This is a genomic window from Phenylobacterium sp. GW821-FHT12F10, from assembly GCF_058806695.1.
On the sequence record NZ_JBXAPY010000001.1, the window covers coordinates 1,796,397 to 1,850,441 of the forward strand.

Below are 54,045 nucleotides of genomic sequence, written 5' to 3' on the forward strand. Positions count from 1 at the left end.
TCGCGGCCCTCCGGGCGGGCCAGGTCCAGGGCCACCGACTTCTTCCCCTTGTTCAACCCCTCCCAATAGAGGCTGTCGCCTTCAGGCGAGAGCGGCCAGCGCCGGAAGTCGGGCCCGCCGCCGATATTGTCGAAGCGGATCACCTCTGCGCCCATCTGGGCCAGGTAAAGCCCGCAGGTCGGCCCCGCCACGAAGGCCGAGCCCTCCACCACCCTCAGGCCCTTGAGCAGGTCGTACATGCTGACCTCAGAACGACTTCGGCATGCCGAGCACGTGGGTGCCCACGTGGCTCAGGATCAGGTTGGTGGAGATCGGCGCCACTTGGTAGAGCCGCGTCTCGCGGAACTTGCGCTCGATGTCGTACTCCTCGGCGAAGCCGAAGCCGCCGTGGGTCTGCAGGCAGGTGTCGGCGGCGAACCAGGAGGCCTCGGAGGCGACCATCTTGGCCATGTTGGCCTCGGTCCCGCAGGGCTCGCCGGCGTCGAACATCGTCGCGGCCTTGTCCACCATCAGCGAGGCCGCGGTCATCTGGACGTAGGCCCGGGCTATGGGGAACTGCACCCCCTGGTTCTGGCCGATGGGCCGGCCGAACACCTCTCGCGCGGTGGCGTAGGCGCTGGCCCGGTCGATGAAGAACTTGGCGTCCCCGACACACTCGGCGGCGATCAGGATGCGCTCGGCGTTCATGCCGTCCAGGATATAGCCGAAGCCCCGGCCCTCCTCGCCGATCAGGTTGGCGGCCGGCACCTCCATATTGTCGAAGAACAGCTCGGTGGTGGCGTGGTTCAGCATGGTCCGGACCGGCTTGATGGTCAGGCCGTTGCCGACCGCGGCGCGCATGTCCACCAGCAGGACGCTCATCCCCGCCGTCGGTTTGGCCGCGTCCTCGCGGGCCGTGGTGCGGCAGAGCAGGATCATCAGGTCGGAGTGTTCCGCCCGGCTGATCCACAGCTTCTGGCCGTTGACGACGTACTTGTCCCCCTCGCGCCGGGCGAAGGTGGAGATGCGGGTGGTGTCGGTGCCGGCGGTGGGCTCGGTGACCCCGAAGGCCTGCAGGCGCAGCTCGCCGCTGGCGATCTTCGGCAGGTAGGCCTGCTTCTGCGCCTCGCTGCCGTGCCGCAGCAGGGCGCCCATGGTGTACATCTGGGCGTGACAGGCCCCGCCGTTGCAGCCCGAGCGGTGGATCTCCTCCAGGACCGCCGTGGCCGCGCCCAGGCCCAGGCCCGAGCCGCCATAGGCCTCGGGGATCAGCACCGACAGGAAGCCGGCCTCCGTCAGGGCGGTGACGAACGCCGTGGGATAGGTGCGGTCGCGGTCCAGGGCCCGCCAGTACGCCCCCGGGAACTGGGCGCAGAGGCGGCGCACCGCCTCGCGGATCTCGGGGAAGGTCTCACCCGCTGTTGCGCCCACGAAAAAGCCCTCCCTGCGACCAGCCTCAGCTAGCGCATGGAGGGCTCCTTGGAAACGGTGACGCGGCGTCGACTAGACGCCCCGTGATCGCTTAGCCGACGATGTCTTCGTCCTTGAAGAACTGGGCGATCTCGATCTTGGCGTTCTCGACGCTGTCCGAACCGTGCACCGAGTTCTCGCCGACGTTCAGGGCGAACAGCTTGCGGATGGTGCCGGGGGCGGCCTGCTCGGGGTTGGTGGCGCCCATGACTTCGCGATAGCGGGCCATGGCGTTGTCGCCTTCCAGGACCTGCACGACCACGGGGGCCGAGGTCATGGTCTCCACCAGTTCGCCGTAGAAGGGACGCTCGGCGTGCACTTCGTAGAACTTCTTGGCTTGGGCTTCGGTCATCTTGATCCGGCGCTGGGCGACGATGCGCAGGCCCGCGTCTTCGATCACCGCGTTGATCTTGCCGGTGAGGTTCCGCTTGGTGGCGTCCGGCTTGATGATCGAGAAGGTGCGTTCAGTCATGGTCTTGGCTTGTTCTTTGTATCTGAGGCGCGGCCGTCCGCGCCGAAGGGTGCGGGCTTATAGCCGCACCGGGTGACAGCGCCAAGGCAGGTTGCGCGCGACGCGGCCCCCGACCTCTGATATGGAGCGCCCGTCATCGGAGAGACGGTTGATGCGACCCTAGTCAACGCCGCGAGCGAAGACGTGCCGGAGCGTGACAGCCTGAAGTGGATATCGGTTCAGGCGCCCGTCACGCTCCAACGCAAAAGATTGGAGCCTTTTTTTGATCGTTTCAGACTTGTCTGAAACGAAAAGGCTCCAGCGACGGCCACCGGGCCGGCCGTTCACTCAACCTGTTTTGTAAGTCCGATCCCATGCTGCAGATCCATGAACTCGTCTTCGACTCCTGGGGCCGTCGTTTCTTCGACGAGGCCACCATCAGCCTGCCCGTGGGGTCCAAGGTGGGCCTGGTGGGCCGCAACGGCGTCGGCAAGTCCACCCTCTTCAAGCTCATCCTGGGCCAGCTCCACCAGGGCTCGGGCGAGATCGGCTATCCCAAGGCCGCCCGCATCGCCTCGGTGGACCAGGAGCACCCGGCCACCCCGGTGACCCTGCTGGACACCGTGCTCGCCGCCGATGTCGAGCGCGAGACCCTGATGGCCTCCCTGGACACCGCCGAGCCGGAGCACCTGGGGGAGATCTACGCCCGCCTCAGCGACATCGGCGCCGACCGCGCCCCCAGCCGGGCGGCGGAAATCCTCTCCGGCCTCGGCTTCTCCCACGCCGACCTCGCCCGCCCCATGGCCGAGTTCTCCGGCGGCTGGCGGATGCGCGTCGCCCTCGCCGCGGCCCTGTTCGCCGAGCCTGACCTGCTGCTGCTGGACGAACCCACCAACTATCTCGACCTGGAAGGGGCGCTCTGGCTCGAGGCGCGCCTGAAGAAGTACCCCAACAGCGCCATCATCATCAGCCACGACCGCGAGATCCTGAACAACTCGGTGGACCACATCCTCCACCTGCATTCGGGCAAGCTCGACCTCTATCCCGGCAACTACGACAACTTCGAGATTCAGCGCGCCGAGCGCGCCCGCCTGCTGGAATCCAACAAGTCCAAGATCGACGCCCAGCGCGCCCACCTCCAGGCCTTCGTCGACCGCTTCCGCGCCACGGCGTCCAAGGCGACCCAGGCCCAGTCGCGCCTCAAGCAGCTGGCCAAGCTGCCGCCGGTCTCCATCGTCGCGGCCGAGCGCACCGCGCCCTTCATCCTGCCCTCCCCCGAGCGGCCGGTGGCGCCGCCCCTGATCCGCCTGGAGGGCGCCTCGGTGGGCTATGACGGCTCGCCGATCCTGCGCAATCTCGACCTGCGCCTGGACCTGGACGACCGCATCGGCCTGCTGGGCGTCAACGGGGCCGGCAAGTCCACCTTCGCCAAGCTGGTGGCCGGCGCCCTGACGGTGATGCACGGCGACCTGCGCCGCGACCGGCGCCTGAAGGTGGGCTGGTTCCACCAGCACCAGATCGAGGCGCTCGATCCCTCCGACACCCCGTTGGAGATCATCCGGCGCGCCATGCCCGAGGCCAGCGACGCCGCCCGCCGCTCGCGCCTGGCCCAGTTCGGCATGGGGGTGCAGAAGGTGGAGACCACGGTCGCCAACCTGTCCGGCGGCGAGCGCGCGCGCCTGCTGCTGAACATGGTGGCCATGGAGGCCCCTCACCTCCTGATCCTCGATGAACCGACGAACCACCTGGATATCGACAGCCGCCGGGCCCTGCTGGACGCGCTGAACGAATATGCCGGCGCCGTCATCCTCATCACCCACGACCGCTCCCTGATGGAGCTGGTGGCCGACCGTCTGTGGCTGGCCGCCGACGGCACCATCGCCCCCTTCAACGGCGACATGGACGACTACGCCAAGCTGGTGATCGACCGGGCCCGCCAGGCCGCCAAGGGCCCCTCCCAGGTTCCCCAGGCCGCCGCCCCGCCGCCGCCGCCCAAGCCCGTCCCCAAGGCCAAGGTCCCCACCGGCACCGCGCGCCGCCGCGCCGAACAGGCCGAGGCGGCGCTGGCCCGGGCCACCGCCTCCATCGCCGAGATCGACAAGGCCCTGACCGACCCCGACATCTTCACCAGGGATCCCGCCAAGGCCGCCCGCCTGGGCGCCGACCGGGTCAAGGCCCAGGCGGCCCTCGACGCCGCCGAGCAGGAATGGATCGAGGCCGTGGAGGCCTATGAGGCGCTGAAGACCGACGCCTGACCTGGGGCGGTTACGCCTTCACAGCCCCGCCCGATCCACTCTAGGCTGTGGCGGTCGTCGCCCTGAGGCTGTGGTCATGTCTGAACTGGACGAGCTGCGCGCCTCGAATGCGGCCCTTCAGGCCCGTGTCCAGGCCCTGGAGACGGCCCTGGCGGCCAAGCCCCAGATGGAGCGGGCGCCGATGTTCGCCCTGCTCCGGGCCATGCCGCTGCAGATCGCGGTGGTGGACGGGCAAGGGATCTGCGTCTTCGCCACCGCCAATTTCCACCCCTGGCTGGCCGAGGGCGGGGCGCCCATCCACGGGCGGCCCTTCCTCGACGCCCTGGTTCCGACCCTGCGCCCGATCGCGGCCGAGCTGCTGGCCGCGGCGGCCGGCGGTCCCCAGCGACGCGATCTCACCCTCGGCGACCGCGAGGGCCGGGCCCGCGACCTCCAGGTCACGGTGAGCCCCCGCCAGATCGGCCCGGACGAGGTCGACGGCGCCGTCTGGATCGCGCAGGACCTGACCCATCACCGCCTGGCCGACGAGGCCTTGCGGCTCAGCGAGCGCCGCCTCAGCCTGGCCACCGAGGCCGCGGGCCTGGGGGTCTGGGACTGGGACCTGGCCACCGACGAGGTGATCTATTCCGACCAGGCCAAGGCCATCTTCGGCTTTCCGGCGGACCAGCCGGTGAGCTTCGCGATGGTCCGCGACCTTGTCCACCCGGAGGACGAGGCCATCACCGAGACCATGGCGCGACGCGCCACCGATCCGGACCTGCGCGAAAAGGTCGCCTACGACTGCCGCATCGTGCGGCCCGACGGCGCCGAGCGCTGGCTGTTGGCCCACGGCGAGGCCCTGTTCGAGGACACCCCGGAGGGTCCGCGCGCCGTCCGCTATGTCGGCGCCATCCAGGACATCACCGAGCGAGCCCGCGCCGCGGAGCGGCGGCAGTTCCTGATCAACGAGCTGAACCACCGGGTGAAGAACACCCTCGCCACCGTCCAGTCCATCGCCCACCAGACCCTGCGCCCCGGCCAGAGCCCCGGCGAGGCCCGCGGCCTGCTCACCGCCCGGCTGATCGCCCTCTCCGGCGCCCACGACATCCTGACCCGCGAGAACTGGGAGGCCGCCGACCTGCGCGACATCGTCGCCCAGGCGCTCGGCCCCTTCGAGCCGGAGGCGGGCGCGCGGTTCGAGGTCCAGGGGCCCCCCGTGCGCATCGCGCCGCGGGCGGCGGTCGCCCTGGCCATGGCCCTGCACGAGCTGGCCACCAACGCGGCCAAGTACGGCGCGCTCGCCACCGAGGTGGGCCGGGTCTCTGTGACCTGGAGCCTGGCCGCGGGGGACGGCCAGTCCCGGCTGGTGCTGGACTGGCGCGAGCGGGGCGGCCCGCCGGTGACCCCGCCGTCCCGCAAGGGATTCGGCTCCCGCCTGCTGCTCCAGGGCCTGACCGCCGACCTCGGGGCGGCGGCGCAGATTGGTTACGAACCGGGCGGTCTCACCTGCCGCATCGACGCCCCGCTGATGGCCGCCGCCGCCTTCGAACCGGCCTGAGCCCGCGATCCGACCAATTAAGGTTTACAATCGCACACCCTCTTTATTCGCCGTATTGCAAGAGGCCCCCACCCATAACCCCCTGACAGTTCGACGCTATTAGCACCAGGGGTGGGGCATGAGGCTCGTTACAATCGGCAGTTTGGGGGCCTCGGTCGCCCTGGGTCTGGGGGCCATCATCGTGGCCCGGGTGGCCCTGCCGGACACCGGAAAGGTCCAGGCCGCCCCCGCCGCGGTCTCCCCCATGGCCAACGCCGTCTCCGTGGTGGTGGCCGCCCGCGACATCGCCTATGGCGCGCGCCTCGACGCCGGACAGCTCAAGCTGATCCAGGTGCCCCGCGACGCCGCCCCGGCCAACGCCTTCACCTCCGTCGCCCAGGTCCTGGCCCAGGATCACGGCGGCGCCCCGGTGGCCCTGACCCTGATCGCCGCCCGCGAACCCGTGCTGCCGGCCAAGCTCAGCGGCCCCGGAGCCCGCCCCTCGGTCGCCGCCGAGATCGCGCCGGGCATGCGCGCCTACGCCATCGGCGTCACCGACATCTCCGGCGTCGGGGGTCACGCCCTGCCCGGCGACCACGTCGACGTGGTGATGATGCGCAACCTCACCCCCGACGGCCCGCACAAGGTCCTGCAGTCCCAGCTGGTGGTGCAGAACGTCCGCGTCCTCGGGGTCGACCTCAACGCCGATCCCACCTCCACCAAGGCCGAGAAGCCCTCGACCACCACCCTGGAGGTCAGCGTCAAGGACGCCCAGAAACTGGCCATCGCCGCGGAGATGGGAACCCTCTCCCTGGCGCTCCGCCCGCTGGGCTCCTCCGATGTCGAGCCTGTCGCCGAGGTGGCCTCGGCCGCCCCGCGGGCCCAGGGCCACGTCCGCCGCGCCCGCTCCGCCGGCGCGCCCTCGGGCGGCCGCATCACCATCGTCGAAGGCGAGAACAGCGCCGCCCCGGCCGCCCCGGCCGCCAGCCCCAAGCCCGCGGCCTAAGGAACATCCCCCCAATGCTCCGCTCCTCCCTTCTCGGCGCCCTGGCCGCCACCCTGGCCATCGCCACGGCCCTGCCCGCCGCCGCCGAACAGTTCTCCAGCGAGGCCGCCCGCTCGCGGGTCATCACCGTGCCCCGCAACAAGTCCGCCTCCTTCCGGCTGGACGCCCCCGCCAGCAAGATCGTGGTGGCCCAGCCCGAGACCGCCCAGATCGTCGCCACCACCGACCGCAGCTTCTATGTGCGCGGCAAGCAGCTCGGCTCCACCAACCTGTTGATCTACGGCGCCGGCGGCGCCCTGCAGGAGGTGGTGGACGTCCGGGTCGGCTACGACGCCGACGCCCTCCAGGCCGACCTGGCCGCGGCCTTGCCCGGCGAGATGATCGAGGTGCGCAACCTCGGCGAAGGCCTGCTTCTGGCCGGCGACGTCTCCACCACCGCCGCGGCCGCCAAGGCCAAGGCCCTGGCCGAGAAGTTCGCCCCCGACTCCGTCACCTCGGCCCTCACCGTGCGGGCCTCGCAGCAGGTGATCCTGGAGGTCCGCGTCCTGGAGGCCAGCCGCTCCTCCCTCAAGGACATCGGCTTCAACATCAACGCCAGCAACAACACCACCTTCGCCCTGCAGACCGGCTCGGGCCTGATCGGCAACTCCGCCCCGCAGGGCGCGCTCAGCATCGGCGGCTCCATCGGCACGGCGCGCATCGACCTGGTCCTGCGCGCCCTGGAGGAGAAGGGCGTCATCCGCACCCTGGCCAAGCCCAACCTGGTGGCTCTGTCGGGCGAGAAGGCCAGCTTCCTGGCCGGGGGCGAATTCCCCTTCCCGGTTCCCAACGGCCGCGACACCGTCACCATCGAGTTCCGGCCCTTTGGCGTCACCCTCAACTTCCAGCCGACGGTGCAGGACAACGGCCTGATCCGGCTGCAGGTGGCGCCCGAGGTCAGCCAGCTCGACAGCCGAACCTCCCTGAAGCTGAACGGCATCGAAATCCCCAGCCTGATCGTGCGCCGCGCCAACACCACCGTGGAGCTGCGCTCGGGCGAAAGCTTCGCCATCGCCGGCCTGTTCCAGCAGGACTACTCCAACTCGGTGCGCCAGCTCCCCGGCGCCGGCGAGGTGCCGGTCCTGGGCGCCCTGTTCCGCTCCTCGCGGTGGAAGAAGGCCGAGACCGAGCTGGTCATCATCGTCACCCCCCGCATGGCCGGCGCCGACGACTACAAGGCCGACCCCGCGGTCCTGGCCGGAAACGAGGCCACCGCCATCGATCTGATCCTCAACGGCCTGTCCCTCGACAAGCCGCTGTCCAAGGTCGACGGCCGCACCAAGAGCGGATCGCCCTCATGAGCAACTGGAGCCTCCTGGGCCGCCGGGTCCTGGCCATCGGCGACAGCCTGGCCCCCCTGTCGCGCGGCCCCCTGTTCGGGGCGGCCATGGAGATCGCGGGCCTCGATCGCCTCGCCGACCTGCGGCCGGGCATGACCGACCTGATCCTCATCGACGCCGACAGCGCCGATCCGGCCGCCCTGGCCGCCGCCGTGGCGACCCTGTCGGACATCCCGGCCCTGCCCCCGACCCTGTTCCTCGGCGGCCATCTGCCGGTGGGTCTGGTCCGCGCCCTGATGCGCCTGCCCCACGCCGACGTGGTGGAGGCGCCCTACACCAACGACCAGCTGCAGAACGCGATCTACGCCCTGCTGGATCAGGCCGCGGCCCAGGCGCCCGTGGCCTCGGGCCACCAGTCCCGCTGCTGGACCGTGCTGGGCGCGGTCGGCGGCGCCGGCGCCACCATGCTGTCCATCGAGATCGCCAGCGCCCTCGCCGCCAAGTCGCCGCGGGACTCCAGCGTCTGCCTCATCGACCTGCACCTGGCCGACGGCGCCTGCGCGGCCTATCTCGGCGCGACCCCGGCCATGGGCCTGGCCCAGTTCGGCCCCGCCGCCGAACGCATGGACGCCGCCCTGCTGGCCGCCTTCGCCAGCCCGGTGAGCAAGGGCCTGGACCTGCTGGCCTGCCCGCGCGATCCCACCGCCTTCTCCGCCATCTCGCGCGAGGCGGTCCTGCGCATCCTGGAGATCGCCTGCGACTCCTATGACCACGTCGTCCTCGACATGCCCCGCCACCGCCACGGCTGGACCCTGGAGGCCCTCTCCGGCTCCGACGAGGTGCTGGTGGTCTCCGAACTGACCGTGCCCGCCCTGTTGGCCGCCCGCGCCCTCTCCGACGAGGTGGAGGCCGCCGCCGCCCTGCGCCCCCGCATCGTGCTCAATCGCCTGGCCAGCCGCATGTTCGGCCCCGCCCCCTCCACCGCCGAGGCGGAGAAGGCCCTGCAGCGCAAGGCCGACGGCGCCATCTCCTCCGACTGGGAGGCCGCCGCGGCCTCCGTCAATCTGGGGGGCGCCATCAGCCAGCACCGGCCCAAGTCCAAGATCGTGCGCGATGTCGGGGGCCTGGTGGATCGCCTGCTCGCCGAGCGCGGCCGCCGCGCGCCCCTGGCCGTTCCCGCCGCGTCGCGGGCCGCCTGATGGGACGCTTCAGCCCCGCCAAGCCCGTGGTCCTCGAGGTCGTCGAGACCGAGGCTCCCGCCCCCGCCCCGACCCCGGAGCGCGTCGCCGCCGTCGCCGCCGCGGCGTCGGCCGCCTCCACGGCGCTCGCCGAGAGCCAGATGCTCGACATCAAGCTCAAGCTGCACGCGCAACTCATTGAGGAACTTGACCTTTCAAAGCTTGAGAAGGTCGGCGAGAAGGAGATCCGTCGCCAGGTCCTGGCCCTGATCGGCGATTTCGCGCGCGCCGAGCGCCTGGCGCTCAACACCGCCGAACTCGAGGAGCTGGGCTCGTCGGTCTATGACGAGATGATGGGCCTGGGGCCGCTGGAGCCCCTACTCAAGGATGACAGCATCAATGACATCCTGATCAACGGCCCCTTCCAGGTCTATGTCGAGCGGCGCGGCGAGCTGGAGCCCACCGCCGTGCGCTTCCGCGACAACGACCACCTGCTGCGCATCGTCAACCGCATCGTCGCAGGCGTCGGCCGCCGGATCGACGAGAGCCAGCCCATGGTGGACGCCCGCCTGCCCGACGGCAGCCGGGTCAACGCCGCCATCGCCCCCATCGCCATCGACGGGGCCTGCGTCTCGATCCGTAAGTTCTCCAAGAAGCCCTACACCCTGGAGAAGCTGGTGGACGTGGGCGCCATGCCCCAGTGCGTCGCCGACTTCCTGCACGGGGCCATCAAGGCCCGGGTCTCCACCGTGATCTCCGGCGGCACCGGCTCGGGCAAGACCACCCTGCTCAACGCCCTCTCGGCCGCCATCAGCCACAAGGAACGGCTGATCACCATCGAGGACGCCGCCGAGCTGCAGATGCAGCAGCCGCACATCGTGCGCCTGGAGACCCGTCCCCCCAATATCGAGGGCAAGGGCGAGATCCGGCAGCGGGAACTGGTGAAGAACGCCCTGCGGATGCGTCCCGACCGGGTGATCCTGGGGGAGGTCCGGGGCGAGGAAGCCTTCGACATGCTCCAGGCCATGAACACCGGCCACGAGGGCTCGATGGCCACCATCCACGCCAACACCCCCCGCGACGCCATCACCCGCCTGGAGCAGATGGTGGCCATGTCGGGCATGAAGCTGAGCCCCGAGGCCGTGCGCGGCCAGATCGCCTCGGCGGTGGGCCTGATCATCCAGATCATGCGTCTGTCGGACGGCAAGCGGAAGCTGATGAGCGTCACCGAGATCACCGGCATGGAAGGCCAAGTGGTGCAGATGCAGGAGATCTTCTTCTTCAACCGCCTGCACACCTCCGCCGACGGCGCCGTGCACGGGGAGTTCCGCGCCAGCGGCCTGCGCGCCCGCTGCCTGGACGAGATGACCCGCCGCGGCATCGCCTACGACACCGCCAACTTCGATCCCTCCAAGGTGCTGGGATGAGCTTCGACGCCTCCAGCGCCTATCTGGTCCTGGTCTTCGCCGCGGTCTTCGCCGCCTGCCAGGCCGCCTTCGGCCTGTTCAGCACCGCCAAGGTCAAGCGCAAGGTCAACCAGAGGCTCAAGGTCTCCGAGCGCATCGGCGGCATCCAGGAGCTGGTGGTGGAGCTGCGCAAGCAGCGCGGCCTCACCGCCGCCGGCGACCTGCGGGCCGGGGTGAAGTGGCTGGCAGAGCTGATCGTCCGATCCGGCGTGCCCTATGATCCCCGGAAGTGGCTGATGGCGGTGATCGCCGCGGCCGTGGCCGGCGCGGTCCTGATCGTCCTGGTCAGCCACAGCCTGCTGATGGCGCCCGTGGGCGCCCTGCTGGTGGGCGGCGCCGGCCCCATCTTCTTCCTGAAGTTCATGGCCGCCCGCCGGTCCAAGGCCCTGGGTCACCAGCTCCCCCAGGGGCTGGAGATCATCGTCCGCAGCCTGGAGGCCGGCCACCCCGTCCCCACCGCCATCCAGCTCGTCGGCCGCGAGATGGCCGACCCCATCGGTTCGGAATTCGGCATGGCCGCCGACGAGATCGCCTATGGCGCCACCCTGGAACAGGCCATCGGCCGCATGTCCCAGCGCTGCCAGCACCCCGACGTCGACCTGTTCGCCGCCACCGTGCGCCTGCAGGAGCGGGCCGGCGGCAACCTCACCGGCCTGCTGAAGCTCAACGCCGCCACGGTGCGCGAACGCCACCGCATGCGCCTGAAGATCAAGGCCGCCTCGGCCGAGGGCCGGATCTCGGCCATCATCCTCACCGCCGCCCCCTTCATCGCCGGCGGCGCCATCAGCCTGATGTCGCCGGACTTCTACGGCGAGGTGATCGGCGAACCCTTCATCCAGACCGGCCTGCTGGCCATGTTCATCTGGGTGGCCATCGGCAACCTGATCATGCGCCGCATGGTCGACATGCGGATCTGAGCCCATGGACCTGCAGACCCTGATCCTCTGGTTCGGCCTGGCCATGGTGGCCGGCGGCCTGCTGGGCGGCGGCGTCCTGGCCGCCGGCGAGCTGCGCGTCCGTTCCCTGCGCAGGGCGCGCTTCCAGGACCCGGCAGCGGCGCCCCCGATGGGCGAGGCCCGCGGCGAGGTCCGCATCCTCGGCCAGGTGACCGCCAGCGTCCGCCGCCTGGGCCAGCAGGCCGCCGTCCGCGACCCCTCCAAAGTCTCCGACGTGCGCATGCGCCTGGTGCGCGCCGGCTTCTTCGGCCGCGAGGCGCCGATCTACTATCTGGGCGCGCGGGCGGCCGCCCTGGCCCTGGCCACCCTGGGGACCATCATCCTGCTGCCCTTCGCCCTGCAGCCCGGTCGCGGCATGGCGCCGGTGCTGCTGGCCGCCATCCTGGCCCTGCTGGCCCTGCTCGGCCCCGACCAGGTGCTGTCCGCGCGCCAGAAGGACCGCGAGCGGGAATATGCCGACGGCTTCCCCGACCTGCTGGACCTGCTGGTGGCTTCGGTGGAGGCGGGCCTGTCCCTGGACGCCGCCGTCGGTCGCGTCACCGACGAACTGGTCCGCCGCTATCCGCGCCTGACCGTCCACCTGCGGATGCTGACCCTGGAGCTGCGGGCCGGCAAGTCGCGCAAGGAGGCCTGGACCGCCTTCGCCGACCGCCTGGGCATAGACGACGCCCGGGCCTTCGCCACCATGCTGCGCCAGGCCGAGGACATGGGCACCAGCCTGGGCGAGACCCTCTCGGTCTTCTCCCAGGACATGCGCCAGAAGCGGATGCTCCGGGCCGAGGAGAAGGCCCTGGCCCTGCCGGTGAAACTCACCGTCCCGCTCATCCTGTTCATCTTCCCCTGCCTGCTGGGGGTCCTGCTGCTGCCCGCCGCCTACCGGCTGATGCACGTCTTCAACTAGGCTTGGGAACGCGCCCCGCCTCGTCGAGCAGCCAGTCGCGGAAGGCCGCGACGGCGGGCTTGGCCGGGCCCGGCGGCAGGATCAGGTAGAACTGGGCCGGCGTCCGCACGAACCCGACCGGGGCGGCCAGCCGCCCGGCCTCGATGTCGGCGGCCACATAGACGAAGGGGCTCAGCCCCACCCCCAGCCCCGCCACCGCCGCCTCCAGCATGTAGAACAGGTGCTCGAACTCCCGGTTCTGCGCCGCCTCGGGCAGGGAGATCCCGGTGTGCCGCTCCCATTCGGCCCAGGCCTGCAGGTGCGGCCGGGTGTGCAGCCGCGGCAGGCCGGCGAAGGCCGTCACCCCCGGCGTCCCGCCGGTGAGCTGCGGCGCGGCGACGGGCCCATGGAAATTGTCCAGGAAGCCGATGGCCTCCCCGCCGTGGGCCGGCACGTGCTCGGTCAGGCGGATGGCGGCGTCGTAGCGCTCGCGGGCGAAGTCGGCCGGGGCGAAGCTCTCCGTCACCCGCACCCGCAAGCCCGGATGCTGCGCGTGGAACGACCCCAGGCGCGGGATCAGCCAGCGCATGGCGAAGGTGCCCAGGCAGGACAGGTGCAACTCGGCGGCGTCCGCCGACTTCAGCTCGGCGAGCGTCCGCTCCACCCGGTCGAAGGCCCCCGACAGCGAGGCCGCCAGCCGCTCGCCGGCGTCGGTCAGCTTCAGCCGGTGCCGGGGCCCCTCGGTGAGCGGCAGGCCCACGGCCAGCTCCAGGCTGCGGATCTGCCGGCTCACCGCGCCGTGGGTGACGCAGAGCTCGTCGGCCGCCGTGGTCATCTTCCCCAGCCGCGCGAAGGCCTCGAAGGCGCGCAGGGCGGTCAGGGGCGGAAGCGAACGCTTGGTCATCGCCGTCTCATGTGAGGTCAGATCACAAGAACAACACGGTTATATCGTTTGTTGCGCTGCATCAAATTCGCTCATCTTCCGGTCGAGCCGAAACGCTCGCGACCGAGGGGATTGGTCATGACCGACACCGCCGTCCTGGGCCCCGCGCCCTTCCGACCCGCCGCGCCCGAACAGCCCGAGGACTGGCGGCCCACCTGGCGCGTCTTCGTCGACAAGGAGGCCCAGAACCCGCTCAACGGCTGGCCCAAGGAGGCCTTCGAGCACCACCACCACGCCCGCCGCGTCCTCCACCTGCGCTACCATTTCATCAGCGATCCCGACGCCATCAAGAAGGTGCTGCTGGACCGGGTCGCCGACTACCCCAAGCCCGGCCTGGTGAAGAAGATGCTGGCCCCGGCCATGGGCGAGAGCCTGCTCACCACCGAGGGCGAGGCCTGGCGCGAGCAGCGCCGGATGATGGCCCCCGTCTTCACGCCGTCAATGGTCACCGAGTTCACCCCGATCTTCGGCCAGATCGCCGCCCGCACCGCCGACCGCTGGGCTGTCGCCGACAGCGACGTCATCGACGTCGCCGCCGAGTGCCTGCGCACCACCTTCGACATCATCAACGCCACCCTCTTCTCCTCCGAGGCCGGCCTCTCGGTGGAGGAATCGGCCGGCCACATCGCCGCGGTGATGGCCGCCACTGGCCAGTATCGCCTGGGGGTGGTGCTCGGCGCGCCCTGGCTTGACCAGAACCCCGTCCAATGGCGCGGCGCCGCCGGCCGCCGCTTCATCATCGGCCGGCTGGCCGACTTCATCGCCCGGCGGCAGGCCGATCCCGCCCCGCCCCAGGACTTCATGACCCGGGTGATCGCCGCCTTCGCCCAGAGCCATCCGCCCCGGGAGGCCGCCAAGCTGGCCCTCGACAACGCCGTCACCTTCCTGGGCGCCGGCCACGAGACCACCGCCAACGGCCTGACCTGGGCCCTCTACCTGCTCAGCCGCGACCGCCAGGCCCAGGAATGGGCCGGCGAGGAGGCCCGCGAGGCCTGGGACGCCGGCGGAACCCCCGAGGAGATCCTCGCCCGCCTGCCCTATCTGAAGATGGTCTGGGAGGAGACCCTGCGCCTCTATCCCCCGGCCCTGAGGATCGACCGCGAGGCCGCCGTGGACGACGAGCTCTGCGGCCACGCCGTCCGCAAGGGCGACCAGGTCTCCATCTGGCCCTGGATCGTCCACCGCCACCGCGCCCTCTGGGACCAGCCGGAGCTGTTCAACCCGGAGAACTTCCACCCCGAGGCCAAGGCCGGCCACCACCGCTTCCAGTACATCCCCTTCGGCGCCGGCCCCCGGGTCTGCATCGGGGCGGCCTTCGCCCAGGCCGAGGGGCTGCTGGTGCTCTCCCACTGGCTGGCCCGGTTCCGCTTCCGCCCCGCCGCCGGCCACACCGTCGAGCCCACCGGCGACATCGCCATCCGCCCCAAGGGCGGCCTGCCCCTGGTGGTGGAGCCGGTGGCGGTCAGTTAGGCGGCGACGGCAAACACACATGTGTCATCCCGGAAAGCGCGGAGCGCTTGTCCGGGACCCAGACGCGCGGGGCGTGCAGGAGAAATCGGTGCATCTGGGTCCCGCACTTCCGCGCCTACGGCGCTCCATGCGGGATGAAACCTGTTGTTGCGTGAGGTTCGTGGTTCAAACGCCAGCTCTCGGCTTCCTGCCCACCTCACGCCCGCCAGCCGACACAATTCCGTCCTGAAACAACATTCCGGGTCCATACCCGGCATTCGACCTAGTCCTTTCGCCCGCTGGCGCGTTAAGGACATCGGCGATGCTGAAAACACCCTCTCCCCCCGTCGGCGTCTCCGAGACGCGTGCGCCCTCCGGGGCGCTCGATCAGCCGCCCCTGCGCATCGCCTTCCTCTCCTATCGCTCCGATCCGCGGGTCGGCGGCCAGGGGGTCTATCTCAGCCAGGCCGCCGCGGCCCTGGCCCGCCGGGGCCACAGCGTCGACATTCTCTCGGGCCCGCCCTACCCCGACACGCCCGAGGGCGTGCGGCTCATCGAGCTGCCGTCCCTGGACCTCTACAACCAGCCGCACAACGGTCACCGCGCCCTGCGCTGGAAGCACCTGCTGAGCTGGACCGACACCGCCGAATATTTCGGCCACTGGGCCGGCAAGTTCATGGAGCCCTGGAGCTTCGGCCGCCGCGCGGCCAAGTACCTGCGCGCCCATCGCCGCGACTACGACGTCGTTCTGGACAACCAGTCCCTCAGCCAGGGCCTGCTGGAGATCGAGCGCGCCGGCCTGCCGGTGGTGGGCGTCATCCACCACCCGATCCGCCGCGACCTGGAATTGGCGCTGGCCGCCGAACCCAAGTGGGGCATGCGCCTGCTGATCGCGCAGTGGTACGCCTTCCTGAAGATGCAGGAGAGGGTCGCCCCCCGGCTCAACGAGGTGATCCTGGTCTCCGAGGCCGCCGCCCGCGACGTGGCCCTGTGCCTGGACGTCGACCCCCAGGTGATGAGCGTCATCCACCTCGGCATCGACCAGGAGATCTACAAGCCCCAGCCGGACATCCGCCGCCGGGACAACCGCATCCTCACCACCGCCAGCGCCGACGTGCCGCTGAAGGGGCTCAAGCACCTCATCGAGGCCTATTCCACCCTGCTCGAGACCTATCCGCGCCTGGAGCTGATCGTCATCGGCAAGCTGCGCGAGGGTCCCACCGCCCAGATGCTGGACGACCTCAACCTGCTGGACCGGGTCAGCTTCATCCACGACCTCAGCAACGAGGAGGTGGCCGAGCAATATGCCCGCGCCACGATCTGCGTGACCCCCTCCCTCTATGAGGGCTTCGGCCTGCCCGCCGCCGAGGCCATGAGCTGCGGCGCCCCGGTGGTGGTCACCGACGGCGGCGCCCTGCCCGAGGTCGTCGGCGACGCCGGCGTGGTCGTGCCCCGCGGCGACAGCGCCGCGCTGGCCCGCGCCATCGCCGCCCTGCTGGACGATCCGGCTCGCCGCGCCGACCTGGGCGCCGCCGCCCGCCAGCGGGCCCGCACCGCCTTCTCCTGGGCCCGGGTCGCCGCCGCCTACGAGACCGTCCTGCGCCGGGCCGTGGCCCGCAAATGCTGACCGTCCGCCTGGAGACCCTGGGCCTGAAGGCCGGTGACTGGGTCCTGGACCTGGGCTGCGGCGAGGGCCGCCACGTCCACGGCCTGCACATGATCCCCGGCGTCAATGTCGTGGGCCTGGACCTCGACATCCCCAGCCTCATCAAGGCCCGCGATGGCCTCGACCACCTGCCCCCCAGCACGGGGGACGCGGCCACCAGCTTCCTCTCCGGCGACGCCTACCGCCTGCCCTTCGCCGACGCGGCCTTCGACGTGGTGATCTGCTCGGAGGTGCTGGAGCACCTGCACGAATACGACAAGGCCCTGGCCGAGATCCGCCGCGTGCTGAAGCCCGGCGGCCGCTTCGTCCCCACCGTGCCCCGCGCCTGGCCCGAGCGCATCTGCTGGGCCCTGGCCCCCGGCGCCGGGGGCTATGCCGACCAGCCCGGCGGCCACGTCCGCATCTTCCACGAGCCGGACCTTCGCAAGTCCATCAGCGACCTCGGCTTCGCCTACCGCGGCAAGCACTACGCCCACGCCCTCCACGCCCCCTACTGGTGGCTGAAGTGCGCCTTCTGGGACCGCCGCGACGACCACCCCCTGGTGAAGCTCTACCACCGCTTCCTGGTCTGGGACCTGATGGACCGCCCGGCCTTCACCCGCGTCCTCGAGGCGGCGACCGCGCCCCTGATGGGCAAGAGCGTGGCGCTCTACTTCCGCAAGGCGCCCGCATGAGCCTGGCCTTCGACCGCGTCGGCGGCCCCCTGGCCCCCTATACCGGCGCCCTGGACGTCATCCTGGTCCAGCAACAGGCCAACGGCGCCATCCCCTGGTTCGACAAGGGCCCCTGGGACCCCTGGAACCACGCCGAATGCCTGATGGCGCTCGGCGCCATGGGCGAGTTCGACGCCGCCGACCGGGGCTTCGAATACCTGGCCTGGTCGCAGGAGCAGTCCGGCGCCTGGCTCGGCGAGTACGGCAACACCCTGCCCATGGCCGACCGCCTGCACATGGCCCGCACCCCCGCCGCCGCCTTCCGCGACAGCAATTTCGCCGCCTACCCCGCCGTGGCCCTCTGGCACCGCTACCGCCTCGACAACGACCTGGCCTTCGCCCGCCGCTACTGGCCCATGGTCAGGTCGGCCATCGACTTCGTCCTCACCCTGCAGCACCCCCAGGGCGACATCTCCTGGAGCCAGGAGGCCCACCAGACGGGCGCCGACGACGCGGTCCTGGCCGGCAACGCCTCGATCCACAAGAGCCTCGACTGCGCCCTGAAGCTCGCCGATCTGGTGGGGGACCCGCAGCCGGCCTGGCGCCTGGCCAAGGACCGCCTCAGCCACGCCATCCGCAACGCGCCCCACCGCTTCGACCGCCTGCAGGACCGCTCCGACTTCGCCATGGACTGGTACTATCCCGCCCTGGCCGGGGTGCTGTCGCCCGGCGCCTCCTTCGCCCGGCTCGAGGCCCGCGCCCCGCGCTTCGCGGTGCTGGGCCGCGGCTGCCGCTGCGTGGCCAGCGAACCCTGGGTGACGGTGGCCGAGTCCTGCGAACTGGCCATGGCCCTGCTCGGCCTCGGCGCCCGGGCCGCCGCCTGCGCCCTGCTGGACTCCCAGCTCAACCACCGGGACGAGGACGGCGCCTTCTGGATGGGGTGGCAGTTCGCCGAACAGATCGTCTGGCCCCGCGAGCGCCCCACCTGGACCCAGGCCGCCGCCATCCTGGCCTTCGACGCGAGGCTGGGGGCGTCCGCGGCCCATGACGTCCTCACCGGCAGATAGGCGTTGACCCGAACCTAAGGTTCGGGTGCAGCTTGACCGTCGACCGAAGCATCGGACGACGGGAACCTCCATGAATTCAGATCGCAGAACCCTATTCCGGCGCGCCGCCGGCCTGGGACTTGGCCTCGCCGCATCGCGGGCGTCGGCCGGAACGGTGATCGCCACCGAGGTCGGAGACCGCGGCCTGGCGGGACGCTTCTACAGTCAGCCAGGGGCCCGCCGACGTCCGGGCGTGCTGATGTTGAACGGCTCAGATGGCGGCTTTCCCGCCGCGAAGGACGCCCGCGACCTCGCGGCCTCGGGCTATCCGACCCTGGCTCTGGCCTACTTCCAGGACTGGAGCGGCCAACCCTCGGGCCTGCCCAAGAGTCTGAACGAGATCCCGCTGGAATACCTCTTTCGGGGCCTGGACTGGCTGCGCGCCCGGCGCGAGGTCGGCCCCGTGGCGGTGATGGGCTTGTCACGTGGGGGAGAACTGGCCCTGCTCCTGGGCGCCCTGCGCCCCGAGGTCGCCGGGGTGATCGCCTCTTCCCCCAGCAGCCGCGTGTGGAGCGGATTACCGCCGATGGGCGGCGCGCCCGCTGCGCTGGGGCCGGCCTGGACCCTCAAGAACAGACCCGTCGCCTACCAGACGGCGGCCGCGGCGGCGGGGACACCGATGCGCCGGTGGTTCGAATTGGCCGCGCCCCTCGACGCCGCGGTGATCCCGGTGGAGCGCATCCGCGGTCCGGTGCTGCTGGTCTCCTCCAAGGCCGACACCATCTGGCCTTCCACCGTCTATGCCGATGAGATCGAGGCGCGGCTGAGGTCGCGCGATTTCCGCTATCCTGTGGTCAATCTGCAGTTCGACGCGGCCAGCCACCTGCTGATGGGCTTCGGGCCCGGAATCACGAAGATGGAGATGCCGGGCGGTGGGTTCAGCTTCGACTTCGGCGGAGACGCCCAGGGAACCGAACGCGCGCGTGACGTCGGCTGGACGGCGGCCAAGGCCTTGCTCGAAGGCCTAGCCGGCAAGCCGCGCCGCTGAGGTGCGCCGGTGATGCGGGAGTTCAAACCGATCGAGATCGCCCGGCGCACCGGGGTCACCATCCGCGCCCTGCGGCTCTACGAGCAGCATGGATTGCTCAAGCCTCGCCGGAACTCCAAGGGTTGGCGAGTCTACGACGCCGAGGTCATCGCCTGCCTGCACCAGGTTCTCTCCTTGAAGCGACTGGGTCTGACTCTTTCTCAGATCGGTGAACTCCTGGCCAAGGGGGAAGTCGATCTCGCCGCCGCCCTGGAGGTCCAGGAGGCCGCGCTTCGGACCCAGCAGACGCAGTTGGACTCGGCCCTGGCCTCGATCCGCACGGCCAAGGCCCGCCTCGCCGCAGGTGACGCGCTAGCCGTCGACGTCCTCATCGACCTGACCCGCCAGGCCGCCGAGCCCAACCGCGAACCTTGGGGCGAGACCTTCGCGCCCTTGATGCGCCAGCACCTTCGTCCCGAACAGATCGACGACCTGACCGCCCGCGACGCCTTCGCCGCGGACGAGGCCAATGGTCGCCTGTGGGAGGGCTTGGTGGCCGAGGCCCGGGCCCTGATCGGCAGCGACCCTTCCGGGCCCGCCGCCCTCGACCTCGCCCGGCGCTGGCGGACCGCCCAGGCGCGGTTCACCGGCGGCGACCCGGACCTCACCGCCGGTCTGCGGGCCGTGTGGCGCCAGGCGATCTCCGATCCGGCCCTGGCGCCGAACGTGCCGATCGACGCGGAAATCTTCGACTTCGTCCTCGCCGCCGGCCTGATGCTGAAGGTGCGCGAAGGACCTTAGCGGGCCTGAGACCGCTCCGGCGTCGATTCGGATTTTTCGAGCCGTCGCATCGTGCCCGCATGGGGCTGGCGGTTCCAGGAGGCGATCGCCTGTCTCCAGCGAGCACGGCCGCGCGCGGTGCGGCCTGTTGCGACGGCCGGCCACCGGCATAGTCTGACGCGACACTGAGCGGCGAGACGGGGACGACGATGAAGACGCGGACAGGCGAGCCGTGGATTCCGGCAAGGGCCTATGGGGCGCTGTTGCCCCAGTTCACCGTCAACCTGATCGTCCGCGATCTTGGACCCGCCCTCGCCTTCTACCGGGACGTGCTCCAGGCCCAGACCCACTACGCGGACCCTGACTTCGCGGCCATACGGATCCTCGGACTGGAGTTGATGCTGCACGCCGACCATACCTACGAACACAATCCCTGGGCGGCGGCGCTGGCCGGCGGCGGCGCGCGCGGACTCGGGGTGGAGATGCGCCTGTTGGGCCTGGATCCGGACGCCGTCGCCGAGCGCGCCCGCGCGCGCGGCGCAATCTTTCAGGACGTCGTCCTGCGAGGCCATGGCTGGCGCGAGGTGATGATCCAGGATCCGGATGGCTATGTCTGGGCCGTCGGCATGGCGGCGACGCAAGCGCCTTGGCCCTAGGCTACGACGACCGCTTCGCCCTGCGCGGATGGATCGTCTCGCCTCGGCTCAACATGCTCACCAGCTCGGCGATCTTGGCGGCGCGCTTCTCCGGGGTCTTGGCCTGCTGCACCCGGTAGAGGATCGCGAAACGGTTGGCGGAATCCAGCGCCTCGAACAGGTCGCGCGCGGCGGGTTCGGCCTCCAGCGCCGCCAACAGGTCGGCGTCCGGCGCCGCCTTGCTCTGGGCCGGATAGGCCGCGGCCCAGCGCCCGTCCGCCTTCGCCTGGTCAACCTGCGCTCGCCCTCGCGCGTGCATCAAGCCGGCCTGCTCCAGCTTCTCCACACGCTCGCGGTTGATCTGCGACCAGACGCTCTTGGGCCGCCGCGGCGAGAAGCGGGTTTTGAAATAGTGGGCGTCGAGGCTGCCGAGCTGGCCGTCCACCCAGCCATAGGCCAGCGCGCAATCTATGGCGTCCGACTTGCTCACGGTCGCCTCCGGCGCGCCCTGTTTGGCGAACCGCAGCCAGGCGCCGGGACAGGTCTCGCCGTGCGCCTCCAGCCAACGCCTCAGGGAGTCCGCATCGGCGAACGTCAAGAGCGGCAGGTCATCCTTAGGCACGGCGCAGCACCCTGAGACTCTTCACCGCCGCCACCTCCTCATAGAGGTCCGACGCCAGGGCCCGCTGGTAGATCTCGAAGGGCGGCCGGCCGCCGTCGGCGGGATCGGGAAACACGTCGTGGATGGCGAGCGTCCCGCCGGCCATCAGGTGCGGCGTCCAGTGGCGCCAGTCGCCCAGGGCCGCCTCCATGGTGTGGCCGCCATCGATGAACAGGAAGCTGAGCGGCGTCGCCCAGGCCTTGGCGATCAGGGCCGAGCGGCCCACCACCGGGAACACGACCTCCTCCAGCCCCGCCCGCCTCAGGGTCGTACGCAGGAACGGCAGGGTGTCCATGGCGCCCGCCGCCTCGTCCCACAGCTCGGCGTCGTGATATTCCCACCCCGGCTGGTTCTCCTCCGAACCCCGATGGTGGTCGACGGAGAACAGCACCCCGCCCGCCGCCTGGCAGGCCGTCCCCAGATAGACCGCCGACTTGCCGCAATAGGCGCCGATCTCCAGGCACGGCCCGCGGGGCGCGCAGGCCAGGGCCGCGTCATACAGCGCCGCCCCCTCCGCCGGATCCATGAAGCCTTTGACGCTGTCGATATCGATGGGGAGTTTCATGGGCGCTCTCCTAGCAGAGCGCGGCGCCCTGGCGTAACAGTCGTCACAGGTTTTCGAAGGTCCCCCATGCGCCCCATCCTGCTGACCGCCCTCCTCGCCTTCCCCCTGCTCACCGCCGCCGCCAAGCCGCAGCCCGAACTGGTCCAGATCGCCAGAGAGGTCCAGCAGGCCAGGCTGCAGGCCACCATCACCCGGCTGGTGGGGTTCGGCACTCGCCACACCCTGTCGGACCGCGCCTCGCCCACCCGCGGCATCGGCGCCGCCGAGCGCTGGACCGCCGCGGAGTTCGAGGCGATTTCAAAGGAATGCGGCGGTTGCCTCACCGTCGCGGTTCCGAAACAGACCTTCACCGGCAAGCGCGTTCCCAATCCCACGGAGATCGGGGCCATCCTCGCCATCCAGAAGGGGACCACCGATCCGGACCGGGTGATCGTCATCTCCGGCCACATCGACAGCCGGGTCACCGACGTCATGAACGCCACGGCCGACGCGCCCGGCGCCAATGACGACGGCTCGGGGACCGCCGCCGTGATCGAGGCCGCCCGCGTGCTCTCCAAGCACAAATTCCCCGCCACCCTGGTCTTCGCGGTCCTGGAGGGCGAGGAACAGGGCCTCTATGGCGGCAAGGTCCTGGCCGCCTACGCCAAGGACCACGGCTGGCGGGTCGAGGCCGACCTCAACAACGACATCGTCGGCAACACCCATGGCGCCAGCGGCGTCCACAACGACCGCCAGGTCCGCGTCTTCTCCGAAGGCACCAAGGCGGTGGAGACCCCCGACCAGGCGAATGGCCGCCGCTACAATGGCGGCGAGGTGGACTCCCCCTCGCGCAACCTCGCCCGCTTCGCCGATGGCCTCGCCGAGACCTATCTGAAGGATCTCGATGTGGTGATGGTCTACCGCACCGACCGCTACGGCCGTGGCGGCGACCAGGTGGAGATGCTGAACGCCGGCTTCCCCGCCATCCGGGTCACCGAGGCCGCCGAGCACTATGATCGCCAGCACCAGGACCTGCGCACCGAGAACGGCCGCCCCTACGGCGACACCATCGAGGGCGTCGACTTCCCCTATCTGGCCAAGGTCACCCAGCTCAACGTCGTGATGATGGCGGCGCTCGCCAAGGCGCCGGCCCCGCCCGAGGACGTCAAGATCGAGGGCGCGGTCTCCCCCGACACCAAGGTCTCCTGGTCCGCCAGCCCCGGCGCGGGGGGCTACCGCGTCCACTGGCGCGCCACCACCGCCCCGCGCTGGGAGCACGCCAAGGACACCACCGCCACGGCCGAGACCCTCAAGGGCGTGGTCATCGACGACTGGTTCTTCGGGGTCTCGGCCATCTCCGCCGACGGCTATGAAAGTCCGGTGGTCTTCCCCGGGGCGGCGGGGTCCTTCAGCGTCGCCAAGTAGCAACCTTCAGCGGCCCTGGGGGTTAAGTCGCCTGACCGACAAACCCTCAAGGGAGTTCCCCCCATGCGCAACCACTTCGCGCCCATCGCCCTGATCGCCGCCGCCGTCGCCATGACGTCTCTTCCCGTCTCGGCCGAGGCCCGCACCCGCACCCACAAGGTCTGGGTCTGCGAGAAGGACGTCCGTCACGCCGCCAACACCGGCACTGTCGTCGGCGCCGTCGGCGGGGCCCTGCTGGGCAGCGCCGTGGCCGGCCACGGGGCCAAGACCGAAGGCGCCGTCATCGGCGCGGGCCTCGGCGGCCTCACCGGCCACCAGCTGGCCAAGAAGAACGCCAAGAAGAACTGCCACTACGTGACCCGCCGCTACTAGGACGGGTTCTGGAGCGTGACAGCCGGAAGTGGCCGCCGGTTCCGGCGCCCGTCACGCGACCAGGAAAAATCGTGGAGCCGTTAGGCTCTACGGCGCGTAGCTCGACCGGGCCTTGACGCCCCAATGGCCGTGCTCGCGCGTGATCACGTAGATTGAATCGAACCCGCCGATCACGCTGCCGTCCTTGCGGTAGCGTGTGAAGCGGGTGTCGATGTGCACCTTGTCGGCCCCGGCGTGGATCACCTCCCGCCGCTCCCAGGCCGAATGGTCCCAGTCCGCCAGCGCCCCCTTGTCGAACATGCCCGGCTTGTGGTCGCCGGCCTGGATGATCACCAGGGTCCCCGAGGCCAGACGCACGCTCGGGAAGTTGAAGGTGGCGTCCCAGCGCGCCACGTCCCGCGCGTTGAACCCCGCCATGAACTCGTCCAGCACGCCCTGCGCGGCGGCGATCTCGACTGCGAAGTCGGCCATCTGAACTCTCCCTCAAGACATCGGCTTGGTTGCTGCTAGCATCGCGGCCAAATCCAGGGAGGCAAGTATGAACAGGCTGATCATCGGCGGCGCCGCGGCGCTCATCGCCATGGGCGCTCTGACCACCACCGCGGTCGTCGCCAAGGAACGCTCCAAGATGACCTTCTTCATCACCAGCGTCGGCCCCGGCAAGGGCGGCGACCTGGGCGGGCTGAAGGGCGCGGACGCCTGGTGCCAGAAGCTGGCGACGGAGGCCGGCGCCGGCGACCACGCCTGGCGCGCCTATCTCTCGGCCACGGACTCCAAGGGCAAGGCCATCAACGCCCGCGACCGCATCGGCAAGGGCCCCTGGTTCAACGCCAAGGGGGTGCAGATCGCCTCCAGCCTCGAGGATCTGCACAGCGAGGCGGCGCTCACCGGCAAGGCCAACTCCCTCGACGAGAAGGGCGCGCCCGTCAAAGGCCGCGGCGACAGCCCCAACCAGCACGACATCATGACCGGCTCGCTCACCGACGGCCGCCTGGCCCCGCCGGTGGCCATGCCCCTGCCCGCCAACGCGCCCGCCGGAACCCCCGCCCCCGCCGCGCCGCCGAACCTCACCTGCAACAACTGGACGTCCTCCAGCGCGAGCCGGACGATGGTCGGCCACCACGACCGCCAGGGCGGCGGCCAGAACCCCACCTCCTGGAACTCCGCCCACCAGACCCGCAGCTGCTCCCAGCCCGACCTGGTGGCGACGGGCGGCAACGGCCTCTTCTACTGCTTCGCCATCAAGTAGCGGGGAGCGAGGCGATGAACGCCTTCAGGTCGGCCACGGACCGGTCGGGGATCTGCTCCATCGGCACGTGGCCGACACCGGGATAGGTGATCAGCTTGGCGCCGGGGATGGCGCCGGCCAGGCCGCGACCGGCGGCGACGTCGATCACCGTGTCGGCCTCGCCGTGCATCACCAGGGTCGGGGTCTTGATGGTTCCGAACACCGACCGGTCGATCCGCCGCTGCGGGCCGTCGCGGCCGGAGGTCAGGATCGCCCGGTGGCCCGGCGCCAGGGCCAGTTCCACATAGCGGTCCACCAGGGCCGGGGTGACGACCTTCTCGTCCACATAGGCCGACCTCAGTCCCTTGGCCGCCAGGGGCCGGGGATTGATCTTGCGCAGGAAGGCGCGGCCCGCCGGATTGCCCAGCAGCTTGAACACCACCGGCGGCTTCTCCTTGCCCCGGTCCTCGCGGGGCCAGCCGGCGGCGTCCACCAGCACTAGGCCGCGCAGGCGCTCGGGATGGGCGAGCGCATAGGCCCAGGCCACCCCGCCGCCCATGGAGTTGCCGACGATGACGAAGCGGTCGGCCTTGAGGTTGCGGGTCAACTCGTCCACCACCGCCACATTGGTCGCCTGGGCGGCCACATAACCCTCGGGCGCCCGCGTCAGGCCATGGCCGGGCAGGTCCAGGCTGATCACCCGGTAGTCCGGCGCCAGCCGCTGAACCCAGGGCTCCCAGGTGTGCAGCGAGGCCGCGAACCCGTGCACCAGCACGACGGCGGGCCCGTCGGCCCGGCCCTGGTCTCGGTAGTGGACGCGCAGGTCGCCCGGCAGGTCCATATAGTGCGAGGCCGGCCCGCCGTACTTGGCCTCCAGGGTTGGATAGGGGATGTCCTTGGCGGTCAGGGCGCAGCCTGCCAGGGCTAGGCCCGCCACGACCGTCACCAGAATTCCCACGACCCACTTCATGCCCGTCCCCCCGTTTCACGCAGGTGGCCAGACTGACCCATGGTCAGGTCAACCGCACTTCACCTCTTTCACGATCCCGGTCTGGGCGTCGTAGAAGAAGTTCAGCCGCCGGGGGTTGTAGTCCATGGTCACCGGGCAGGTGGTGCAGGCCACCCGCTGCAGGGCCGGCAGCACCGGGATCGGGATCTCGGTCCGCGAGCGGCCGACATATTTCTGGGCCTCGGCCGCGCCGCACTGGTCGGCCGGCGGGGGCGGCGGCGGCGCGGGGCGATAGGGCGCGGGTGGGGGCGGCGCGGGCTGCGGCGCGTCGCTGGCGCAGGCGGTCATCAGCAGGGCCAGGCCCACGCCCGCCAGGATCTTGAGTTTCATGCCTGTTTCTCCCAACCGCGTCCCTGCTGCTTCCAATAGGAGGCGGGCAGGCCCTTGGCCTTGACCGCGCTCCACTGGCGGCGGGCGAGCGCCACCGCCTCTTCGTCCCCGCCGTCGAACAAGATCACGCACCGGGCGTAGTCGCCAAGCTCCCCGGGCTCGGCCCCGTCCACCAGGAACAGGGCGTCGGCCCCGTTGGGGTTCTCGGTCCCCGTGGTGAGCAGGATCGGCTGCCGCGCCGCCCCCGGCTCCTCGGCCGGAGCGTGGGGCAGGAAGCTCTCGTCGCGATAGGCCCACAGCCAGCCGTCCAGGTGCTCCACCCGCTGCGGTCCGGCGGCCCGCACGATGGCCTTCCAGCCCCGCGCCAGGGTCTTTTCCAGCAGTTCCGGCAGGGCCTGGTCCAGGCCCGTCCGCTCCAGGTGATAGAACCAGACCTCGCAGGCCATGCTCAGCCCCGCACCAGATTGATCAGGGCCGCGGCCACCTCGGCCGGGTGGGTCATCATCGCCAGGTGATGGCGGTCGAGCCTCAGCGTGGCGATGCCGTGGGCGCGGGCGACGGCCGCCTCGTCCTCATAGGCCTTGGAGAGGCGCAGATAGGCCCAGCCCACGTCGTCGGGCAGGTCGAGCTCGGGCTCGGCCTCCTCCAGATAGGCCATCGGCGTCGGCGCCAGCTCGGCGAGGAAGGCCGCGCGCGCCGCCCCCTCCGGCAGGGTTGCGGCCAGGGCGTCGGCCGGGAACCACTGGTCCCAGGGCGGGGCGCAGCCGTCGCGGGCCGCCTCCCTCAGGGTGCGTCCCAGGGCGTCCCCGGCGGTCTCGAACCAGCAGCGCCCGGGATTGGGCAGGATGGCGTCCAGGAAGATCACCTGGCTCACCGTCCCCTGCGACGCCGCCGTCACCGAGGTGGCGAGCGCCCCGGCGCCCGAATGCACCACCAGCACCACCGGGTCCATGGGGGCGATCTGCGCGGCCACGCTCTGCGCCAGGGCCGGGAAATAGGGCGGGTTCACCCCGGCGAGCGCCGGCAGCCTGGGCGCGGCGGCCCAGACTCCCAGGTCGGCGAAGGCGTCGATCGCCGGCCGCCAGCAGCTGGCGCCCACCAGGGGGCTATGCAGCAGGGCGAAGCGCAAGGCGGGCGATCAGCCTTCGTACTTGTCGGCCACCATGCGGTTCAGCAGCCGCACGCCGAAGCCGGTGGCGCCGTCGGGGATGGTGGGGACGGTGGACGGCTTCTTCCAGGCGGTGCCGGCGATGTCCAGGTGGGCCCACGGCACGCCGTTGACGAAGCGCTGGATGAACATGGCCGCGGTGATCGAGCCCCCCGGCCGGCCGCCGGTGTTCTTCATGTCGGCGATCATCGAGTCGATGTTCTTGTCGTAGTGAGCCGGCAGCGGCATCCGCCACAGGGGCTCGTTCTCAGCGCTGGAAGCCGCCATAAGATTTGCCGACAACTCATCGCTATTGCTGAACAACCCGCCCACATCATCGCCCAGCGCGATGATGATCGCCCCGGTCAGGGTGGCCAGGTCGACCATGAACTTCGGCTTGAACCGCTGCTGGCAGTACCAGACCGCGTCGGCCAGGACGAGGCGGCCCTCGGCGTCGGTGTTGATGATCTCGATGGTCTGGCCCGACATGGAGGTCACCACGTCCCCCGGACGCTGGGCGTTGCCGTCGGGCATGTTCTCCACCAGGCCGAGGATGCCCACGGCGTTGACCTTGGCCTTGCGGCCCGCCAGCACGTGCATCAGGCCCGAGACGGCCGCGGCGCCGCCCATGTCGGTCTTCATGTGCTCCATGTTGTCGGCCGGCTTGATGCTGATGCCGCCGGTGTCGAAGCAGACGCCCTTGCCGACGAAGGCGATGGGCTGGGCCTTCTTGTCGTCGGCGCCGTTCCACTTGAGGATGGCCAGCTGGCTCTCGCGGATGCTCCCCTGCCCGACCCCCAGCAGCGAGCCCATGCCCAGCTTCATCATCTCGGCCTCGCCGAGGATCTCGACCTCCAGGCCCAGCTCCTCCAGCTGCTTCACCCGCTTGGCGAACTCGGCGGGATAGAGGACGTTCGGCGGCTCGGAGACCAGGTCGCGGGCGAAGCTGATGGCGTCGGCCAGGGCCGCCAGGTCGGCGAAGGCGGTGACGGCGGCGTCCGCCTCGGCGGTCACCACCTCGGTCTTGACGATGGAGGGCTTCTTCTCGGCCGCCTCCTTGGTGCGGTACTTGTCGAAGCGGTAGGCCGCCAGCCGCACCCCGAAGGCCGCGCGCGACGCCTTGGCCGCGTCGGCGCTGGGCAGCACCACCCGCAGGGTGGTCAGGCCCGAGGTCTTCACCGCGGCGAAGGCCGAGGCGGCCGCGGTCTCGGCGGCCATGGCGTCGAAGTCGCCGGCCTTGCCGGCGCCCACCAGCACCACGCGGGCGGCGTCGGAGCCCGCCGGCGCGAGCACGTCCAGGGTCTGGCCCTTGCCGCCGGTGAAACGGGCCCCGGCCAGGGCCTTGGCGAAGGCGCCGCCCTGGGCCGACGCGGCCTCGCCCTCGAACACGACGATCGCCAGGGCGCTCTTTTCACCAAGCGCGGCGTCAGCCGCGACGAACTGGATATCCATGAATTTCTCTCAAACGTCTCAACCCGGCGCAGCGTGCGCCCTGAATCCTTCCCAGCCTCGCCGTTCGTGCGGCGGTTGTGTGGCGGGGCGACGCATGGTTTAGAGCAGCTTCCCGTTCCGGGCGCGGCAAATATCTTGGCCTGCCCTATATTTCTTGCCGATGCGCCTGATCGATCGATACCTGCTTCGTCAGCTCTTGGGACCGACCGTCTTCGCGACGCTCGCGCTGACCGCTGTCGCCCTGCTGTCCACCAGCCTGTCGCAGCTCGACATCATCGTCAGCCAGCGCCAGAGCGCGCTGGTCTTCCTGGAGGTGACCCTGCTGGCCATGCCGCAGCTCATCAACATGGTCATGCCCATCGCCCTGCTGGTGGCCGCCCTGGTGGCCCTGAACCGCCTGCACGTGGAGCAGGAGATCGTCGTCTGCTTCGCCGGCGGCATGAGCCGCTGGCGGGTCATCGCGCCGGCCCTGCGCCTGGCCGGCGTCGTCACCCTCATCGCGCTGTTCATGAACCTCTGGGTCCAGCCCGCCGCCTCGCGCCAGATGCGCGAGACCCTGTTCCAGGTGCGCACGGACCTGGCCTCCACCCTGGTGCGGGAGGGCGAGTTCACCGAGCCCGCCCCCGGCCTGACCGTCTACGCCCAGTCGGTGGACAATGGCGGCCTGATCCACAACCTGTTCATCCACCAGACCAAGAGCGACGGCGGGGCCACCACCTACACCGCCGACGAGGGCCGAGTGGTCAAGCGCGGCGACAAGCCGGTGTTGCTGATGCGCAAGGGCTCCAACCAGGAGTTCAGCCGGACCGGGGTGCTGAACTTCCTGTCCTTCGACGAATACGTCTTCGACCTGTCGCGCTACCTGCAGTCCGACGAAATGGTCCACTACAAGCCCTCGGACCGCTACCTGCACGAACTGCTGTTCCCCGACCTGCAGCAGGTCTGGGAAAAGCAGAACCGCAACAAGCTGCTGGCCGAGGGCGCCGCGCGCCTGTCGACCCCGCTCTACAACCTCACCTTCATGAGCTTCGCCCTCCTGGCCATCATCGGCGGCGGCTTCTCGCGCCTGGGCTATGGCCGGCGCATCGCCACCGTGGCGGGCCTGGCCGTGGCCGTCCGCATCCTGGGCTTCGTCGTCCAGGCCGGCAGCGAGTCCGAGCCCTGGCTGAACCTCGTCCAGTTCGCCGTGCCCCTGGGCGCCATGGGCCTGGCCCTGCGCGGCATCTTCAAGCAGCGGGTCAGCCGCTTCATCGACATGCGCCTGCGTCCGGCCCGCATCGCCCAGGCCGCCGCATGATCGGAACCGGCCGCCTCGAACGCTACGTCCTGGTCCGCACCTTCACCGGCGTCGGCGCGGCGCTCGCCGTCATCTCGGCGGTGATCCTGCTGGTGCAGTTCGTCGACCTGTCGCGGTCGGTGGGGGTGCGCGCCGATGTCGGGGTCGCCCAGCTGTTCGGCCTGACCCTGCTCAAGGCGCCGGCCCTGATCCTGCTGTTGCTGCCCTTCGTCTTCCTGGCCGGCGGCATCAGCGCCTATGTGGGGCTCAACCGCTCCAGCGAGCTGGTGGCCATGCGCGCGGCCGGCATCTCGGCCTGGCGCTTCATCCTGCCCTCCGGCGTCGCGGCCTTCCTGGCCGGCGTCGTGGCGGTCACCGCCTTCAATCCCCTGGCCTCGGCCTTCAGCGCCCGCTTCGAGGCCGACCGCGCCAGCCTGATGGAGAACTACCTCACCGACGCCCCCAAGGAGGTCTGGCTGCGCCAGGGGGACGATCGCAACCAGATCGTCATCCACGCCAAGGCCCGCGACGTCGTGGCCGGCCGGGTGCGGCTCAAGGGCGTCTCCCTGTTCGTCTACCAGAAGAACAAGGCCGGCCTGCCCGAGTTCAAGCGCCGGCTGGAGGCCGCCCAGGCCGAGCTGCTGCCGGGCTTCTGGAAGCTCACCGACGTGCGCGAGGCCACCGCCGGCGAAAGCTCGGTGCGCTCCGACTCGCTGTCGATTCGCTCCACCCTGGATTCCGAATCGGCCATGGAGCGGTTCGCCTCCCCCGAGGCCATCGCCTTCTGGCGGCTGCCCGCCGCCATCCGCCTGACCGAACAGGCCGGCTTCTCCGCCGACGGCTATCGCCTGCGCTTCCAGCAGCTCCTGGCCACGCCCCTGCTGTTTGCGGCCATGTCGGTGCTGGCGGCGGCCTTTTCCCTGCGCCTGGCCCGTCTCGGCGGCCTGGCGAGCCTCGCCGGCGCCGGCGTGGCCATCGGTTTCATCTTCTTTTTCTTCAACGAATTCTCCGGCGCGCTCGCCGATGCGGAGATCATCCCGCTCTATGCGGCCGCCTGGGCGCCGCCCTTGGTCGCGCTCCTGTCCGGGCTGACTTTGCTCTGCTACACCGAAGACGGTTGAATCGTTGGCGTTCCCGGCTATCAGTCCGCCAACAACCGCCTGGAGGGGGTTTCCTAGCTTCATGAGTCGTGGTCGCCGTTCCGTCTCCGTAAAGCGCGGCCTGCTGGCGAGCGTGGCGGTCATCGTCGTGGCGATGTCCGCGCAGGCGCATGCCCAGACGCCGGGCGGCAAGGTCGCCGTCGACGGGCTCGAGCCCGGTCAGCTCTACATGGAAGCCGACCTCGTCATCCGCGACGACAAGAACAAGATCACCACCGCCCGCGGCCAGGCCGAGGTCCGCTACGAGGGCCGCACCCTGCGGGCCGACGAGCTCGTCTATGACGAGGTCCGCGGCGTGATGACCGCCAAGGGCCAGGTCCAGATCATCAACGCCGACGGCAGCATCGAATATGCCGACGAGCTGGTGCTGGACGACGCCATGAAGGCCGGGGTCGCCACGGGCTTCGCCGCCCGCCTGGCCCCCAGCATCAAGCTGGCCGCCGCCACCGCCGTCCGGCGCAGCGAGCGGGTCAACGAACTGAACCGCGCGATCTACACCCCCTGCGAGATCTGCGCCGCCGACGGCTCGCCCAAGACCCCCACCTGGTCCATCAAGGCCGACAAGGTGGTCCAGGACCGCGACCGGCAGCTGATCTACTACCGCAACGCCGTGATCCGCATCTTCGGCGCCCCGGTGCTCTATCTGCCGCTGTTCTGGCATCCCGACCCGCAGGCGGTGCGCAAGTCCGGCTTCCTGCCGCCCAAGCTCGGCGCCTCGAACCGCCGGGGCCTCAGCTATGAGCAGCCCTATCTGCAGGTTCTCTCGCCGTCTTCGGATATCACGCTAAGTCCTCAGATTAACACGAAAGTTAACCCGTTCTTCAACGGGCACTACCGCAAGCGGTTCTACTCCGGGGCCGTCGATGCGCGGTTCGGCTACACCTACGACGAGGACTTCGACGGCAAGGGCAACCGCTTCGGCGACGCCACCAGCCGCAGCTACGTCCTGGCCGCGGGCCAGTTCGCCATAGACGAGCGCTGGAACTGGGGCTTCACCGCCGAGCGCACCTCCGACGACCTGCTGTTCGACAAGTACGAGATCGGCGACGTCTACACCGCCCGCGGCCCCTATGTGGCCGACGACCGCCGCCTGATCTCCCAGCTCTACGCCACCCGCCAGGACCAGCGGTCCTACTTCTCGGCCGCGGCCTTCTCCATCCAGGGTTTGCGGCCCGGCGACAACGACCGCACCTTCCCCATCGTCGGCCCGCTGATCGAGGCCCGCTGGGAGCCCGAGACCAACATCGCCGGCGGCCGCCTGCGCCTGCTGGGGTCGGCCGTGGCCCTCACCCGCGACCAGTCGCCGGTCGGCGCCCCGCCCCTGCGCCTGGCGGGCCTCGACAGCCGCCGCGTCACCGGCGAGGCCGACTGGCGCGCCACCTACACCGCCCCCGCCGGCATAAGGGTTTCGCCCTTCCTGAACCTGCGCGGCGACGCCTACAGCCTCGACGACCTGAACACCGTCAAGGGCGCCTCCAAGACCCTGTCGCGGGGCCTCGCCGTGGCCGGCGCCGACATCACCTGGCCCTTCGTGCGCCGGTTCTCCGATTCCACCGTGATCCTGGAGCCCATCGTCCAGATCGCCGCCTCCCCCAACGCCCGTCAGGTGGTGGTGGGAACCAGCACCACGGGCGCGCCGGTCTATCTCAACGAGGACTCCGTCGCCTTCGAGTTCGACGAGACCAACCTCTTCCGGGCCAACAAATTCCCCGGCTACGACCTCTACGAGGACGGCGTGCGGGTGAACGCCGGTGGCCGCGCCTCGGTGTTCTGGGACGACGGGCGCCGCGCCAGCCTGCTGGTGGGCCGCAGCTTCCGCAACCAGAGCAACGACGTCTTCTCCACCCAGAGCGGCCTGCGCCAGACCTCCTCCGACTGGATCGTCGCCGCCGACGCCCAGCCCATCAAAGGCCTCTCATTCTTCGCCCGTACGCGATTGGATTCAGACGACTTTACGGTCCAGCGGGCGGAAGCCGGCGCCAACCTCTCGATGAAGCGGGCCAACGGCTATTTCCGCTACCTGCGCGACCGCGCCAACGCCAACGGCGTCAAGGTCGAGAACCTCGATCTCGGCGGCGACCTCTACCTCACCAAGCACTGGGGCCTGACGGCCTACGGCAACCGCGACCTGGTCCAGGACGCCTGGGTGATCCGCGACCTCGGCGTCACCTACCGCGACGACTGCACCCGCGTGGACATCATCTATCGGCGGGAAGACACCGTGGTGGGCCGCCTTGGCCCCACCGAGTCCATCGCCATACGCCTCACCCTCGCCACATTGGGCGGTCCGTTGTATGCGAACTGAAATTCGCCACCGAAATGGCCCTTCGCACCGAGCTGCCCATGGCCATCGCCTCCAAGGAAACTCCTCACCCATGATGCGTGCGCGTAATGTCACGGGCCTTTCGGCGCGCGGCGCCGCCATGGCGATCGCCCTGGCCACCACGGCGATTCCCTCGGTCCTCTGGGCCCAGGAGGCGCCGCCGGCGGCCACCGCTCCGGTCGAGACCGCCGCCCCGGCCGCCCCGGTTCAACCCGCGGGGATCAACGAATCCGTCGCCGCCGTCGTCAATGACGACATCATCTCGACCTACGACCTGGCCCAGCGGATGCGCCTGCTGATCGCCACCTCGGGGGTCCAGCCGACGGCTCAGAACCTGCCCCAGTTCCAGCGCGAGGCCCTGGTGGGCCTGGTGGACGAGCGCCTCCAGCTGCAGGAGCTGCGTCGCGTCGAGCGCGACCAGAAGATGGAGATCATCGCCACCGACGACGAGGTCACCGAGGAACTGGCCGACATGGCCAAGGGCAACAACATGTCGCTCGAGCAGTTCCTGGGCAACCTCAAGGCCCAGGGCATCGGCGAGGAGACCCTGCGCCAGGAGGTCCGCGCCAACACCAGCTGGCAGCGCTGGATCCGCGGCCGCTACGGCTCTCGCCTGCGCATCGGCGACGACCAGGTGAAGGCCGTCCAGCAGCGTCTCGCCGCCGCGGCGTCCAAGCCCCAGTACCAGATCAGCGAAGTCTTCATCGACGCCAACCGCGTCGGTGGCATGGAGACCGCCATGACCGGCGCCGGCCAGCTCATCACCCAGATGCAGCAGGGCGCGCCCTTCCCCGCCGTGGCCCGCCAGTTCTCCGCGGCCGCCACCGCCGCGGCCGGCGGCGACGCCGGCTGGATCACCGCTGGCGAAATGGCGCCCGAGGTCGATGCGGCCCTGGAGCAGATGCGCCCCGGCCAGCTCTCGCGCCCGATCCAGGTCAAGGACGGGGTCTATATCATCTACCTCCGCGACAAGCGGGCCGGCGCCGGCGGCATGATGGTCAGCCTCAAGCAGGCCGCCGTCGGCCTGCCCCAGACCGCCGACCAGAGCGCCGTGGAGGCCGCCAATGCCAAGCTGGTGGCCCTGCGCGCCCAGGTGACCGGCTGCGGCGACCTGGAGGCCCAGGCCGCCAAGGTGCCCGGCGTCGTCGCCGGCGACCTCGGCGAGGCTGAGATCAAGGATCTGGCGCCTGCCTTCCGCGAGGCCGCCGAAAGCCTCGAGGCCGGACAATTGTCCCAGCCGATCCGCACCAGCGCCGGCCTTCACCTGCTGGCCGTCTGCGCCAAGCGCGCCAGCGGCGGCGAGGGTCAGTCCAAGGAGCAGATCGAGAACCGCCTGTTCGGTCAGCAACTGAGCATGATCGCCCGGCGTTACATGCGTGACCTTAGGAATTCGGCGACCATCGAGACCAAGTGAAGACAGGCCCCCTCGCCCTGACGCTCGGCGATCCCGCCGGGATCGGACCGGAGATCATCGTCAAGGCTTGGGCGCAGCTGCGCCAGTCGGGGCCGGCCTTCCTTGTGGTCGGCGACAGCCAGTCCCTGGCCTCGGCCTCCGGCTCGGGCGCGGCCATCGTGCGCCGGGTGATCTCACCCGACGAGGCCGCCCGGGTCTTCCCCGACGCCATCCCCGTCCTCGACATCCCCCTGCGCGCGCCGGTGGTCTCCGGCCAGCCCACCGCGGCGGCGGCCAAGTCGGTGATCCAGTGGATCGAGACCGGCGTCGGCCTGGCCCTCTCCGGCCAGGTCTGCGGCCTGGTCACCGCCCCCATCGCCAAGGCTCCCCTCTACGAGGCCGGCTTCGCCTTCCCCGGCCATACCGAGTTCCTGGGGGAGCTCACCCAGTCCACCCGCTATGACGGGGCCCGCGGGCCGATCATGATGCTGGCCGTGCCCGGCCTGCGCACCACCCTGGTCACCGTCCACGAGCCCCTCGCCAAGGTGTCGGCGGCGCTCACCATCGAGAAGGTGGTGAACGCCGGCCTGGTGACGGCCCAGGCCCTGCGCCGCGACTTCGGGATCGAGGTTCCCCGCCTGGCCGTGGCCGGCCTCAATCCCCATGCGGGCGAGAGCGGGACCATCGGGCGCGAGGAGCACGAGATCATCGCCCCGGCCATCCGCGCCCTGCGCGACCTCGGCGTCGACGCCGTCGGCCCCACCCCGGCCGACAGCCTGTTCCCCGAGGAGATGCGCGCCCGCTATGACGCGGCGCTGTGCATGTATCACGATCAGGCGCTTATCCCCGTGAAGATGCTCGACTTCTGGGGCGGCGTTAATGTGACCCTGGGCCTGCCGATCGTGCGCACCTCGCCCGATCACGGCACCGCCTTCGACATCGCCGGACGTGGCCTGGCCCGCGCCGACAGCCTGGTGGCCGCCATCCGCATGGCCGACGAGATCGCCACCCGCCGCGCGGCCTGATAGGCAGGGCCATGACCCTCGACGACCTCCCGCCCCTGCACGACACCCTCGACGCGCACGGCCTGATCGCCAAGAAGAGCTTCGGCCAGCACTTCCTCTTCGACCTCAACATCACCCGTAAGATCGCCCGCCTGGCCGACGTCCATCAGGGCGACCACGTCATCGAGGTCGGCCCCGGCCCCGGCGGCCTGACCCGCGCCCTGCTGGAGACCGGCGCCCAGGTCACCGCCATCGAGAAGGACCCGCGCTTCCTGCCCCTGCTGGAGGAGCTCACCGCCGTCAGCGGCGGCGCCCTCACCGTACATCTCGAGGACGCCCTCACCGCCGACGAGGCCGCCCTGGCGGCGGGTCGCCCGACGGCGATCGTCTCCAACCTGCCCTACAATGTCGGCACGCCCCTGCTCATCAAGTGGCTGACCGGGCCGTTCACGCCTGCCTCCCTCACCCTGATGTTCCAGAAGGAAGTGGCCGAGCGGATCGTCGCCGCCCCGGGCTCGGACGCCTATGGCCGCCTGGCGGTGATCGCCCAGGCCACCGCAGAGGCCAAGCTGGTGATGGAGGTCTCGCCCAGGGCCTTCACCCCGCCGCCCAAGGTCACCTCGGCCGTGGTCCGGCTGGTCCCGCACGCGACGCGCCTGGACCAGGCCCTGCTGAACGCCCTGCAGACGATCACCGCCGCGGCCTTCGGCCAGCGCCGCAAGATGCTCCGCTCCAGCCTCAAGCAGCTGGGCGGCGAGAGCCTCTGTGAAAAGACCGGCATCGATCCCTCACGGCGGGCCGAGACCCTGGACGTCGAGGAATTCCTGAACCTGGCCCGCGCGATCTAGCGGGGGTCGAGGAGCGGCGCGCCCAGCCCGCAGCCCTCCGGACCACGCCCGCGGCCGTCATGCCAGCTCGGCCCGCGACGCCCCGCGCAGGCGGTCTCCGGGTCGGTCGCCGCGCCGCTGGAGGAATAGGACAGGCCGATGGACTGGCGGTCGCCGGCGCCATAGCCGCCGTAGCCGCCATAGCCGCCGTATCCGTAGCCGCCGAACCGCGCGTTGCGGCTCTCGCTGACGGCGATGGCCAGGGTTCCGGTCTCGCCGACGGGGATCAGGCTCATGGCGTAGGCGCTGCGATAGCCGCCGGTGCCCACCGCGATCCCCACCTCGCCATGCACCTGGCGCTTGCCCGTCCCGGGCGTGATCCCGTCCACCCCCTCGTCCTCGAGGCTGGGGGGCGGCGCGGACCTGATGAACTGGTCGATCTGGGCGGCGGTGGAGAGCTCCGCGGCCGGCGCCGGGGTGGCCGAGGCCGTGGCGACCGCCTCCTGCGCCCGCGCGCCGCCCGCCGCCAACAGGGCCGAAAGCGCCAGGCCGGCGGTCCAGGATCGTGGCGTCATGGGAAAGCTCCTTCGTCCCCAAGCTCGCCCGCGATTGCGGCGCGCTGAGGGCCCGACGGTTTCAGTCCTATCGCAAAAGCGAGATCGCGCCATCCCAGGCGAGCTTGCCCCCCACCCCGATCAGCAGCAGGTAGATCACCCGGTAGAAGGCGGCGCCCGGCACCCGCCGCACCAGCCACACCCCGGCCCAGGTCGAGGCGATGGCCAGCGGCAGCAGGGCGACGGAGGTGGCCAGGCTCTGGTGGGTGAACTGGCCCAGCGCCAGATAGGCCGGCACCTTCATCCAGTTCACCACCGCGAAGAAGATGGCGCTGGTGCCGATGAAGACGTCGCGCTCCAGCCTCTTGGGCAGGACGTACATCTGGAAGGGCGGCCCGCCGGCGTGGCTGATCTGGCTGGTGAAGCCCGCGGCGATCCCCGCCAGCACGCCGCGCCAGGGCAGACCCTCGGGCCGCGCCTCCGCCGCCGGCGCCGCCGCCCGCTCCAGCCACAGCCGCTGCAGCGCGAAGACCACGCTCACTGCCCCCACCGCCAGCTCCACCGCCCCCGGCTTGACGAAGGCGGCCAGGGCGAATCCCGCGAAAATCCCCACCGCCGCGCTGGGCAGCATCAGGACCAGGATCCTCCGATCCCAGGTCCTGCGGAACGCCCAGACGCTGACCACGTCCTGGACGATCAGGATCGGCAGGGTGATGGAGGCGGCCAACACCGGCGAAACCGCCAGCGCCATCAGCGGCACCGCGATCACCCCGATCCCCGCGAACCCGCCCTTGGCCAGGCCCAGGATGATCACCGCCGGAACCGCCAGGGCGTAGAACCACGGGTCGGTGATCATCGCCGCCGGCCGCTCTGGTCCGATCCGGTGACGACGTCCGTCCCCGGCCCCCCGTCGCGGATGGTCTTGTCGCGATAGATCACCGCCCCGATCAGGTTGGGCTTGCGGCGAATGGCGGCGCAGAAGTCGTCCCAGTGCTCGCTGGGAACCCACAGGCAGGGGGAACGCGGATCCTCGTCGATGGCCAGGTCCACCAGGTCCTTGACCCCCATCATCCCAGGGCGGCCACGCGGGCGGCCAGCGCCGTGTTCACCGCCTCATAGGCCGGGACGAAGTCGCGGGCGATCTGGGCCTTGGAGAAGGTCATGGGGATCAGGCCCCTCAGGTCCTCGCCGTGCCGCACCCGCGTGCCGCCGGCCTCCGGCGACAGGGTGAAGTGATGCCGGCCCTTGAACAGCAGGGGGACCGTCCCGGCCCAGGCCAGGCTCCGGCCGGGCTCGCAGGCCACGAGGGTCACGGTCTGGGAGATGGTCGCGCCCGGCGTCTTCGAGGCCAGGTTGCGGAACACCATGGGGATCTTGGCCCCCAGCACGGCCTCGCCATGGGCCTCCAGGTTCAGCGGGTTCCACGCGCCATAGCGTTCGAAATCGGCGAGCACCGCCCACACCGCCTCCGGCGCCGCGGCGATCAGGGCCTCGGTGCGGATCAGGTGGCCCATCAGCGCTTCTTGCCCAGCTCGACGGCGATGTCCTTCACCATCATCCCCACCTTGCGATAGGCGCTGATGATCTGGTCGTGGGTCACCCCCCAGCGCTTGGCCCAGTATTCCACCTGGTGGCGCTCCTTGGGATCGAGCCGCGGCGAGTCGCGGAAGTCCCGCTTGCCCTTGGGTTCGGCCATGTCAGCTCCTTGCATCGGAGCCCCTGGATTGTCACCGTCCCAGGCCTGGGGCAAGTCCCCGTCAGGCCGCCGGGCAGGCCAGGCCCAGCCGCACGCCCTTCAGGTAGCCGCGCCGCGCCGTGGCCGCCAGGATGGCCTCCCGCAGCTCGCGGTCCAGCTTGCCGGCCTGGGTCAACAGTCGCAGCACCCAGCGATAGGGGATGGCCCCGCGCACCGCGCCGACGATCGCCCGGTCGGCCGCCCGTCCCATGGCCCCGGACCGGGTCTCGACCGCCGCCAGCACGTCGACATCGGGGCCCAGCAGGTCGTCGAGCTGCCTGATCTCCTGGGCCATGGCCGCGCAGTCGGGGGGCGTGGGCAGCACATAGGGCGCGGCGGCCACCGCCTTCAGCTCCGGCGGGGTCACCGCCCCGGAGATCCCCAGCCCGCTCTCCCCGCCCCGCGTCATGGCGCTGGACCGCTGGCCGGCGGCGGCCGGCCGCTCGCTGGGCGGGGCCTTGGTGGAGGCGCAGCCCCCCGTCGCCAGGCCAAGGGCCAGGAGGGGGGCGAGGACGGCGCGGGGAAAGCTCTTGGTCATGGCGGTCACGGTCTCAACCCAGGGTGCGGGAAAGCTTGAGCGCGCAGCTCGCCCGGCGACCTGATTCAGATCAAGGCCCCGCGAGGTTCTGAGGCGAGGATCGCGGCCGCCTTGACCGCGCGCCGGGCTTGCCGCCTGACTGGGCCGATGGAGACGCCTATCGAAAACGATCTTCTGCTCCGCCTGGGTCTGGCCCTGGCCATCGGCCTGATCGTCGGCGTCGAGCGCGGCTGGCGCTGGCGCGACGAGCCCGGCGGCCACCGCACCGCCGGGGTGCGCACCTTCACCCTCATCGGCCTGCTGGGGGGTCTCTGCGGGGCCCTGTCGATCCTGGCGGGCAGCTTCGTCCCCTGGGTGGCGGGCCTGGCCGTCCTCACCGCGGCCTTCGCCGTCTTCAGCTACCGGGAGAGCGCCGCCGACGCCGATTTCAGCGTCACCAACGTGGTGGCGGCCATGACCGTCTTCGTCCTGGGCGTCCTGGCGGCCATGGGCGACCTGCGCGCCGCCGCCGCCGGCGGGGTGGCCACCGCCGGCCTGCTGGCCAGCCGCGAGACCCTGCACCGCGCCGTCGCACGCCTCAGCTGGATCGAGCTGCGCGCGGCCCTGCTGCTGCTGGCCATGACCGTGGTGGTCCTGCCCCTGCTGCCCAACCGCACCGTCGACCCGCTGAACGCCCTCAATCCCCACGAGCTCTGGCTGCTGATGATCCTCATCGCGGCGGTCTCCTACAGCGGCTACATCGCCCAGAAGGTGGCCGGCCCCGACCGCGGACCGCCGCTGGCCGGCCTGCTGGGGGGCCTGGCCTCCTCCACCGCCACGACGCTCGCCATGGCCCGCCTCAGCCGCCAGGCCGACGACGCCCGCGGTCTCGGCTCCGGGGTCTGCCTGGCGGCCATGGTCTCCCTGATCCGCGCCACGGTCCTGGCCGGGGTCCTGCAGCCGGCCCTGATCCCTCGGGTGGCCGCGCCCGCCGCCGCCGCCGCCCTGGTCTTCGCCGCCGCCGGCCTCCTGCCCCTGCTGCGTCCGGCCACAGGCGCCCCGGCCCGCCCCGACACCGTGCCCTTCGAGCTCTCCGCCGTCCTCGGCTTCGGCCTGCTGCTGATCGTCGTCACCTTCCTCGGCGCCTGGGTGACCCGGGAGGCGGGCGTCACCGGCGGATACCTGTTCGCCGTGGTCTCGGGCCTGGTGGACGTCGACGCCATCACCCTCTCCACCGCCCGCTCGGTGGCCCGCGGCGTCAGCCTCGACTTCGCCGCCGGCGCCATCCTGGCCGCCTTCGCCGCCAACGCCGTCCAGCGCGCCGTCTTCGCCCACCTGTTCGGCAGCCGCCCCTTCGCCCTGCGCTTCACCCTGGTCTCCGCCCTGGCCCTCGCCGCCGGCGCCGCCGCCTGGGGCGCGCAGGGGGTGCTGTAGCGACATTCCTCCTCTCCCCTTTCAAGGGGAGAGGTTGGGTGAGGGGATCGCGCCGATGCTCACCACCCAGCCGGACCGCCCCCCTCACCCTACCCTCACCCCCCGAAGAGACGGGGGGTGAGGAGTGTGGCCCTGCCCGCCCGGCGCCCCTAAGCTCCCCCCATGTCCACAAACCGCCCCGGCGTCCTGCTCGCCATCGCCTCGGCCGTCCTGTTCGGCGCCAGCACCCCCTTCGCCAAGCTGCTGTTGGGGGGCGGGGTCAGCCCCTGGCTGCTGGCCGGCCTGCTCTATCTCGGCTCGGGCCTGGGACTCACCATCGTCCACCTGGCCCGGGGCGCCCTGGGGGTCCCGGCCGCCGAGGCGCCCCTGCGCCGCGCCGACCTGCCGTGGCTGGCCCTGGTGGTGCTGAGCGGCGGGGTGGTGGGGCCGGTCCTGCTGATGGTGGGCCTGGCCACCACCGCGGCCTCCAGCGCCGCCCTGCTGCTGAACCTCGAGGGCCTGGCCACCATGGCCATCGCCTGGATCGTGTTCCGCGAGAACGTCGACCGCCGCCTGCTGCTGGGCGCCGCCGCCATCCTGGCCGGCGCCGTCATCCTGTCGTGGCAGGGCGGCCCGGCGGGCCTCGGCCTCGGCGCGCTCGCCATCAGCGGCGCCTGCCTGGCCTGGGGCATCGACAACAACCTGACCCGCAAGCTGAGCGCCGCCGACCCCGTGCAGATCGCCCTCATCAAGGGCCTGGCCGCCGGCGCCGTGAACCTCGCCCTGGCGCTCGCCCTCGGCGCCCACCTGCCGCCCCTGACCCAGACCCTGGGCGCCGGCCTCGTCGGCCTGCTGGGCTATGGCGTCAGCCTGGTCATGTTCGTGCTGGCCCTGCGCCATCTCGGCGCGGCCCGCACCGGCGCCTACTTCTCCACCGCCCCCTTCATCGGGGCGGTCCTGGCCATCGCCATGTTCGGCGAGCCCGTCACCCTGCAGCTCGTCGCCGCCTCGGTCCTGATGCTGATCGGCGTGGCCATGCACCTGATGGAGGCCCACGAGCACCCCCACACCCACGAGGCGATGAACCACGAACACCGCCACGTGCACGACGCCCACCACCAGCACCAGCACGCCCCGAACGACCCGCCCGGCGAACCCCACAGCCACCCCCACCGCCACGAGCCCCTGACCCACACCCACGCCCACTACCCCGACCTGCACCACCGGCACGGGCATGGGGCGGGGTGAGCGGCGGCATCATAAATCCGCTCATCCCGGCGAAGGCCGGGACCCAGATTCACCCGCCGAATTCCGGATCCCAGGCGCAGGCTGTGACCTAGGATCTGGCTCCCGGCCTTCGCCGGGACGAGCGGGAAATGTCGCGCCCCCTGCGCGGGATCTACCCCTCCAACGCCTTCGCCGCCTCGCCCCGGCTCATCCCCGGCAACCTCGGCGGGATCGGGTTCAGCGCCGAGACCTCCGGCAGGCTCATCCCCGCCGCCGTGACCATCGCCCGCAGCTTCTCCACCTCGTCCTCCAGGCTGAAGTCGCGGATCTGCACATTGAACACCGGCGCCTCCGGCTCCAGGTCCCGCTCGACCCGCGCCCCATAGACCCGCGGCGCCAGCTTGGCCGCCTGCCATTTCAGGGTGTCGATCCTAAGCTTCGCCACCGCCACCGACTTGGCCGTGGCCGCCTTGGCGATGGCGCGGGCCTCGTCGAACATCCGGTGGGCCTGGACCTGCCGCGCCTGCCCATAGCGCGCCGCGAACTCCGGATAGTCCGCCAGCCAGCGATAGACCGTGGCCGAGGACGGCAGGTCCGCCGCCGCGCACACCGCCTCCAGCCCCTGCGACCCCGCCGCCAGCCGCTCGCACACGGCGTCGGCCAGGGCCTCGTCGAACGCCACCGGCCGCACCCGGATCACCAGGGGCCGCGCCGCCATCACCGCGGCCCCGGCCGCGCGGGCGGCGTCCACCTTGGCCTTCAGATCCGGATACCGCTTCAGCCAGGCCCGCAGCGTGCTTTCGTGCGGCATCTCCGCCTCCCGGCACACCACGGCCAGCGGGTCGCCGCCCTCCAGCCGCAGACACACCTCCTCCACCACCGGGGCGACCTCGCCCCAGACCCGCTTCCGGCTCATGGAATTATCCTGAAATTGTTTGGCTAGCTCGGCCGCCGGACGCGCCGCGCGCAGTCCTCACCGATGGCGGAAATCTACCAAACTTGCGCGAAAACACAAGAACATTTAGGGAACATTTGGCGGGTGCAGCCCCCACTCCGCTCATCCCGGCGAAGGCCGGGACCCAGATTCATCCTCGGCGGTCGGGATTAATCCCCCAAATCCGACGGACATCCTGAGATCGCGGAGTGGGTTTCACCTGGATCCCGGCCTTCGCCGGGACGAGCGGAAGAGAGGCATGTTCTATACCTACATCCTCGCCAGCCAGCGGAACGGGACCCTCTACACCGGCTCCACGGACAACCTCGCCAAGCGGATCTTCCAACACCGCTCCAAGGCCAGGCCCGGCTTCACCGCCCAATACGGGGTCGACAAGCTGGTCTGGTTCCAGGCCTTCGAACGGCGCGAAAACGCCTTCCGCCGCGAACGCCAGATCAAGGAATGGCGGCGTGTGTGGAAGCTGCGATTGATCGAGGAAAGCAATCCCGACTGGAAAGACCTCGGTGACGACCTCAACAATCTACTGGTGCTCTAATTTCCGCTCATCCCGGCGAAGGCCGGGACCCAGATTCATCCCCAGCGTTCGGCGTCTATCCGCTCGATACGATGGATCATCTGAGATCGGAGTGGGTGTCACCTGGGTCCCGGCCTTCGCCGGGATGAGCGGGTTGGAGGTCGTCACCGCTGCGCCGTTGCTGAGACCTGCAACCGTCCGCTAGGCTTCAGCATGGAATTCGGTCCAATCGACTACGCTGGACTTTTTGCAGTCATCGTCGTGACCAGCCTTATCGGAAGGCCGGCCTACAAGCGCCATCGCTATGCGTTTTCGATCACCCTGATCCTGTTGGGTTCAAGCTTGCTTATGAGAGCCTGGTTGCGAAGCTGAGCCGGGCAGGAACGCCTACCCCTCCGCCAGCAACCCCTCGACAAACTCCGGCAGCCACGTATTCCGCCCCGGCTTCAGCCGCTCGGCCCGGTAGATGTGGCTGAGGTCGGCATAGGCCCGGTCGAAGTTCTTGTTCACGATCACATAGTCATAGGCGCCCCAGTGGGCGATCTCGTCCTTGCCCAGCAGCAGGCGGCTGGCGATCACCGCCTCGGAGTCCTGGGCCCGGGCGTGCAGCCGCCGCGACAGGTCCTCCCAGGAGGGCGGCAGGATGAACACCCGCACGCTGTCGGCAGGCGCCGCCTCGGCGATCTGCCCCGCCCCCTGCCAGTCGATGTCGAACAGCACGTCCTTGCCGGCGTCGAGGGCGGCCATCACCGCGGCCTTCGGGGTGCCGTAGAGGTTGCCGTTCACCTCGGCCCATTCCAGGAAGTGGTCCTGGGCGATCATCGCCTCGAATTTCGGGCGGTCGACGAAGAAGTACTCGCGCCCCTCCTCCTCGCCGGGCCGCGGGTCCCGCGTGGTGGCCGAGATCGAGAGCGTCAGGTCGCTGTTGTCCGACACCAGCCGCCGCGACAGCGAGGTCTTGCCCGCGCCGGCCGGGCTGGAGACCAGCAGCAGCAGGCCGCGCCGGGTGGTTTCCCAGGGCTTCGAATGGTCGTCGGTCATCGGCTATTCCACATTCTGCACCTGCTCGCGGAACTGCTCGATGGTGGCCTTCAGGTCCAGCCCCACCGTGGTCAGGCCCGGCAGGGCCGATTTCGAGCACAGGGTGTTGGCCTCGCGCATGAATTCCTGGGTCAGGAAGTCCAGCCGCCGTCCGGCCGGGCCCTCGCCCGCCATCAGGGTGCGGGCGGCCTCCACGTGGCCGGCCAGCCGGTCCAACTCCTCGCGGACATCGGCCTTCACGGCCAGGGCCGCGGCCTCCACCACGATGCGCTCGGCCACGCCGGGCGCGTCGGGCGCCAGCTCGTTCATCCGCCGCTCGAAGCGCTCCTTGATGGCGGCCGTCTGGCCCGCCGCCTCGGTCTCGGCCTGGACCACCAGGGCGGCGATCCGGTCGATCTGCCCGGCCAGCACCAGGGCCAGGGACGCCCCCTCCTCCCGCCGGTTGGCCAGCAGGGCGTCCAGGGCGGCGTTCAGGCTGGCGGCCATCGCCGCCTCGATTTCGGCCAGGGTCTCGGGATCGTCCACGGCCTCGCCGGTCTCGACCACGCCGCGCAGGGCCAGCAGCCCGTCCAGGCTCGGCGTCGCCGCCCGGCCCTCGGCCACATAGGGCGCGCCGGCCGCCAGATAGCGCTCCAGCTGTTCCAGGTTGATGGTGACCTTGCCGGCCGCGTCGCTGCGCTTGCCGGTGATCCCGATGGTGACATTGCCCCGCTGGAACCGCGCCTGGGCCGCGTCGCGGGCGGTGCGGTCCAGGGCCTCGAACCCGGGGACCCCGCGATAGCGGATCTCCAGGTTGCGCCCGTTCACCGAGCGCGCCTCCACCGACCAGCTCCAGTCATGGCTGGCGCCCTCGGCCCGGCCGAAGCCGGTCATGCCGGAGAGGGGCACTAGCGGGTCCTCAAGAAACAGGAGCCACGAACCTCACGAACGAACAAATCCGTGTCATCCCGGAAAGCCCGCAGGGCTTGTCCGGGACCCAGATGCGCGGGGGCTTGGCGGATGGATCGGTGAGTCTGGGTCCCGGTCTTCCGCTGCGCGGAAACCGGGATGACACCTTGGGGAAGCGTCGCCGCGTACTTGTTCTTGAGGTTCGTGAGGTCCGTGGTCCATCTATCGGACGCCTCCGCCCGCACGGCGCAGCCGGTCACCCTACTGCTCCACCGTCACGCCGGGCGCGTCCACGGGCGCCCCGGCCAGATCCGACGTCTCATTGCTCGTCGCCGCCCCGCGGTTGCGCTCGATGGCGCGCCACTTGGCGACATTGGCGTTGTGCTCCTCCAGGGTGGAGGCGAACACGTGCCCCCCCGTCCCGTCGGCCACGAAATAGAGCTCGTCGGTCTTGGGCGGGTCCAGCACCGCGGCGATGGCCGCCCGGCCCGGATTGGCGATCGGCGTCGGGGGCAGGCCGTTGATGGCGTAGGTGTTGTAGGGCGTGGCCGCCGCCAGCTCCGAGGCGCGGATGCCGCGCCCCAGGGGCTCGCCCTGGGTCAGGCCGTAGATGATGGTGGGGTCGCTCTGCAGGCGGATGCCCTGGCGCAGGCGGTTGATGAACACCGCCGCCACCCGGGGCCGTTCGCTGGCCTTGCCGGTCTCCTTCTCCACGATGGAGGCGAGCGTCACGGCCTCCTCCGGCGTGGCGAAGGGCAGGCCCGGCTGGCGCTTGGCCCACAGGCTGGCCAGCAGCTCGTCGCGGGCGTCCATCATCCGACGCAGCACCGCCGAACGGTCCTCGCCCCGCTCGTACTGATAGGTCTCGGGCAGGATCGAGCCCTCCGGCGGGGCGGCCGCCACCCCGGTCAGGTCGGTCTTGGCGGCGAGCGCGGCCACCACCATGGCGCTGGTGCGGCCCTCGGGGATGGTGATCTGGTGGCGGACGATCTTGCCGTCGCGGATGTCGGCCAGGACGCTGGCCATGGAGGCGCGGCTGGCGAATTCGTATTCCCCGGCCTTCAGGGTCCGCGCGGCGCCGGTGATCTGGGCGGCGGCCACGAAGACCGGCGCCGAGCGGATCACCCCCTCATGGGAGAGGGTCGAGGCGATCTCGGGCAGGCTCGCCCCATGGCGCAGCATCACCGTGGTGGCGTCGCCGCTCCTGGCCGCGGGCCCGGGGCCCTGGAAGGACCACACCACCCACACCGCCACCAGCATCGCGGCCACCGCCAGGGTGGCCGCCGCGCTCAGCAGCATGATGACCAGCCTGCGCAAGGGGGTGATGCCGCCGTTCCGTTTGGGGGATCGCGGCCTCTGGCTCACGTGACCTTCTTGAACACGACCGAGGCGTTGGTGCCGCCGAAGCCGAAGCTGTTGGACAGGGCGTAGGTGATCGCCATCGGTTTCGCCTTGTGGGGGATCAGGTCGATCACCGTCTCGACGGAGGGGTTGTCCAGGTTGAGGGTCGGCGGGGCGATCTGGTCGCGGATGGCCAGGCAGGAGAAGGCCGCCTCGATGGCGCCCGCCGCCCCCAGCAGGTGGCCGGTGGCCGACTTGGTCGACGACATGGAGATGTCCTTGGCGTGGTCGCCCATCAGCCGGGTGACGGCGCCCAGCTCGATCTCGTCGCCCATGGGGGTCGAGGTGCCGTGGGCGTTCACATAGTCGATCTCGTTGGCGGTGATGCCGGCGTCCTTGAGGGCCGAGCGCATGGCCCGGAAGCCGCCGTCGCCGTCCTCGGCCGGGGAGGTGATGTGGTAGGCGTCGCCCGCCAGGCCGTAGCCCACCACCTCGGCGTAGATCTTCGCGCCGCGGGCCTTGGCGTGTTCGTATTCCTCCAGCACCAGGATGCCGGCGCCCTCCCCCATCACGAAGCCGTCGCGGTCCTTGTCATAGGGACGGCTGGCCTTGGTGGGCTGGTCGTTGAAGTTGGTGGACATCGCGCGGGCGGCGATGAAGCCGGCCATGCCCACCGGGCAGATGGCCGCCTCGGCTCCGCCGGCGATCATGATGTCGGCGTCGCCGTACTTGATCAGCCGGGCGCCGTCGCCGATGGCGTGGGCCCCGGTGGCGCAGGCCGTCACCACCGAGTGGTTGGGGCCCTTGAAGCCGTAGCGGATGGAGACCTGGCCCGAGGCCAGGTTGATCAGGGCCGAGGGAATGAAGAACGGCCCGATGCGGCGCGGCCCCTTCAGGTGCAGCTCCACGGCGTTCTTCTCGATGGTGGCCAGGCCGCCGATCCCCGAGCCGATGATGACCCCGGTGCGTTCCTTGTCCTCGTCGGTCTCCGGGACCCAGCCCGAATCCTTCACCGCCTCGTCGGCCGCGGCCATGGCGTAGAGGATGAAGTCGTCCACCCGGCGCTGGTCGCGCGGGCTCATGGTCTGGTCGGGGTCGAAGGAGCCCGGAACGTCCGGGCCGCCGCCGCCGCGGCCGTCGACGCGCGGGACCTCGAAGGCCACCTGACAGCCATAGTCGGTCGGGTCGAAGGTGGTGACCCGACCCGCGCCGGACTTGCCCGCAAGCAGGGCCTGCCAGCTCAGTTCGGTTCCCTGGCCCAGGGGGGTCAGAAGACCGATGCCGGTGACCACAACTCGACGCATGGTGGAGCTCCAAAACGCAGACCGCCGCGGCTCATGTGAGCGTCGCGGCGGTCAAATCTTGAACGAACTCTGGGCCTTAGGCGCCCAGACGCTCTCCGATGAACTTCACCGCGTCGCCGACGGTCTGGATGTGCTCCGCCGCGTCGTCGGGGATCTCGATATCGAATTCTTCTTCGAAGGCCATCACCAGTTCGACGTTGTCGAGGCTGTCGGCGCCCAGATCGTCGATGAAGCTCGCCTTCTCGGTGACCTTCTCCGGATCGGCGTCGAGGTGTTCGATGACGATCTTACGCACGCGCTCGAGGATGTCGGACATCAGGTTTAGTTCCTCAATTAGTCACTTGATCCATCCGTGACCGCCGACATGTTGTCAACCGTAACGGAGCTTCGATTTCGGCCTTCGCCCAACCGCTTCGGGCGTGGCCGTAGCATGTTCGCTTGGCCTAGGCCAACAGTTCAGATCATCGCCATGCCGCCGTTCACATGCAGGGTCTGTCCCGTCATGTAGGCGGCTTCATCGCTGGCCAGATAAACGCACGCCGCGGCCACATCGCTCCCGAGGCCCAGGCGGCCGGCGGGGATGGTGGCCAGGATCTGGGCCTTCTGGGCCTCGTTCAGGGCGTCGGTCATGGGGCTCTCGATGAAGCCCGGGGCCACGCAGTTGACGGTGATGCCGCGGGTGGCGACTTCCTGGGCCAGGGCCTTGGAAAACCCGATCATTCCGGCCTTGGAGGCCGCGTAGTTGGCCTGGCCGGGATTGCCCATGACCCCCACCACCGAGGTGATTCCGATGATCCGCCCGGCCCGGCGCTTCATCATCCCGCGCATCGCCGCCCGGCTGAGGCGGAAATAGCTCTCCAGGTTGATCTTCAGGACGGACTCCCAGTCCTCGTCCTTCATGCGCATCAGCAGGCCGTCCTTGGTGATGCCGGCGTTGGCCACCAGGATGTCCAGGGGATGGCCGGAGACCTCCTCGGCCTTGGCGATCAGCCCGTCCACCGATTCGGCGTCGGCGAGGTTGGCCGCGGCGATCGAGGTGCGATCCCCCAGATCCTTGGCCAGGTCGGCCAGCACGGCCTCGCGGGTCCCCGACAGCACCACGTGGGCGCCCTGGGCGTGCATGGCGCGGGCGATGTGGGCGCCGATGCCGCCGGTGGCGCCGGTGACGAGGGCGGTCTTTCCGGTGAGGTCGAACATCAGAGGCTGCTCGCGAAGGCTTCGAGGTCTGCGGGGGTGTTGAGCGGAGTGGCTTCGGCGTCGGGGGCGATGCGCTTGGCCATGCCCGACAGCACCTTGCCCGAGCCGGCTTCTGCGAAGCGGGTCACGCCCCCCTCCTCCACCAGCCAGATCATGCTCTCGCGCCAGCGGACGCGGCCGGTGACCTGCTCCACCAGCAGGCGGCGGATCTCTTCGGGATCCAGGGTCGGGCGGGCGGTGACATTGGCCACCAGGGGCGCGCGGGGCGCCAGGATGGTGGCCGCGCCCAGGGCCTTGGCCATCTCGTCGGCGGCGGGCTGCATCAGCGGGCAGTGGAAGGGCGCCGAGACGTTCAGCGGGATGGCGCGGGCCCCCAGCTCCTTGGCCTTCTCGATGGCGGCGTCGACGGCGGCCTTGGCCCCGGAGATCACCACATTGCCGTTGTTGTTGTCGTTGGCCACCACGCAGACCCCGAAGGCCGAGCCCGCCTTGGCGGCTTCTTCGGCGAGGGCCACGTCGCTCTTGGGGCCGATCAGGGAGGCCATGGCCCCCTCGCCCACCGGCACGGCGCGCTGCATGGCCTGGCCGCGCAGCTTCAGCAGCCGGGCGGTGTCGGCCAGGCTGATGGCGCCGGCGGCGGCCAGGGCGGAGTATTCGCCCAGCGAGTGGCCGGCGACGAAGGCGGCGCGGTCGATCCCGACCTTGAATTCCTTCTCCAGCGTCCGGGCGACCGCCAGGCTGACGGCCATCAGGGCCGGCTGGGCGTTCTCGGTGAGGGTGAGCTGGTCCTCCGGCCCTTCCTTCATCAGCTTGAAGAGCTTCTGGCCCAGGGCGTCATCGACCTCCTGGAACACTTCGCGGGCGCTGGCGAAGGCTTCGGCGAGGTCGGCGCCCATGCCGACGGCCTGGCTGCCCTGACCGGGAAAGAGAAAGGCGAGGCTCATCTGGGGCTCCCTTCGGCGCGCGTTGGCGCCACTTCGATTCAAGGGCGGAGGGTTAGGGGATTGCGTCCCGCCGGGCAAGGCGGGCGGCGTTTCCGCCACGACAGGCTGGAATTCCCGGCGGTCCGCCCGCAAGCTGGCGAAAACACCCGGGAGGCCTCCATGCGCGCCGTCATCCGCCGTAACAAGCAACTGGTCTGCGATGAAATCCCCGAGCTGACGCCCGGCCCCGGCCAGGTGCTGGTGAAGACGCTCGCCTGCGGCATCTGCGGGTCGGACCTGCACGCCCTGCATCACATGGAACACATGATCGAGACCTCGCGGCGCGCCAGCGGCGGCGGCGACGCCATGGGCGGCGGCTTCGACCCCACCGCCGACACCGTCTTCGGCCACGAGTTCTGCGCCGAGATCCTGGAGCACGGCCCCGGCACCACCGGCGCCCTGAAGGCCGGGACCCGGGTCGTCAGCGTGCCCGCGACCCTCACCGGGACCGGGGTCGAGCTGCTGGGCTATTCCAACGCCCTGCCCGGCGGCTTCGCCGAGCGCATGATCCTCTCGGAGATGATGCTGCTGGAGGTGAAGAACGGCCTGCCCACCGACCAGGCGGCGCTTACCGAGCCCTTCGCCGTCGGCGCCCACGCCGTCGCCAAGGCCCGGCTGGACAAGGACAGCGTCACCCTGGTGATCGGCTGCGGCCCGGTGGGCCTGGCGGTGATCGCCGGCCTGAAGGCCAAGGGCCACGGCCCGGTCATCGCCGCCGACTACTCCCCGCGTCGCCGCGCCGCCGCCGAGATGCTGGGCGCCGACCTGGTGATCGACCCGGCCACCGAGAGCCCGCACGCCCGCTGGGAGGCCTTTGGCGTGCCCACCGCCCGCGCGGCCCAGAACATGGCCCGGATGATGGGCAAGACCTTCGGCCAGCCGGTGGTCTTCGAGTGCGTCGGCTCGCCCGGCATCCTGCAGCACCTGATCGAGGCCTCGCCGGCCGGCAGCCAGATCGTGGTGGCCGGGGTCTGCATGGAGACCGACAAGATCGAGCCGGCCATCGCCATCACCAAGGAGATCGAGCTGACCTTCGTCTTCGGCTATTCGCCCGAGGAGTTCGCCCAGACCCTGCACCAGATCTCCGAGGGCGTAATCGACGTCAGCGGGGTGGTCACCGGCAAGGTCGGCCTGTCGGAGGTGGCCCAGGCCTTCGTCACCCTCGGGGACCCGGAATCCCACGTGAAGATCCTCGTCGAGCCGGGGCGCTGATGCCCCGCCTCTTCGGGCTGGCCTTCGCCGCCCTGATCCTGGCCGCCGGTCCCGCCGGCGCCCAGACCACCCTGCGCGATCTCTGCCCCGATCGGCCGGGCAAGGGCAGCCCGCCCTGCATCCTCGATGTCGGCCACCTCCAGGCCGAGATCGGCCTGGCCGACCTGCAGCGCGACCGCCAGTCGGGCGTGACCACCGACAGTTCCGCCTATGGCGACCTGGAGCTGCGCGCCGGCCTGACGCCCCGCCTGGAGGCCCAGCTCGCCTGGTCGCCGGCGCTCTCCACGCGGCAGAGGACGGCCGGGGTCACCACCCGCGAAAACGGCGTCGGCGACCTGACCCTGGCCCTGCGCGCCTCGCTTAGGAACCCGGACGGCCAGGGCCTCTCCATCGCCCTGCAGCCCTATGTCAGCGCGCCCACCGCGACCCGCGGCTTCGGCGCGGGCGGTTGGGAGGGCGGATTGATCGTCCCGATGTCCCTGCCCCTGACGCCGGACCTGGCCCTGGCCTTCTCGCCCGAGCTCGATGTGGTGCGCGACAGCGGGGGCCGGGGGACCCACCTGGCCTGGAGCGCTGCGGCCGGGGTGGGGCACGGCTTCGGTCCGGTCCAGGTCGGGATCGAGCTCTGGGCCGGACGCGACGACGACCCTTCCGGCGCCGTCACCCAGTCCAGCCTCGACCTGATGGCCGCCTGGAGCCCGAACGACGACCTTCAGCTTGACCTGGGCTTCAACGCGGGGCTGAACCGCGACACGCCCGATATCGAAATCTATGCCGGCCTGGCGCGGCGTTTCTAGGATGCCGCCCATGAGAACCTCCTTCGTCAGCTTTCCCACCTCCGCCGGCCTCCAGGTGGCGGGCCTATTGCGCACGCCGCGCGAGGCCGCCCAGCCGGTCGGGGCCGTCCTGATCTGCCATGGCTCCGACGGGGTCGATGGGCGCGGCGAGTTCTATGCCGGCGCCCTCAACGCCGCGGGCCTCGCCACCCTGGAGATCGACATGTGGGCCGCGCGAAGCACGTCCCGGGGCGCGGCGGGCCGGCCGCGTTCGCCCATGGAGACCCTGCCCGACGCCTTTGGAGCCCTGAAGCTGCTGGGGGCGCAGCCGGAGATCGACCCGGCCCGCATCGGCGTCCTGGGCTTCTCCTGGGGCGGGGTGGTCACCCTGCTGAGCGCCACCAAGGGCCGGGCCGATCCGTTGCGCGGCGACCTGCCGGGCTTCGCAGCCCACGCCGCCCACTATCCGGTCTGCTACGCCTATGCCGCCGACCCCCGCATGGCGCTGACCGACCTCACCGGCGCGCCGATCCTGATCCAGACCGGGGACATCGACACCTACGACCATCCCGACGCCGGGGCCAAGCTGGCGGCGGCCCTGGGCGCCCAGGGAACCGCCCAGGTGCGCAACATCACCTATCCAGGCGCCACCCACGGCTTCGACCGCGACCTGCCGGCCCAGACCATCAACGACCCCTTCGCCCACAACGGCGCCGGCGGGCCGGTGCTGATGGAATTCAACAGGACGGCGGCGGAGGCCGCGCGGGCCGAGGTGGTGAGCTTCTTCACCGGCGCGCTCTAGGCAACACAGCGCCGCCTGGCGCGTTCACCCCTTCGGATTTCTCGGAGGGTTCCATGGCGGCGCGTCCAACCTGGCAGGGTCACCTGCGCCTCTCGCTCGTCTCCTGTCCGGTGGCGCTCTACACCGCCACCAGCCGGACCGGCGACGTGTCCTTCAACATGCTGCACAAGACCACCCACAACCGCATCCGGATGATCCCCACCGATCCGGAGACCGGCCCGGTGGAGCGCGCCGACATCGTCAAGGGCTACGAGATCGAGAAGGACCACTACGTGGTGGTCACGCCCGAGGAGATCGACAGCGTCCGGCTGGAGAGCACGCGGACCATCGACATCGACAAGTTCGTCGACGCCGAGGAGATCGACCGCCTGTACTGGAACGACCCCTATTTCCTGGTCCCGGACGGCAAGGTGGCGGTGGAGGCCTTCACCGTCATCCGCGAGGCCATGGAGAAGGCCGGCAAGATCGCGCTGGGCCGCCTGGTCATGCACCAGCGCGAGCGGATGCTGGCCATGGAGCCCCGCGGCAAGGGCCTGGTGGCCTACACCCTGCGCACCTTCGACGAGGTCAAGGCGCCCGAGGCCTTCTTCGACGACATCCCGGCCGCCAAGGCCGACAGGAACATGATCGCCATCGCCGAGAAGATCATCGAGCAGCAAGAGGGCGACTTCGACCCCCGCGAGTTCAAGGACCACTACGAGGAGGCCCTGCGCGCCCTGATCAAGGAGAAGGAGAAGGGCGCCGGCCGCAAGGTCACCGT

General features: G+C 70.6%; 57 protein-coding genes (2 of these 57 running past the window's edge). 31 read left to right on the plus strand and 26 right to left on the minus strand.

Features of this window, described 5'->3' with window-relative positions:
- The 3 genes from AC1RN5_RS09030 to ndk all read right to left on the minus strand — a co-directional run.
- Positions 1-239: the beginning of a CoA transferase gene (locus AC1RN5_RS09030; RefSeq protein WP_493040857.1), read on the minus strand. 985 nt of this gene lie to the left of the window's left edge; the window shows 239 of its 1,224 coding nt (coding positions 1-239); it begins with the start codon at positions 237-239; its stop codon lies off the left edge, out of view.
- A gap of 7 nt (positions 240-246) precedes the next feature.
- Positions 247-1,410 (minus strand): acyl-CoA dehydrogenase family protein, encoded by a 1,164-nt coding sequence (locus AC1RN5_RS09035; RefSeq protein WP_493040858.1) that lies wholly within the window; start codon positions 1,408-1,410, stop codon positions 247-249.
- 91 nt (positions 1,411-1,501) lie between these two features.
- On the minus strand, positions 1,502-1,921 hold the full coding sequence (ndk, locus tag AC1RN5_RS09040; protein ID WP_421931312.1) for a nucleoside-diphosphate kinase: 420 nt from the start codon (positions 1,919-1,921) through the stop codon (positions 1,502-1,504).
- Positions 1,922-2,274: 353 nt separating this feature from the next.
- Here ndk and AC1RN5_RS09045 point away from each other — a divergent pair, with 353 nt between their 5' ends.
- The 8 genes from AC1RN5_RS09045 to AC1RN5_RS09080 all read left to right on the plus strand — a co-directional run bounded on the left by AC1RN5_RS09045 (position 2,275) and on the right by AC1RN5_RS09080 (position 12,497).
- Positions 2,275-4,155, plus strand: a complete 1,881-nt coding sequence (locus AC1RN5_RS09045; protein ID WP_493040859.1) for an ABC-F family ATP-binding cassette domain-containing protein — start codon at positions 2,275-2,277, stop codon at positions 4,153-4,155.
- A 76-nt stretch (positions 4,156-4,231) separates the two neighbouring features.
- Positions 4,232-5,692: a sensor histidine kinase gene (locus AC1RN5_RS09050; RefSeq protein WP_493040860.1), complete on the plus strand. Its 1,461-nt coding sequence runs from the start codon at positions 4,232-4,234 to the stop codon at positions 5,690-5,692.
- Positions 5,693-5,810: 118 nt separating this feature from the next.
- Positions 5,811-6,677, plus strand: a complete 867-nt coding sequence (gene cpaB / locus AC1RN5_RS09055; RefSeq protein WP_493040861.1) for a Flp pilus assembly protein CpaB — start codon at positions 5,811-5,813, stop codon at positions 6,675-6,677.
- 14 nt (positions 6,678-6,691) lie between these two features.
- A complete protein-coding gene (locus tag AC1RN5_RS09060; RefSeq protein WP_493040862.1) occupies positions 6,692-8,017 on the plus strand; it encodes a type II and III secretion system protein family protein in 1,326 nt (441 codons plus the stop codon).
- Complete coding sequence (locus tag AC1RN5_RS09065; protein WP_493040863.1) at positions 8,014-9,195, plus strand: CpaE/TadZ family protein; 1,182 nt, start codon at positions 8,014-8,016, stop codon at positions 9,193-9,195. The genes AC1RN5_RS09060 and AC1RN5_RS09065 overlap by 4 nt, the downstream gene beginning before the upstream one ends.
- Positions 9,195-10,601, plus strand: a complete 1,407-nt coding sequence (locus AC1RN5_RS09070) for a TadA family conjugal transfer-associated ATPase (RefSeq protein WP_493040864.1) — start codon at positions 9,195-9,197, stop codon at positions 10,599-10,601. The genes AC1RN5_RS09065 and AC1RN5_RS09070 overlap by 1 nt, the downstream gene beginning before the upstream one ends.
- Positions 10,598-11,557: a type II secretion system F family protein gene (locus AC1RN5_RS09075; protein ID WP_493040865.1), complete on the plus strand. Its 960-nt coding sequence runs from the start codon at positions 10,598-10,600 to the stop codon at positions 11,555-11,557. Before AC1RN5_RS09070 ends, AC1RN5_RS09075 begins: the two co-directional genes overlap by 4 nt.
- Positions 11,558-11,561: 4 nt before the next feature.
- A complete protein-coding gene (locus AC1RN5_RS09080) occupies positions 11,562-12,497 on the plus strand; it encodes a type II secretion system F family protein (RefSeq protein ID WP_493040866.1) in 936 nt (311 codons plus the stop codon).
- Here AC1RN5_RS09080 and AC1RN5_RS09085 read toward each other — a convergent pair.
- On the minus strand, positions 12,490-13,380 hold the full coding sequence (locus AC1RN5_RS09085; protein WP_493040867.1) for a LysR substrate-binding domain-containing protein: 891 nt from the start codon (positions 13,378-13,380) through the stop codon (positions 12,490-12,492). The genes AC1RN5_RS09080 and AC1RN5_RS09085 overlap by 8 nt on opposite strands.
- Positions 13,381-13,497: 117 nt before the next feature.
- On the opposite strand from AC1RN5_RS09085, the gene AC1RN5_RS09090 reads away from it, so the two are divergent.
- The 7 genes from AC1RN5_RS09090 to AC1RN5_RS09120 all read left to right on the plus strand — a co-directional run bounded on the left by AC1RN5_RS09090 (position 13,498) and on the right by AC1RN5_RS09120 (position 20,696).
- Positions 13,498-14,889 carry a cytochrome P450 gene (locus AC1RN5_RS09090; RefSeq protein WP_493040868.1) on the plus strand — a complete coding sequence of 464 codons (1,392 nt, stop codon included), beginning with the start codon at positions 13,498-13,500 and terminating at the stop codon, positions 14,887-14,889.
- A 301-nt stretch (positions 14,890-15,190) separates the two neighbouring features.
- Positions 15,191-16,495 carry a glycosyltransferase family 4 protein gene (locus AC1RN5_RS09095; RefSeq protein WP_493040869.1) on the plus strand — a complete coding sequence of 435 codons (1,305 nt, stop codon included), beginning with the start codon at positions 15,191-15,193 and terminating at the stop codon, positions 16,493-16,495.
- Positions 16,489-17,208, plus strand: coding sequence for a class I SAM-dependent methyltransferase (locus tag AC1RN5_RS09100; protein WP_493040870.1), 720 nt, complete (start codon positions 16,489-16,491; stop codon positions 17,206-17,208). The genes AC1RN5_RS09095 and AC1RN5_RS09100 overlap by 7 nt, the downstream gene beginning before the upstream one ends.
- Positions 17,205-18,254: a prenyltransferase gene (locus AC1RN5_RS09105; RefSeq protein ID WP_493040871.1), complete on the plus strand. Its 1,050-nt coding sequence runs from the start codon at positions 17,205-17,207 to the stop codon at positions 18,252-18,254. Before AC1RN5_RS09100 ends, AC1RN5_RS09105 begins: the two co-directional genes overlap by 4 nt.
- A gap of 70 nt (positions 18,255-18,324) precedes the next feature.
- Positions 18,325-19,281 (plus strand): acyl-CoA thioester hydrolase/BAAT C-terminal domain-containing protein, encoded by a 957-nt coding sequence (locus tag AC1RN5_RS09110; RefSeq protein ID WP_493040872.1) that lies wholly within the window; start codon positions 18,325-18,327, stop codon positions 19,279-19,281.
- 12 nt (positions 19,282-19,293) lie between these two features.
- Complete coding sequence (locus AC1RN5_RS09115) at positions 19,294-20,061, plus strand: MerR family transcriptional regulator (protein WP_493040873.1); 768 nt, start codon at positions 19,294-19,296, stop codon at positions 20,059-20,061.
- Between the two features lie 188 nt (positions 20,062-20,249).
- The gene (locus tag AC1RN5_RS09120; protein ID WP_493040874.1) at positions 20,250-20,696 is read left to right on the plus strand and encodes a VOC family protein; all 447 of its coding nucleotides are present in this window, start codon (positions 20,250-20,252) and stop codon (positions 20,694-20,696) included.
- Between the two features lies 1 nt (position 20,697).
- On the opposite strand, the gene AC1RN5_RS09125 is transcribed toward AC1RN5_RS09120, so the two are convergent.
- Together AC1RN5_RS09125 and AC1RN5_RS09130 are read right to left on the minus strand one after the other, a co-directional pair.
- Positions 20,698-21,297, minus strand: a complete 600-nt coding sequence (locus AC1RN5_RS09125; protein ID WP_493040875.1) for a YdeI/OmpD-associated family protein — start codon at positions 21,295-21,297, stop codon at positions 20,698-20,700.
- Positions 21,290-21,901, minus strand: a complete 612-nt coding sequence (locus tag AC1RN5_RS09130; RefSeq protein WP_493040876.1) for a class I SAM-dependent methyltransferase — start codon at positions 21,899-21,901, stop codon at positions 21,290-21,292. Before AC1RN5_RS09130 ends, AC1RN5_RS09125 begins: the two co-directional genes overlap by 8 nt.
- 66 nt (positions 21,902-21,967) lie before the next feature.
- Between AC1RN5_RS09130 and AC1RN5_RS09135 the strand changes: the two genes are divergently transcribed.
- Both AC1RN5_RS09135 and AC1RN5_RS09140 read left to right on the plus strand, forming a co-directional pair.
- Entirely contained in the window at positions 21,968-23,305 is a 1,338-nt protein-coding gene (locus AC1RN5_RS09135; RefSeq protein WP_493040877.1) for a M28 family peptidase, read from the plus strand.
- A gap of 63 nt (positions 23,306-23,368) precedes the next feature.
- Positions 23,369-23,677, plus strand: coding sequence for a glycine zipper 2TM domain-containing protein (locus AC1RN5_RS09140; RefSeq protein WP_493040878.1), 309 nt, complete (start codon positions 23,369-23,371; stop codon positions 23,675-23,677).
- An 87-nt stretch (positions 23,678-23,764) separates the two neighbouring features.
- On the opposite strand, the gene AC1RN5_RS09145 is transcribed toward AC1RN5_RS09140, so the two are convergent.
- Positions 23,765-24,148, minus strand: coding sequence for a DUF6841 family protein (locus AC1RN5_RS09145; RefSeq protein WP_493040879.1), 384 nt, complete (start codon positions 24,146-24,148; stop codon positions 23,765-23,767).
- Positions 24,149-24,215: 67 nt separating this feature from the next.
- Here AC1RN5_RS09145 and AC1RN5_RS09150 point away from each other — a divergent pair, with 67 nt between their 5' ends.
- Positions 24,216-24,926 carry a hypothetical protein gene (locus AC1RN5_RS09150; RefSeq protein ID WP_493040880.1) on the plus strand — a complete coding sequence of 237 codons (711 nt, stop codon included), beginning with the start codon at positions 24,216-24,218 and terminating at the stop codon, positions 24,924-24,926.
- Here the strand turns inward: AC1RN5_RS09150 and AC1RN5_RS09155 are convergent.
- Genes AC1RN5_RS09155 through AC1RN5_RS09175 form a run of 5 tightly spaced genes read right to left on the minus strand, consistent with a single transcriptional unit; the run spans position 24,919 to position 28,843 of the window.
- Positions 24,919-25,875 carry an alpha/beta fold hydrolase gene (locus AC1RN5_RS09155; protein WP_493040881.1) on the minus strand — a complete coding sequence of 319 codons (957 nt, stop codon included), beginning with the start codon at positions 25,873-25,875 and terminating at the stop codon, positions 24,919-24,921. The genes AC1RN5_RS09150 and AC1RN5_RS09155 overlap by 8 nt on opposite strands.
- Positions 25,876-25,923: 48 nt before the next feature.
- Positions 25,924-26,244, minus strand: a complete 321-nt coding sequence (locus tag AC1RN5_RS09160; protein ID WP_493040882.1) for a peptidase inhibitor I78 — start codon at positions 26,242-26,244, stop codon at positions 25,924-25,926.
- Positions 26,241-26,690, minus strand: coding sequence for a DNA polymerase III subunit chi (locus tag AC1RN5_RS09165; RefSeq protein ID WP_493040883.1), 450 nt, complete (start codon positions 26,688-26,690; stop codon positions 26,241-26,243). The genes AC1RN5_RS09160 and AC1RN5_RS09165 overlap by 4 nt, the downstream gene beginning before the upstream one ends.
- A gap of 2 nt (positions 26,691-26,692) precedes the next feature.
- Positions 26,693-27,373 carry an alpha/beta fold hydrolase gene (locus tag AC1RN5_RS09170; protein WP_493040884.1) on the minus strand — a complete coding sequence of 227 codons (681 nt, stop codon included), beginning with the start codon at positions 27,371-27,373 and terminating at the stop codon, positions 26,693-26,695.
- A gap of 9 nt (positions 27,374-27,382) precedes the next feature.
- On the minus strand, positions 27,383-28,843 hold the full coding sequence (locus AC1RN5_RS09175) for a leucyl aminopeptidase (protein ID WP_493040885.1): 1,461 nt from the start codon (positions 28,841-28,843) through the stop codon (positions 27,383-27,385).
- Between the two features lie 160 nt (positions 28,844-29,003).
- Here AC1RN5_RS09175 and lptF point away from each other — a divergent pair, with 160 nt between their 5' ends.
- The 6 genes from lptF (at position 29,004) to rsmA (ending at position 36,847) form a co-directional block, all read left to right on the plus strand.
- Positions 29,004-30,140 (plus strand): LPS export ABC transporter permease LptF, encoded by a 1,137-nt coding sequence (gene lptF, locus AC1RN5_RS09180; RefSeq protein ID WP_493040886.1) that lies wholly within the window; start codon positions 29,004-29,006, stop codon positions 30,138-30,140.
- Positions 30,137-31,240, plus strand: coding sequence for an LptF/LptG family permease (locus AC1RN5_RS09185; RefSeq protein WP_421931284.1), 1,104 nt, complete (start codon positions 30,137-30,139; stop codon positions 31,238-31,240). Before lptF ends, AC1RN5_RS09185 begins: the two co-directional genes overlap by 4 nt.
- 61 nt (positions 31,241-31,301) lie before the next feature.
- The gene (locus tag AC1RN5_RS09190) at positions 31,302-33,584 is read left to right on the plus strand and encodes an LPS-assembly protein LptD (RefSeq protein ID WP_493040887.1); all 2,283 of its coding nucleotides are present in this window, start codon (positions 31,302-31,304) and stop codon (positions 33,582-33,584) included.
- A 70-nt stretch (positions 33,585-33,654) separates the two neighbouring features.
- Positions 33,655-35,016 carry a peptidylprolyl isomerase gene (locus AC1RN5_RS09195; RefSeq protein ID WP_493040888.1) on the plus strand — a complete coding sequence of 454 codons (1,362 nt, stop codon included), beginning with the start codon at positions 33,655-33,657 and terminating at the stop codon, positions 35,014-35,016.
- A complete protein-coding gene (pdxA, locus tag AC1RN5_RS09200; RefSeq protein ID WP_493040889.1) occupies positions 35,013-36,020 on the plus strand; it encodes a 4-hydroxythreonine-4-phosphate dehydrogenase PdxA in 1,008 nt (335 codons plus the stop codon). The genes AC1RN5_RS09195 and pdxA overlap by 4 nt, the downstream gene beginning before the upstream one ends.
- Before the next feature lie 11 nt (positions 36,021-36,031).
- Positions 36,032-36,847, plus strand: a complete 816-nt coding sequence (gene rsmA / locus AC1RN5_RS09205; RefSeq protein ID WP_493040890.1) for a 16S rRNA (adenine(1518)-N(6)/adenine(1519)-N(6))-dimethyltransferase RsmA — start codon at positions 36,032-36,034, stop codon at positions 36,845-36,847.
- Here the strand turns inward: rsmA and AC1RN5_RS09210 are convergent.
- The 6 genes from AC1RN5_RS09210 to AC1RN5_RS09235 all read right to left on the minus strand — a co-directional run bounded on the left by AC1RN5_RS09210 (position 36,844) and on the right by AC1RN5_RS09235 (position 39,653).
- Complete coding sequence (locus tag AC1RN5_RS09210; protein WP_493040891.1) at positions 36,844-37,401, minus strand: hypothetical protein; 558 nt, start codon at positions 37,399-37,401, stop codon at positions 36,844-36,846. The genes rsmA and AC1RN5_RS09210 overlap by 4 nt on opposite strands.
- 67 nt (positions 37,402-37,468) lie before the next feature.
- Positions 37,469-38,236: a sulfite exporter TauE/SafE family protein gene (locus AC1RN5_RS09215; RefSeq protein ID WP_493040892.1), complete on the minus strand. Its 768-nt coding sequence runs from the start codon at positions 38,234-38,236 to the stop codon at positions 37,469-37,471.
- Positions 38,233-38,451: a hypothetical protein gene (locus tag AC1RN5_RS09220; protein ID WP_493040893.1), complete on the minus strand. Its 219-nt coding sequence runs from the start codon at positions 38,449-38,451 to the stop codon at positions 38,233-38,235. The genes AC1RN5_RS09215 and AC1RN5_RS09220 overlap by 4 nt, the downstream gene beginning before the upstream one ends.
- Positions 38,448-38,894, minus strand: a complete 447-nt coding sequence (locus AC1RN5_RS09225; protein WP_493040894.1) for an SRPBCC family protein — start codon at positions 38,892-38,894, stop codon at positions 38,448-38,450. Before AC1RN5_RS09225 ends, AC1RN5_RS09220 begins: the two co-directional genes overlap by 4 nt.
- On the minus strand, positions 38,894-39,076 hold the full coding sequence (locus AC1RN5_RS09230; RefSeq protein ID WP_304783446.1) for a DUF3606 domain-containing protein: 183 nt from the start codon (positions 39,074-39,076) through the stop codon (positions 38,894-38,896). Before AC1RN5_RS09230 ends, AC1RN5_RS09225 begins: the two co-directional genes overlap by 1 nt.
- A gap of 61 nt (positions 39,077-39,137) precedes the next feature.
- Positions 39,138-39,653, minus strand: coding sequence for a hypothetical protein (locus AC1RN5_RS09235; RefSeq protein ID WP_493040895.1), 516 nt, complete (start codon positions 39,651-39,653; stop codon positions 39,138-39,140).
- A 147-nt stretch (positions 39,654-39,800) separates the two neighbouring features.
- Here AC1RN5_RS09235 and AC1RN5_RS09240 point away from each other — a divergent pair, with 147 nt between their 5' ends.
- A complete protein-coding gene (locus tag AC1RN5_RS09240; protein ID WP_493040896.1) occupies positions 39,801-41,066 on the plus strand; it encodes an MgtC/SapB family protein in 1,266 nt (421 codons plus the stop codon).
- Between the two features lie 162 nt (positions 41,067-41,228).
- The gene (locus tag AC1RN5_RS09245; protein WP_493040897.1) at positions 41,229-42,293 is read left to right on the plus strand and encodes a DMT family transporter; all 1,065 of its coding nucleotides are present in this window, start codon (positions 41,229-41,231) and stop codon (positions 42,291-42,293) included.
- Between the two features lie 151 nt (positions 42,294-42,444).
- Here AC1RN5_RS09245 and AC1RN5_RS09250 read toward each other — a convergent pair whose 3' ends face one another.
- Positions 42,445-43,188 (minus strand): terminase small subunit-like protein, encoded by a 744-nt coding sequence (locus AC1RN5_RS09250; protein ID WP_493040898.1) that lies wholly within the window; start codon positions 43,186-43,188, stop codon positions 42,445-42,447.
- Positions 43,189-43,465: 277 nt separating this feature from the next.
- Between AC1RN5_RS09250 and AC1RN5_RS09255 the strand changes: the two genes are divergently transcribed.
- On the plus strand, positions 43,466-43,762 hold the full coding sequence (locus tag AC1RN5_RS09255) for a GIY-YIG nuclease family protein (RefSeq protein ID WP_493040899.1): 297 nt from the start codon (positions 43,466-43,468) through the stop codon (positions 43,760-43,762).
- A 366-nt stretch (positions 43,763-44,128) separates the two neighbouring features.
- Here AC1RN5_RS09255 and gmk read toward each other — a convergent pair whose 3' ends face one another.
- From gmk to fabD, 7 genes are all read right to left on the minus strand, one after another.
- Complete coding sequence (gene gmk / locus AC1RN5_RS09260) at positions 44,129-44,782, minus strand: guanylate kinase (RefSeq protein ID WP_493040900.1); 654 nt, start codon at positions 44,780-44,782, stop codon at positions 44,129-44,131.
- A gap of 3 nt (positions 44,783-44,785) precedes the next feature.
- A complete protein-coding gene (locus tag AC1RN5_RS09265) occupies positions 44,786-45,670 on the minus strand; it encodes a YicC/YloC family endoribonuclease (protein WP_493040901.1) in 885 nt (294 codons plus the stop codon).
- A gap of 261 nt (positions 45,671-45,931) precedes the next feature.
- Positions 45,932-46,969: an endolytic transglycosylase MltG gene (gene mltG / locus AC1RN5_RS09270; RefSeq protein ID WP_493041483.1), complete on the minus strand. Its 1,038-nt coding sequence runs from the start codon at positions 46,967-46,969 to the stop codon at positions 45,932-45,934.
- Between the two features lie 62 nt (positions 46,970-47,031).
- Entirely contained in the window at positions 47,032-48,315 is a 1,284-nt protein-coding gene (gene fabF / locus AC1RN5_RS09275) for a beta-ketoacyl-ACP synthase II (protein WP_493040902.1), read from the minus strand.
- A 76-nt stretch (positions 48,316-48,391) separates the two neighbouring features.
- Positions 48,392-48,631 carry an acyl carrier protein gene (locus AC1RN5_RS09280; RefSeq protein WP_056019455.1) on the minus strand — a complete coding sequence of 80 codons (240 nt, stop codon included), beginning with the start codon at positions 48,629-48,631 and terminating at the stop codon, positions 48,392-48,394.
- Between the two features lie 140 nt (positions 48,632-48,771).
- A complete protein-coding gene (gene fabG, locus AC1RN5_RS09285; RefSeq protein ID WP_493040903.1) occupies positions 48,772-49,512 on the minus strand; it encodes a 3-oxoacyl-[acyl-carrier-protein] reductase in 741 nt (246 codons plus the stop codon).
- The gene (fabD, locus tag AC1RN5_RS09290) at positions 49,512-50,456 is read right to left on the minus strand and encodes an ACP S-malonyltransferase (protein ID WP_493040904.1); all 945 of its coding nucleotides are present in this window, start codon (positions 50,454-50,456) and stop codon (positions 49,512-49,514) included. Before fabD ends, fabG begins: the two co-directional genes overlap by 1 nt.
- Before the next feature lie 159 nt (positions 50,457-50,615).
- Here fabD and AC1RN5_RS09295 point away from each other — a divergent pair, with 159 nt between their 5' ends.
- The 4 genes in view from AC1RN5_RS09295 to ku are tightly spaced (at most 53 nt apart) and all read left to right on the plus strand, a layout consistent with a single transcriptional unit that may run on beyond the window.
- On the plus strand, positions 50,616-51,707 hold the full coding sequence (locus AC1RN5_RS09295) for a zinc-binding dehydrogenase (protein ID WP_493040905.1): 1,092 nt from the start codon (positions 50,616-50,618) through the stop codon (positions 51,705-51,707).
- Positions 51,707-52,504 carry a transporter gene (locus tag AC1RN5_RS09300; RefSeq protein ID WP_493040906.1) on the plus strand — a complete coding sequence of 266 codons (798 nt, stop codon included), beginning with the start codon at positions 51,707-51,709 and terminating at the stop codon, positions 52,502-52,504. Before AC1RN5_RS09295 ends, AC1RN5_RS09300 begins: the two co-directional genes overlap by 1 nt.
- 10 nt (positions 52,505-52,514) lie before the next feature.
- Positions 52,515-53,285: a dienelactone hydrolase family protein gene (locus AC1RN5_RS09305; protein WP_493040907.1), complete on the plus strand. Its 771-nt coding sequence runs from the start codon at positions 52,515-52,517 to the stop codon at positions 53,283-53,285.
- Between the two features lie 53 nt (positions 53,286-53,338).
- Positions 53,339-54,045, plus strand: partial view of a non-homologous end joining protein Ku gene (gene ku / locus AC1RN5_RS09310; RefSeq protein WP_493040908.1) — the 5' portion only. Its footprint extends 142 nt past the window's final position; 707 of the gene's 849 nt are visible here — the first part of the coding sequence; its start codon is at positions 53,339-53,341; its stop codon lies beyond the right edge, outside the window.

Bases quoted from the DNA above. Each gene is read 5' to 3' on its own strand.
- ndk (WP_421931312.1), bottom strand. From the start codon at position 1,921: ATGACTGAACGCACCTTCTCGATCATCAAGCCGGACGCCACCAAGCGG.
- AC1RN5_RS09045 (WP_493040859.1), top strand. From the start codon at position 2,275: ATGCTGCAGATCCATGAACTCGTCTTCGACTCCTGGGGCCGTCGTTTC.
- AC1RN5_RS09050 (WP_493040860.1), top strand. From the start codon at position 4,232: ATGTCTGAACTGGACGAGCTGCGCGCCTCGAATGCGGCCCTTCAGGCC.
- cpaB (WP_493040861.1), top strand. From the start codon at position 5,811: ATGAGGCTCGTTACAATCGGCAGTTTGGGGGCCTCGGTCGCCCTGGGT.
- AC1RN5_RS09060 (WP_493040862.1), top strand. From the start codon at position 6,692: ATGCTCCGCTCCTCCCTTCTCGGCGCCCTGGCCGCCACCCTGGCCATC.
- AC1RN5_RS09065 (WP_493040863.1), top strand. From the start codon at position 8,014: ATGAGCAACTGGAGCCTCCTGGGCCGCCGGGTCCTGGCCATCGGCGAC.
- AC1RN5_RS09070 (WP_493040864.1), top strand. From the start codon at position 9,195: ATGGGACGCTTCAGCCCCGCCAAGCCCGTGGTCCTCGAGGTCGTCGAG.
- AC1RN5_RS09075 (WP_493040865.1), top strand. From the start codon at position 10,598: ATGAGCTTCGACGCCTCCAGCGCCTATCTGGTCCTGGTCTTCGCCGCG.
- AC1RN5_RS09080 (WP_493040866.1), top strand. From the start codon at position 11,562: ATGGACCTGCAGACCCTGATCCTCTGGTTCGGCCTGGCCATGGTGGCC.
- AC1RN5_RS09085 (WP_493040867.1), bottom strand. From the start codon at position 13,380: ATGACCAAGCGTTCGCTTCCGCCCCTGACCGCCCTGCGCGCCTTCGAG.
- AC1RN5_RS09090 (WP_493040868.1), top strand. From the start codon at position 13,498: ATGACCGACACCGCCGTCCTGGGCCCCGCGCCCTTCCGACCCGCCGCG.
- AC1RN5_RS09095 (WP_493040869.1), top strand. From the start codon at position 15,191: ATGCTGAAAACACCCTCTCCCCCCGTCGGCGTCTCCGAGACGCGTGCG.
- AC1RN5_RS09100 (WP_493040870.1), top strand. From the start codon at position 16,489: ATGCTGACCGTCCGCCTGGAGACCCTGGGCCTGAAGGCCGGTGACTGG.
- AC1RN5_RS09105 (WP_493040871.1), top strand. From the start codon at position 17,205: ATGAGCCTGGCCTTCGACCGCGTCGGCGGCCCCCTGGCCCCCTATACC.
- AC1RN5_RS09110 (WP_493040872.1), top strand. From the start codon at position 18,325: ATGAATTCAGATCGCAGAACCCTATTCCGGCGCGCCGCCGGCCTGGGA.
- AC1RN5_RS09115 (WP_493040873.1), top strand. From the start codon at position 19,294: ATGCGGGAGTTCAAACCGATCGAGATCGCCCGGCGCACCGGGGTCACC.
- AC1RN5_RS09120 (WP_493040874.1), top strand. From the start codon at position 20,250: ATGAAGACGCGGACAGGCGAGCCGTGGATTCCGGCAAGGGCCTATGGG.
- AC1RN5_RS09130 (WP_493040876.1), bottom strand. From the start codon at position 21,901: ATGAAACTCCCCATCGATATCGACAGCGTCAAAGGCTTCATGGATCCG.
- AC1RN5_RS09135 (WP_493040877.1), top strand. From the start codon at position 21,968: ATGCGCCCCATCCTGCTGACCGCCCTCCTCGCCTTCCCCCTGCTCACC.
- AC1RN5_RS09140 (WP_493040878.1), top strand. From the start codon at position 23,369: ATGCGCAACCACTTCGCGCCCATCGCCCTGATCGCCGCCGCCGTCGCC.
- AC1RN5_RS09145 (WP_493040879.1), bottom strand. From the start codon at position 24,148: ATGGCCGACTTCGCAGTCGAGATCGCCGCCGCGCAGGGCGTGCTGGAC.
- AC1RN5_RS09150 (WP_493040880.1), top strand. From the start codon at position 24,216: ATGAACAGGCTGATCATCGGCGGCGCCGCGGCGCTCATCGCCATGGGC.
- AC1RN5_RS09155 (WP_493040881.1), bottom strand. From the start codon at position 25,875: ATGAAGTGGGTCGTGGGAATTCTGGTGACGGTCGTGGCGGGCCTAGCC.
- AC1RN5_RS09160 (WP_493040882.1), bottom strand. From the start codon at position 26,244: ATGAAACTCAAGATCCTGGCGGGCGTGGGCCTGGCCCTGCTGATGACC.
- AC1RN5_RS09165 (WP_493040883.1), bottom strand. From the start codon at position 26,690: ATGGCCTGCGAGGTCTGGTTCTATCACCTGGAGCGGACGGGCCTGGAC.
- AC1RN5_RS09175 (WP_493040885.1), bottom strand. From the start codon at position 28,843: ATGGATATCCAGTTCGTCGCGGCTGACGCCGCGCTTGGTGAAAAGAGC.
- lptF (WP_493040886.1), top strand. From the start codon at position 29,004: ATGCGCCTGATCGATCGATACCTGCTTCGTCAGCTCTTGGGACCGACC.
- AC1RN5_RS09185 (WP_421931284.1), top strand. From the start codon at position 30,137: ATGATCGGAACCGGCCGCCTCGAACGCTACGTCCTGGTCCGCACCTTC.
- AC1RN5_RS09190 (WP_493040887.1), top strand. From the start codon at position 31,302: ATGAGTCGTGGTCGCCGTTCCGTCTCCGTAAAGCGCGGCCTGCTGGCG.
- AC1RN5_RS09195 (WP_493040888.1), top strand. From the start codon at position 33,655: ATGATGCGTGCGCGTAATGTCACGGGCCTTTCGGCGCGCGGCGCCGCC.
- rsmA (WP_493040890.1), top strand. From the start codon at position 36,032: ATGACCCTCGACGACCTCCCGCCCCTGCACGACACCCTCGACGCGCAC.
- AC1RN5_RS09210 (WP_493040891.1), bottom strand. From the start codon at position 37,401: ATGACGCCACGATCCTGGACCGCCGGCCTGGCGCTTTCGGCCCTGTTG.
- AC1RN5_RS09215 (WP_493040892.1), bottom strand. From the start codon at position 38,236: ATGATCACCGACCCGTGGTTCTACGCCCTGGCGGTTCCGGCGGTGATC.
- AC1RN5_RS09220 (WP_493040893.1), bottom strand. From the start codon at position 38,451: ATGATGGGGGTCAAGGACCTGGTGGACCTGGCCATCGACGAGGATCCG.
- AC1RN5_RS09225 (WP_493040894.1), bottom strand. From the start codon at position 38,894: ATGGGCCACCTGATCCGCACCGAGGCCCTGATCGCCGCGGCGCCGGAG.
- AC1RN5_RS09230 (WP_304783446.1), bottom strand. From the start codon at position 39,076: ATGGCCGAACCCAAGGGCAAGCGGGACTTCCGCGACTCGCCGCGGCTC.
- AC1RN5_RS09235 (WP_493040895.1), bottom strand. From the start codon at position 39,653: ATGACCAAGAGCTTTCCCCGCGCCGTCCTCGCCCCCCTCCTGGCCCTT.
- AC1RN5_RS09240 (WP_493040896.1), top strand. From the start codon at position 39,801: ATGGAGACGCCTATCGAAAACGATCTTCTGCTCCGCCTGGGTCTGGCC.
- AC1RN5_RS09245 (WP_493040897.1), top strand. From the start codon at position 41,229: ATGTCCACAAACCGCCCCGGCGTCCTGCTCGCCATCGCCTCGGCCGTC.
- AC1RN5_RS09250 (WP_493040898.1), bottom strand. From the start codon at position 43,188: ATGAGCCGGAAGCGGGTCTGGGGCGAGGTCGCCCCGGTGGTGGAGGAG.
- AC1RN5_RS09255 (WP_493040899.1), top strand. From the start codon at position 43,466: ATGTTCTATACCTACATCCTCGCCAGCCAGCGGAACGGGACCCTCTAC.
- gmk (WP_493040900.1), bottom strand. From the start codon at position 44,782: ATGACCGACGACCATTCGAAGCCCTGGGAAACCACCCGGCGCGGCCTG.
- mltG (WP_493041483.1), bottom strand. From the start codon at position 46,969: ATGCTGCTGAGCGCGGCGGCCACCCTGGCGGTGGCCGCGATGCTGGTG.
- fabF (WP_493040902.1), bottom strand. From the start codon at position 48,315: ATGCGTCGAGTTGTGGTCACCGGCATCGGTCTTCTGACCCCCCTGGGC.
- AC1RN5_RS09280 (WP_056019455.1), bottom strand. From the start codon at position 48,631: ATGTCCGACATCCTCGAGCGCGTGCGTAAGATCGTCATCGAACACCTC.
- fabG (WP_493040903.1), bottom strand. From the start codon at position 49,512: ATGTTCGACCTCACCGGAAAGACCGCCCTCGTCACCGGCGCCACCGGC.
- fabD (WP_493040904.1), bottom strand. From the start codon at position 50,456: ATGAGCCTCGCCTTTCTCTTTCCCGGTCAGGGCAGCCAGGCCGTCGGC.
- AC1RN5_RS09295 (WP_493040905.1), top strand. From the start codon at position 50,616: ATGCGCGCCGTCATCCGCCGTAACAAGCAACTGGTCTGCGATGAAATC.
- AC1RN5_RS09300 (WP_493040906.1), top strand. From the start codon at position 51,707: ATGCCCCGCCTCTTCGGGCTGGCCTTCGCCGCCCTGATCCTGGCCGCC.
- AC1RN5_RS09305 (WP_493040907.1), top strand. From the start codon at position 52,515: ATGAGAACCTCCTTCGTCAGCTTTCCCACCTCCGCCGGCCTCCAGGTG.